General features: G+C 56.1%; 63 protein-coding genes (2 of these 63 running past the window's edge). 41 read left to right on the top strand and 22 right to left on the bottom strand.

What is annotated here, in order from left to right; all coding sequences use genetic code 11:
- Positions 1-40 carry the 3' end of a transglycosylase domain-containing protein gene (locus ACRZ91_RS17970; protein WP_480907499.1) on the top strand. It extends 2147 nt beyond the left edge of the window, so 40 of the gene's 2187 nt are visible here — the last part of the coding sequence; its start codon lies beyond the left edge, outside the window; the stop codon is at positions 38-40.
- A gap of 56 nt (positions 41-96) precedes the next feature.
- On the opposite strand, the gene leuB is transcribed toward ACRZ91_RS17970, so the two are convergent.
- Positions 97-1200: a 3-isopropylmalate dehydrogenase gene (gene leuB, locus ACRZ91_RS17965; RefSeq protein ID WP_010438745.1), complete on the bottom strand. Its 1104-nt coding sequence runs from the start codon at positions 1198-1200 to the stop codon at positions 97-99.
- 91 nt (positions 1201-1291) lie between these two features.
- On the opposite strand from leuB, the gene ACRZ91_RS17960 reads away from it, so the two are divergent.
- Complete coding sequence (locus tag ACRZ91_RS17960) at positions 1292-1819, top strand: redoxin domain-containing protein (RefSeq protein ID WP_480907497.1); 528 nt, start codon at positions 1292-1294, stop codon at positions 1817-1819.
- Between the two features lie 6 nt (positions 1820-1825).
- Here the strand turns inward: ACRZ91_RS17960 and ACRZ91_RS17955 are convergent, their stop codons facing one another.
- Positions 1826-2719: a LysR family transcriptional regulator gene (locus tag ACRZ91_RS17955; RefSeq protein WP_480907495.1), complete on the bottom strand. Its 894-nt coding sequence runs from the start codon at positions 2717-2719 to the stop codon at positions 1826-1828.
- Between the two features lie 83 nt (positions 2720-2802).
- On the opposite strand from ACRZ91_RS17955, the gene ACRZ91_RS17950 reads away from it, so the two are divergent.
- Positions 2803-3708 (top strand): Rossmann-fold NAD(P)-binding domain-containing protein, encoded by a 906-nt coding sequence (locus ACRZ91_RS17950; protein ID WP_480907493.1) that lies wholly within the window; start codon positions 2803-2805, stop codon positions 3706-3708.
- A gap of 10 nt (positions 3709-3718) precedes the next feature.
- Here the strand turns inward: ACRZ91_RS17950 and ACRZ91_RS17945 are convergent, their stop codons facing one another.
- From ACRZ91_RS17945 to ACRZ91_RS17920, 6 genes are all read right to left on the bottom strand, one after another.
- Complete coding sequence (locus ACRZ91_RS17945) at positions 3719-4741, bottom strand: endonuclease/exonuclease/phosphatase family protein (RefSeq protein ID WP_480907491.1); 1023 nt, start codon at positions 4739-4741, stop codon at positions 3719-3721.
- Positions 4738-5568 carry a hypothetical protein gene (locus ACRZ91_RS17940; protein WP_480907489.1) on the bottom strand — a complete coding sequence of 277 codons (831 nt, stop codon included), beginning with the start codon at positions 5566-5568 and terminating at the stop codon, positions 4738-4740. The genes ACRZ91_RS17945 and ACRZ91_RS17940 overlap by 4 nt, the downstream gene beginning before the upstream one ends.
- Before the next feature lie 330 nt (positions 5569-5898).
- The gene (gene leuD, locus ACRZ91_RS17935; RefSeq protein ID WP_480907487.1) at positions 5899-6504 is read right to left on the bottom strand and encodes a 3-isopropylmalate dehydratase small subunit; all 606 of its coding nucleotides are present in this window, start codon (positions 6502-6504) and stop codon (positions 5899-5901) included.
- A gap of 42 nt (positions 6505-6546) precedes the next feature.
- Entirely contained in the window at positions 6547-7101 is a 555-nt protein-coding gene (locus tag ACRZ91_RS17930) for an HdeD family acid-resistance protein (protein WP_010438761.1), read from the bottom strand.
- A 38-nt stretch (positions 7102-7139) separates the two neighbouring features.
- Entirely contained in the window at positions 7140-8543 is a 1404-nt protein-coding gene (gene leuC, locus ACRZ91_RS17925) for a 3-isopropylmalate dehydratase large subunit (protein ID WP_010438762.1), read from the bottom strand.
- Between the two features lie 43 nt (positions 8544-8586).
- On the bottom strand, positions 8587-8682 hold the full coding sequence (locus tag ACRZ91_RS17920) for an isopropylmalate isomerase (protein ID WP_224857982.1): 96 nt from the start codon (positions 8680-8682) through the stop codon (positions 8587-8589).
- Between the two features lie 85 nt (positions 8683-8767).
- On the opposite strand from ACRZ91_RS17920, the gene ACRZ91_RS17915 reads away from it, so the two are divergent.
- From ACRZ91_RS17915 to ACRZ91_RS17900, 4 genes are all read left to right on the top strand, one after another.
- Entirely contained in the window at positions 8768-10138 is a 1371-nt protein-coding gene (locus ACRZ91_RS17915) for a mechanosensitive ion channel family protein (RefSeq protein ID WP_480907525.1), read from the top strand.
- A gap of 165 nt (positions 10139-10303) precedes the next feature.
- The gene (rsfS, locus tag ACRZ91_RS17910; protein WP_039541351.1) at positions 10304-10663 is read left to right on the top strand and encodes a ribosome silencing factor; all 360 of its coding nucleotides are present in this window, start codon (positions 10304-10306) and stop codon (positions 10661-10663) included.
- A gap of 44 nt (positions 10664-10707) precedes the next feature.
- Entirely contained in the window at positions 10708-11178 is a 471-nt protein-coding gene (gene rlmH / locus ACRZ91_RS17905; protein WP_480907485.1) for a 23S rRNA (pseudouridine(1915)-N(3))-methyltransferase RlmH, read from the top strand.
- 1 nt (position 11179) lies between these two features.
- Positions 11180-11665 (top strand): flavodoxin family protein, encoded by a 486-nt coding sequence (locus ACRZ91_RS17900; protein ID WP_480907483.1) that lies wholly within the window; start codon positions 11180-11182, stop codon positions 11663-11665.
- Between the two features lie 3 nt (positions 11666-11668).
- Here the strand turns inward: ACRZ91_RS17900 and ACRZ91_RS17895 are convergent, their stop codons facing one another.
- Together ACRZ91_RS17895 and ACRZ91_RS17890 are read right to left on the bottom strand one after the other, a co-directional pair.
- Positions 11669-12016 (bottom strand): hypothetical protein, encoded by a 348-nt coding sequence (locus ACRZ91_RS17895; protein ID WP_480907481.1) that lies wholly within the window; start codon positions 12014-12016, stop codon positions 11669-11671.
- 35 nt (positions 12017-12051) lie between these two features.
- Entirely contained in the window at positions 12052-12762 is a 711-nt protein-coding gene (locus ACRZ91_RS17890) for a DUF599 domain-containing protein (protein ID WP_480907479.1), read from the bottom strand.
- Positions 12763-12842: 80 nt separating this feature from the next.
- Here ACRZ91_RS17890 and ACRZ91_RS17885 point away from each other — a divergent pair, with 80 nt between their 5' ends.
- From ACRZ91_RS17885 to ACRZ91_RS17815, 15 genes are all read left to right on the top strand, one after another.
- Complete coding sequence (locus ACRZ91_RS17885) at positions 12843-14282, top strand: FAD-linked oxidase C-terminal domain-containing protein (protein ID WP_480907477.1); 1440 nt, start codon at positions 12843-12845, stop codon at positions 14280-14282.
- 45 nt (positions 14283-14327) lie between these two features.
- Positions 14328-15422 (top strand): FAD-binding protein, encoded by a 1095-nt coding sequence (locus ACRZ91_RS17880; RefSeq protein WP_480907475.1) that lies wholly within the window; start codon positions 14328-14330, stop codon positions 15420-15422.
- A gap of 3 nt (positions 15423-15425) precedes the next feature.
- Positions 15426-16739 (top strand): glycolate oxidase subunit GlcF, encoded by a 1314-nt coding sequence (gene glcF / locus ACRZ91_RS17875; protein ID WP_480907474.1) that lies wholly within the window; start codon positions 15426-15428, stop codon positions 16737-16739.
- 117 nt (positions 16740-16856) lie between these two features.
- Positions 16857-17642, top strand: a complete 786-nt coding sequence (locus ACRZ91_RS17870; RefSeq protein WP_319545704.1) for a trypsin-like serine peptidase — start codon at positions 16857-16859, stop codon at positions 17640-17642.
- Positions 17639-18457: a trypsin-like serine peptidase gene (locus tag ACRZ91_RS17865; protein ID WP_480907472.1), complete on the top strand. Its 819-nt coding sequence runs from the start codon at positions 17639-17641 to the stop codon at positions 18455-18457. Before ACRZ91_RS17870 ends, ACRZ91_RS17865 begins: the two co-directional genes overlap by 4 nt.
- A gap of 121 nt (positions 18458-18578) precedes the next feature.
- The gene (locus tag ACRZ91_RS17860) at positions 18579-19046 is read left to right on the top strand and encodes an Hsp20 family protein (RefSeq protein ID WP_170775845.1); all 468 of its coding nucleotides are present in this window, start codon (positions 18579-18581) and stop codon (positions 19044-19046) included.
- A 381-nt stretch (positions 19047-19427) separates the two neighbouring features.
- On the top strand, positions 19428-21149 hold the full coding sequence (locus ACRZ91_RS17855) for a hypothetical protein (RefSeq protein WP_480907471.1): 1722 nt from the start codon (positions 19428-19430) through the stop codon (positions 21147-21149).
- Between the two features lie 174 nt (positions 21150-21323).
- Positions 21324-22403, top strand: a complete 1080-nt coding sequence (locus ACRZ91_RS17850) for a hypothetical protein (protein WP_480907470.1) — start codon at positions 21324-21326, stop codon at positions 22401-22403.
- Positions 22403-22747 (top strand): hypothetical protein, encoded by a 345-nt coding sequence (locus ACRZ91_RS17845; protein ID WP_480907468.1) that lies wholly within the window; start codon positions 22403-22405, stop codon positions 22745-22747. The genes ACRZ91_RS17850 and ACRZ91_RS17845 overlap by 1 nt, the downstream gene beginning before the upstream one ends.
- Positions 22740-23858, top strand: a complete 1119-nt coding sequence (locus ACRZ91_RS17840) for a hypothetical protein (protein ID WP_480907466.1) — start codon at positions 22740-22742, stop codon at positions 23856-23858. Before ACRZ91_RS17845 ends, ACRZ91_RS17840 begins: the two co-directional genes overlap by 8 nt.
- Positions 23859-23933: 75 nt before the next feature.
- Positions 23934-25865 (top strand): AAA family ATPase, encoded by a 1932-nt coding sequence (locus ACRZ91_RS17835; RefSeq protein WP_480907464.1) that lies wholly within the window; start codon positions 23934-23936, stop codon positions 25863-25865.
- Between the two features lie 162 nt (positions 25866-26027).
- Positions 26028-26657: a hypothetical protein gene (locus ACRZ91_RS17830; protein ID WP_480907462.1), complete on the top strand. Its 630-nt coding sequence runs from the start codon at positions 26028-26030 to the stop codon at positions 26655-26657.
- Positions 26657-27994, top strand: a complete 1338-nt coding sequence (locus ACRZ91_RS17825; RefSeq protein ID WP_480907461.1) for a DUF6638 family protein — start codon at positions 26657-26659, stop codon at positions 27992-27994. The genes ACRZ91_RS17830 and ACRZ91_RS17825 overlap by 1 nt, the downstream gene beginning before the upstream one ends.
- A 1-nt stretch (position 27995) precedes the next feature.
- Complete coding sequence (locus tag ACRZ91_RS17820) at positions 27996-28262, top strand: hypothetical protein (protein ID WP_480907460.1); 267 nt, start codon at positions 27996-27998, stop codon at positions 28260-28262.
- A 10-nt stretch (positions 28263-28272) separates the two neighbouring features.
- Positions 28273-28917, top strand: coding sequence for a DUF1523 family protein (locus tag ACRZ91_RS17815; protein WP_319545696.1), 645 nt, complete (start codon positions 28273-28275; stop codon positions 28915-28917).
- A 45-nt stretch (positions 28918-28962) separates the two neighbouring features.
- Here the strand turns inward: ACRZ91_RS17815 and ACRZ91_RS17810 are convergent, their stop codons facing one another.
- The 5 genes from ACRZ91_RS17810 to ACRZ91_RS17790 all read right to left on the bottom strand — a co-directional run bounded on the left by ACRZ91_RS17810 (position 28963) and on the right by ACRZ91_RS17790 (position 33254).
- Positions 28963-30369, bottom strand: a complete 1407-nt coding sequence (locus tag ACRZ91_RS17810; protein WP_480907523.1) for an FHIPEP family type III secretion protein — start codon at positions 30367-30369, stop codon at positions 28963-28965.
- Positions 30370-30438: 69 nt separating this feature from the next.
- A complete protein-coding gene (locus ACRZ91_RS17805) occupies positions 30439-31116 on the bottom strand; it encodes a transglycosylase SLT domain-containing protein (protein ID WP_480907458.1) in 678 nt (225 codons plus the stop codon).
- A 72-nt stretch (positions 31117-31188) separates the two neighbouring features.
- Positions 31189-31617, bottom strand: a complete 429-nt coding sequence (locus ACRZ91_RS17800) for an Lrp/AsnC family transcriptional regulator (protein ID WP_170473559.1) — start codon at positions 31615-31617, stop codon at positions 31189-31191.
- 56 nt (positions 31618-31673) lie between these two features.
- Positions 31674-32993, bottom strand: a complete 1320-nt coding sequence (locus ACRZ91_RS17795; RefSeq protein WP_480907456.1) for an MFS transporter — start codon at positions 32991-32993, stop codon at positions 31674-31676.
- A 3-nt stretch (positions 32994-32996) separates the two neighbouring features.
- Positions 32997-33254, bottom strand: a complete 258-nt coding sequence (locus tag ACRZ91_RS17790) for a metal-sensing transcriptional repressor (protein ID WP_170546747.1) — start codon at positions 33252-33254, stop codon at positions 32997-32999.
- Positions 33255-33387: 133 nt separating this feature from the next.
- Here ACRZ91_RS17790 and ACRZ91_RS17785 point away from each other — a divergent pair, with 133 nt between their 5' ends.
- The 7 genes from ACRZ91_RS17785 (at position 33388) to ACRZ91_RS17755 (ending at position 38166) form a co-directional block, all read left to right on the top strand.
- Complete coding sequence (locus ACRZ91_RS17785; RefSeq protein WP_170546744.1) at positions 33388-34002, top strand: ribonuclease D; 615 nt, start codon at positions 33388-33390, stop codon at positions 34000-34002.
- Complete coding sequence (locus ACRZ91_RS17780) at positions 33999-34961, top strand: KpsF/GutQ family sugar-phosphate isomerase (RefSeq protein ID WP_010442511.1); 963 nt, start codon at positions 33999-34001, stop codon at positions 34959-34961. Before ACRZ91_RS17785 ends, ACRZ91_RS17780 begins: the two co-directional genes overlap by 4 nt.
- 4 nt (positions 34962-34965) lie before the next feature.
- Positions 34966-35574, top strand: a complete 609-nt coding sequence (locus ACRZ91_RS17775) for an LPS export ABC transporter periplasmic protein LptC (protein WP_480715911.1) — start codon at positions 34966-34968, stop codon at positions 35572-35574.
- A gap of 3 nt (positions 35575-35577) precedes the next feature.
- Positions 35578-36069 carry an LptA/OstA family protein gene (locus tag ACRZ91_RS17770; RefSeq protein WP_480907453.1) on the top strand — a complete coding sequence of 164 codons (492 nt, stop codon included), beginning with the start codon at positions 35578-35580 and terminating at the stop codon, positions 36067-36069.
- Positions 36069-36827, top strand: coding sequence for an LPS export ABC transporter ATP-binding protein (gene lptB, locus ACRZ91_RS17765; protein WP_170473598.1), 759 nt, complete (start codon positions 36069-36071; stop codon positions 36825-36827). The genes ACRZ91_RS17770 and lptB overlap by 1 nt, the downstream gene beginning before the upstream one ends.
- Before the next feature lie 252 nt (positions 36828-37079).
- Positions 37080-37643 (top strand): ribosome hibernation-promoting factor, HPF/YfiA family, encoded by a 564-nt coding sequence (gene hpf, locus ACRZ91_RS17760; RefSeq protein ID WP_010442515.1) that lies wholly within the window; start codon positions 37080-37082, stop codon positions 37641-37643.
- A 58-nt stretch (positions 37644-37701) separates the two neighbouring features.
- The gene (locus ACRZ91_RS17755) at positions 37702-38166 is read left to right on the top strand and encodes a PTS sugar transporter subunit IIA (RefSeq protein ID WP_480907451.1); all 465 of its coding nucleotides are present in this window, start codon (positions 37702-37704) and stop codon (positions 38164-38166) included.
- Between the two features lie 587 nt (positions 38167-38753).
- On the opposite strand, the gene dalA is transcribed toward ACRZ91_RS17755, so the two are convergent.
- Positions 38754-39269, bottom strand: a complete 516-nt coding sequence (gene dalA, locus ACRZ91_RS17750; protein WP_170473605.1) for a divisome-associated lipoprotein DalA — start codon at positions 39267-39269, stop codon at positions 38754-38756.
- Positions 39270-39438: 169 nt separating this feature from the next.
- Between dalA and ACRZ91_RS17745 the strand changes: the two genes are divergently transcribed.
- On the top strand, positions 39439-40038 hold the full coding sequence (locus tag ACRZ91_RS17745) for a L,D-transpeptidase (protein WP_010442519.1): 600 nt from the start codon (positions 39439-39441) through the stop codon (positions 40036-40038).
- Positions 40039-40177: 139 nt separating this feature from the next.
- Positions 40178-40360: a hypothetical protein gene (locus ACRZ91_RS17740; RefSeq protein ID WP_010442520.1), complete on the top strand. Its 183-nt coding sequence runs from the start codon at positions 40178-40180 to the stop codon at positions 40358-40360.
- A 76-nt stretch (positions 40361-40436) separates the two neighbouring features.
- Here the strand turns inward: ACRZ91_RS17740 and hemH are convergent, their stop codons facing one another.
- Positions 40437-41486, bottom strand: coding sequence for a ferrochelatase (gene hemH, locus ACRZ91_RS17735; protein ID WP_480907449.1), 1050 nt, complete (start codon positions 41484-41486; stop codon positions 40437-40439).
- Between the two features lie 55 nt (positions 41487-41541).
- Positions 41542-42372: a methyltransferase domain-containing protein gene (locus ACRZ91_RS17730; protein ID WP_480907447.1), complete on the bottom strand. Its 831-nt coding sequence runs from the start codon at positions 42370-42372 to the stop codon at positions 41542-41544.
- Here ACRZ91_RS17730 and ACRZ91_RS17725 point away from each other — a divergent pair.
- The 4 genes from ACRZ91_RS17725 to ACRZ91_RS17710 are packed head-to-tail and all read left to right on the top strand — an operon-like array spanning position 42353 to position 44698.
- Positions 42353-43117, top strand: a complete 765-nt coding sequence (locus ACRZ91_RS17725; RefSeq protein WP_480907445.1) for a double zinc ribbon domain-containing protein — start codon at positions 42353-42355, stop codon at positions 43115-43117. The genes ACRZ91_RS17730 and ACRZ91_RS17725 overlap by 20 nt on opposite strands.
- A 37-nt stretch (positions 43118-43154) precedes the next feature.
- Positions 43155-43412, top strand: a complete 258-nt coding sequence (gene grxC, locus ACRZ91_RS17720; protein ID WP_010442524.1) for a glutaredoxin 3 — start codon at positions 43155-43157, stop codon at positions 43410-43412.
- Positions 43412-44242 carry a carbon-nitrogen hydrolase family protein gene (locus tag ACRZ91_RS17715; RefSeq protein ID WP_480907442.1) on the top strand — a complete coding sequence of 277 codons (831 nt, stop codon included), beginning with the start codon at positions 43412-43414 and terminating at the stop codon, positions 44240-44242. Before grxC ends, ACRZ91_RS17715 begins: the two co-directional genes overlap by 1 nt.
- 15 nt (positions 44243-44257) lie before the next feature.
- Positions 44258-44698, top strand: a complete 441-nt coding sequence (locus ACRZ91_RS17710; protein WP_010442526.1) for a MarR family winged helix-turn-helix transcriptional regulator — start codon at positions 44258-44260, stop codon at positions 44696-44698.
- 261 nt (positions 44699-44959) lie between these two features.
- Here ACRZ91_RS17710 and ubiG read toward each other — a convergent pair whose 3' ends face one another.
- Positions 44960-45706: a bifunctional 2-polyprenyl-6-hydroxyphenol methylase/3-demethylubiquinol 3-O-methyltransferase UbiG gene (gene ubiG / locus ACRZ91_RS17705; RefSeq protein WP_480907441.1), complete on the bottom strand. Its 747-nt coding sequence runs from the start codon at positions 45704-45706 to the stop codon at positions 44960-44962.
- A gap of 48 nt (positions 45707-45754) precedes the next feature.
- Between ubiG and pip the strand changes: the two genes are divergently transcribed.
- The 6 genes from pip (at position 45755) to infB (ending at position 53043) form a co-directional block, all read left to right on the top strand.
- Entirely contained in the window at positions 45755-46732 is a 978-nt protein-coding gene (gene pip / locus ACRZ91_RS17700; RefSeq protein WP_480907439.1) for a prolyl aminopeptidase, read from the top strand.
- On the top strand, positions 46729-47547 hold the full coding sequence (locus ACRZ91_RS17695) for an ABC transporter substrate-binding protein (protein WP_480907437.1): 819 nt from the start codon (positions 46729-46731) through the stop codon (positions 47545-47547). Before pip ends, ACRZ91_RS17695 begins: the two co-directional genes overlap by 4 nt.
- Positions 47548-47707: 160 nt before the next feature.
- Positions 47708-48298, top strand: coding sequence for a ribosome maturation factor RimP (gene rimP / locus ACRZ91_RS17690; RefSeq protein WP_480907435.1), 591 nt, complete (start codon positions 47708-47710; stop codon positions 48296-48298).
- Positions 48298-49911: a transcription termination factor NusA gene (nusA, locus tag ACRZ91_RS17685; RefSeq protein WP_010442532.1), complete on the top strand. Its 1614-nt coding sequence runs from the start codon at positions 48298-48300 to the stop codon at positions 49909-49911. Before rimP ends, nusA begins: the two co-directional genes overlap by 1 nt.
- Positions 49912-49933: 22 nt before the next feature.
- Positions 49934-50557 (top strand): RNA-binding protein, encoded by a 624-nt coding sequence (locus ACRZ91_RS17680; RefSeq protein WP_170473632.1) that lies wholly within the window; start codon positions 49934-49936, stop codon positions 50555-50557.
- An 8-nt stretch (positions 50558-50565) separates the two neighbouring features.
- On the top strand, positions 50566-53043 hold the full coding sequence (gene infB / locus ACRZ91_RS17675) for a translation initiation factor IF-2 (RefSeq protein WP_010442534.1): 2478 nt from the start codon (positions 50566-50568) through the stop codon (positions 53041-53043).
- A 62-nt stretch (positions 53044-53105) separates the two neighbouring features.
- On the opposite strand, the gene ACRZ91_RS17670 is transcribed toward infB, so the two are convergent.
- From ACRZ91_RS17670 to tdh, 3 genes are all read right to left on the bottom strand, one after another.
- Complete coding sequence (locus ACRZ91_RS17670) at positions 53106-53936, bottom strand: alpha/beta hydrolase (RefSeq protein WP_170546721.1); 831 nt, start codon at positions 53934-53936, stop codon at positions 53106-53108.
- A 3-nt stretch (positions 53937-53939) separates the two neighbouring features.
- Positions 53940-54821 carry a tryptophan 2,3-dioxygenase gene (locus tag ACRZ91_RS17665; protein ID WP_170775891.1) on the bottom strand — a complete coding sequence of 294 codons (882 nt, stop codon included), beginning with the start codon at positions 54819-54821 and terminating at the stop codon, positions 53940-53942.
- Between the two features lie 63 nt (positions 54822-54884).
- On the bottom strand, positions 54885-55644 hold the 3' portion of the coding sequence (tdh, locus tag ACRZ91_RS17660; RefSeq protein WP_480907521.1) for an L-threonine 3-dehydrogenase. It continues 269 nt past the right edge of the window; 760 of the gene's 1029 nt are visible here — the last part of the coding sequence; the start codon falls outside the window, past its right edge; it ends in the stop codon at positions 54885-54887.

Here is a 55644-nt window from a genome sequence, read left to right as displayed (position 1 = left end):
GGCGATCAACAATCTGCTGAACAACATTTTCGGAAATTGACATACAAAAAAGGCGGTGCGCTGGGCACCGCCTTTGATGTCTGAATGATCGTAAGATCAGACGCTTTCGTCGAGTGCCGCCAAAATTGCATCACCCATTTCGCTGGTCGATACCGGCTGAACACCTTCTTCTGCCAACAGATCTGCCGTGCGAACTCCATCGGCCAGAACCTTTTCAATCGCGGCTTCCAGGCGACCTGCTTCGTCGCCCTGATCGAAGCTGTAGCGCAGCGCCATGGCGAAGCTGAGGATACACGCGATCGGATTGGCTTTGCCCTGACCCGTGATATCGGGGGCGGATCCATGTACCGGTTCGTACATCGCCTTGGGGCGACCATTGGCCATCGGTGCGCCAAGTGAGGCGGACGGCAGCATGCCCAAAGACCCGGTCAGCATCGCGGCGCAATCGGACAGCACATCGCCGAACAGGTTGTCGGTGACGATCACGTCAAACTGCTTGGGCGCACGCACCAGCTGCATCGCACCGTTGTCGGCATACATATGCGACAGCTCGACCTCGGGGTATTCTTGGCCCACGCGGGTTACGACTTCGCGCCAAAGGATGCCCGACTCCATTACATTGGCTTTTTCCATCGAGCACAGTTTCTTGTTCCGGCGCATCGCCAGCTCAAAAGCCGAGCGAGCAGCGCGCTCGATCTCGGATTCGGTGTAACGCTGGGTGTTGATGCCAACGCGCTCATTGCCTTCCTCGAAAATGCCGCGCGGCTCGCCGAAATAGACGCCTGAGGTCAGCTCGCGCACGATCATGATGTCGAGGCCAGCGACCACATCCTTTTTCAGCGACGAGAAATCCGCCAGCGCGTCGAAGCACTGAGCGGGACGCAGGTTGGAGTACAGGTCCATTTCCTTGCGCAAACGCAGCAGGCCGCGTTCGGGCTTCAGGCTGAAGTCCAGATCGTCATACTTAGGGCCACCAACAGCACCCAGCAGAACGGCATCGACCTCTTGCGCCTTGGCCATGGTCTCATCCGACAGGGGCTTCCCGTGTGCGTCATAGGCAGCGCCGCCAACCAGATCCTCGCTCACGTCAAATTGAAGGCCGCGATTGGCGCCGAACCAATCGATGATTTTGCGCACTTCGGCCATAACTTCCGGACCAATTCCGTCTCCGGGCAGGATGAGGAGCGAGGGGTTGGACATCGACAGTCTCCTTGCGTTTTGTCGCACAGGCCCTAGCGTTTGCGGCGCATCGGGTCAATGAGACGAACCCGTCAAATCACGAGGAAACCACATGCTGACACCCGGAAATCCGGCCCCATCGCTAAAAATCGAAACCGTAGGCCATGGCACCTTTGATCTTGAGCGTGAAGCAGGCGAAAACGGAACGCTGGTGATTCAGTATCGCGGCTTGCACTGTCCGATCTGCATTCGCCAGATGGGTGAGGTCGAAGCTGCGCTGGGTGATTTCGCCGAACTGGGGGTCGAAGTGATCATGATCACCACGGATTCCGGCGAACGAGCGGCGGAAACGGTGGAGAAAGCCGGGGTCTCGAAGCTGCGTGTTGGGTACGGCCTGTCCATGGCCGATGCGCGGGATGTCTGGGGCCTGAATATCTCCGTGGCTCGTGAAGGTAGTGCCGAGCCAGCGTTATTCGCCGAACCGGGGCATTTCTATATCAAGCCCGATCAGACCCTCTATTACGTCTGGCAGCAGACAACGCCTTTTGCGCGACCGCCAATATCCGACATCGTCGGCGGTTTGAAATTCACCTTGGCCAATAACTATCCCGCGCGCGGCACCTATACCGGCGCGCTGTAGGCGGCTTTACAGCCGGGCCTTCAACCCTTTGGCAAGCAAATCCCAGACTCTGCGAATGCGCGGGGTTTGTCGCATGGCCTGAGGGGCGGCCAGCCAGACCGGCAGCACCGGTATTTCGACATCAATGTCCAACACCTCGACCTCTGGATCAGCCAGCACGATGCTGAGCTGGCTGAACCCGATCCCACATCCTGCGCGGATCAGTTCCCAATAAGCCGTCTGGTTATCGCAGCGCGTCGCAAAGCTGTCCCGGCTGGCGGGCCAGCCCTTGTTCCGCATGGCGGTGATGATGTCTTCGTTGGTGTCAAACCCCACAAGGTCGTGCTGCATCAACTCTGTCGGTGTTGCTGGCCGTCCTGCGCGGTCCAGATAGGACCGTGAGGCGCAGAAACATAACGGCACCTCGCCGATATGTTTTGCCACGATGTCGACTTGTTCGGGGCGGTACATGCGCACGGCGATGTCGGCTTCGCGAAACAATAGATTCTCGCTGGCATCCGAGGCGACCAGATCAAGCTGAATAGCCGGTTCAGCCTGACGAATCGCGGCGATTATCGGTGGCAGTAAATGGTGCGAGACAAAGACCGAGGCGGTAATCCTGACCGAGCCCTCCAGCTGCTGGGCCTGCCCGGCCGCCGTCAAACCAAGCGCATTGACCGCGCTGTACATCTGCTGTGCCATCGGCAGCACCTGCTGCCCCACCTCGCTGAGCGTCAACCCACGCGCGTGGCGGTCAAACAGCGACACGCCCAGTTCTTCTTCAAGCGCATGCACCTGACGCCCCAGCGTTGGCTGGCTGCGCCCAAGTTGCTTCGCGGCCGCGGATAATGAACCCGTTTCCGCAACAGCGAGAAAACTTTGGATCAAGGACCAGTCAGAAAGTTGAAGAGAATTTGCCATTCAAAAACGAATACATAATCTGCGGTTTTTGGCAATTTCCAAATACTGATGAATGAATAGATTGGTGTTGAATGGAGGGACCGATGTCACAAACAGCACTTATTCTCGGGGCCAGTGGCCGCTTTGGTCGCAATGCTGCACAGGCTTTTTCCAACGCGGGTTGGGACGTGCGCCGGTTTGATCGACGCAGCGACAATCTACACTCGGCGGTACGCGGGGCAGACGTTATCGTGAACGCATGGAACCCGCTGTATCCCGATTGGGCGAAGCAAGTCTCTGAATTGCATCGACAGGTCATAGATGTGGCATCTGAACATGATTTGACAGTGATTGTGCCCGGCAACGTTTATGTCTTCGGCGCGGATACGCCTGGACCTTGGTCCAGTGAAACACCCCATCTTGCACGCAATCCGCTGGGGCGCATCCGCATCGAAATGGAAGAGGCATATCGCGCTTCATCCGTGCGGACAATTATGTTGCGCGCAGGTGACTTCATCGACACCACGGCCTCGGGCAACTGGTTCGATCAGATCATGATCAAACACTTGCAGCGCGGTCGCTTTGTGTACCCGGGCAATCCCGACATCCCGCATTCTTGGGCCTACTTGCCCGATCTGACCCGATCTGCCGTGGCCCTGGCAGACATACGCGGCGAGCTGCCGCGATTCTGCGATGTTCCCTTTGCAGGTTACACTCTGACCGGCAATGAAATGGCACATCTGTTGTCACAGATGACTGGGCAAGACATTGCGCTTAAGCAGATGGCATGGTGGCCGTTGAAGCTGGCCCGCCCCTTCTGGCGTCTAGCCCCACATCTGCTTGAAATGCGCTACCTATGGGATACACCGCATCGTCTGGATGGAAGTTTCTTTAATGAATTGCTGCCGGGATTTTCGCTGACTGAACCGAACGAGGCGATTAGAAATGCGATCCCAAAACCTAAAGTCTTTGATGCGGCGCAACGAACCGGTGCAGCTTTGCGATCATGACCGCAGGCGCCTATTGGTTGATGAGATCGACCCAGACAAGCCGGTGACGGCTTGCTGCTTCTGCCGAAGTTCGGGCTTCGGTCTCAGGCCAGTAGATACCTGCATCGTGCACGTGCCAATCGGATGAGGGCAATACGTAATCCACTCTCATTTCGCCTACCCCTTTCCACAGAACTGTTGCGGCCGATCCGGCAGGGTCCAATGGCACAGGGTCTTGGATCAGAGGGTCGGCAAGAAGATCGTTGATTGCAGCCTTGTGCCCTTCGCCGTTGTGTGGGTCCAGATTGGCATCGCCTGCGATGACGAACCGATCTGAAGGAGTAGGCCCCAATTTACCGTCCAGCAGTAGCGACCAGAATCGAACTTCATCCCGGTTGCGTAACCCGTTGCGATCTTCGGGACCATCAAAGACAGGGGGGCTGGCGTGAAACGTCATCAAATTGATACGACCAACAGGGGTGTCGATCGGGACGACCCAATGTGATGTGGATGACAGCCTTTGAATCGCTTGTGCCTGAGGTGAGGGAAATGGATTTCCGTTTATTTTTGGTAGCCGGGCACTGGGAAGTTCGTTCCATAGCAACTCGGTATAGGACTGGACCTCTCTGGCTGCGATGGGATAGCGGGATAAGACTGCCAGGCCGCTTTGGCCCGTAAAGCGCCCCCATCCCTGTGCGTCGCCCGGACCACCAGTTTCGCCGTCCCCATCTAAATCTTCAACGGTTTCGAGCCCCGAATTGGGTTGCTCGAAATAGCTGTAGGGATAATTCAAGCCATGGCCTTCCAGTGCATCAACCAGAGCGTCGAGCGCAAGCCCGTCCAGATCCCAATCGAGCCCTTGCAGTGCAACGATGTCTGGGCGGGTTGTTACCAACACCTCAATAACCGCCGTAACCTGTGGATCTTCCCGCCGGATGTCGCGCAGTAACAGGCCAGGTCCCTTGCGACTAAGTTCAGTATTGTAACTTGCGATGCGCAACGTCTCTGCATGTGCCGCAAACGGCAGCAGCAACAGAACCAGTAGGCGGATCATGCGATTTGAGTAGACTCGGAAGTTGAGTATGCGCGGCGTTTTTCAACGATCAGGCCGGCAATGCGCAGGGTCGCCATGCCTCGCATGATCATGCTGGCCGGTAGGAAGGCCCATGCGCAAAGGGTCCAGATCAACGTCTGCGGATTGCCGAGCGCTATCGGAGTGATGAATGCAGCCATCAGCTTGATCAGGGCAGGGATCAGGAAGGGCAGCAACGCCCCAATTGCGATGTTCAGCCGCCCATCGCGCTGCAATCGGGCAACAACATCTCCACCCTTGGTCGGGTCAAACAAAGGCAGATTGGTCCAAACGTTGAACGCGCCATTTCCTGTTGGCCATCCTCTGAGTTTTACGGCGTAGGCAAAGCTCGCGATGGTGACCAAAGCCGCGACATAGGCGATGCTGGCTAATATACTGACAAGCTCAATAAGTGGTGCGCTGGCGTTTCCGGGAAGCACAAGAACCACGAGCCGAACAGGCGAATAGGGAAAGTCCACCACATTCGCGACCATCAAGCCAATTGAATAGAATACGCCCGTAAGATCCGTGGGGGCATACGCATTCTTACAAATCAGCGTTAAAAAGGTGACCATCGACATCAGGCCAACAAAACGCAACCTGTTTACCGGCGGGGCGTCACGGAATTCGATAAAGCTGGGGAAGGCTGAATTATATTCAGAGAATGTTAGAATAAACGCAAGGATCGCCAGAAAGACGATAATCTCAGTCCCGTTAGACGTCGATGTGGGCAGGTATAACGCGGGGGTTAGCACCATCAGCGCCACCAATAATCCACGTATCGCCGCGCCCGTCGTGCGTGCAATCACAATCCGAACCCTTTCCAAACCGGAGCTGTCGATTCTAAGTCGACTTGTCGTCCAACTTGCGCGCGCCACTCGTTCTCTGGCGGCTACCTGTTAGGTGCCACCTTGGCTGATAAGCGGTAATTCGCTCAAGTCAGAGTGCAGAAAACACTGAGTTTCGGGCAAAATGATGGCGCAACTGGTGCGGGATTGCATCAATTTCGACGCAAATCCGACGTGTATATCAAAATGATACCTAGATGTAGTAGATTGGGGAGATTTAACCCCAAGAATGCGAACGGGGCCGCGCTTGCGACCCCGTTAAGTTGAGTATCAACAGATTCGTCCCCAGAATCATACCCAGGGACGGGCTTGGCTTGCGTGATCCTCGAACTTGTCGATGTGATGGTCTTTTTCCATCGTCAGACCAATATCGTCCAGACCGTTCAGCAGGCAGTGTTTGCGGTGTGGGTCGATGTCGAATTCGATGACCACGCCATCCGATGTGGTGATCTGCTGATCTTCCAGATGCACGGTCATACGAGCATTCTCGCCCTTAAGCGCGTCATCCATCAGAATCGCGTGATGTTCCTCTTCCACCACGATGGGCAGGATGCCGTTCTTGAAGCAGTTGTTGAAGAAGATGTCGGCGAAACTGGTCGAGATCACGACCTTGATGCCGAAATCCTTGATCGCCCAAGGCGCATGTTCACGGGATGAGCCGCAGCCGAAATTGTCGCCCGCCACCAGAATCTCGGTTTGGCGATAGGCGGGTTTGTTCAGCACGAACTCTTCGTTCTCGCCGCCGTGGTCGTGATAACGCATCTCGTCAAACAGCACGACGCCAAGGCCGGACCGCTTGATGGTCTTCAGGTGCACTTTGGGAATGATCATATCGGTGTCGATATTGATCAACGGCATTGGGGCGGCCACCCCGTGGACTTTTTCGAACTTTTCCATTTCTACACTCCTGCGGGAGAGGGCCGCGCCCATGTCCCGCGTTTAAGCTTCTTTCGCTTCCGTTGTTTCGTCCTTGGGTGCGTTCTTGACGAAGAACGCCATGAAGACCAATCCGAACCCGTTGAACAGCATCTCAATGCCCAGGAAGATCCCCAGTATGCTCAGCAACGCCTGCGGCTCTTGCCCCACATAGCTCCAGATGATGCCTGCGAGGATGATCGACAAGATGCCCGAGATCATCGTGGGCCAGAAAAACTGTGTTCCCTTCATTTGGAACGACAGGATGATCCGCGCGATACCGCCTGCCATGAACAGGATCAGCACCACAGTCGCGAGCGTCAGCGTGCCCTGCAGCGGGTGATCCAGAAAGGACCAGCCCAGGAACAGCATGACCGCACCCATGATGAGTGACAGGATTTTGTTGCCAGCGCCTTCAACCGTGAAGCCGCCAACGATCTGCAATCCGCCCGCGATCAGCAGCAACACACCGGTTACTACTGTTACGGCAACGGACGCCACGACCGGCGCGCCCAATACGAACACACCGAATGCTATGGACAAAAGTCCCAGCAGTAGCCATTTGACCCAATCACTCATGTTAGTCTCTCCATCAAATATCTAGATATGAGAGAGTCTTACATCATTTCACGGACGTCTGTCAGCCGTCCAGTGATTGCCGCTGCGGCAGCCATTGCCGGGCTCAGCAGATGGGTGCGTCCACCACGGCCCTGACGGCCTTCAAAGTTGCGGTTCGAGGTCGCTGCACAACGCTCACCCGGCTGCAGCTGGTCGGGGTTCATCGCCAGACACATTGAGCATCCCGCCAGACGCCATTCGAACCCGGCATCTTTGAAGATTTCGGCCAAACCTTCTTCTTCGGCCTGTGCACGCACCAAACCCGAACCTGGTACGACCATGGCGCGCATGCCGTCCTTGATCTTCTTGCCTTTCAGGATTTCCGCCGCAGCGCGCAGGTCTTCGATCCGACCGTTGGTGCAAGAGCCGATGAAAACAGTGTCGATTTCAACGTCGCTCAGCTTTTGTCCGGCTTCCAGACCCATGTACTCGATCGAACGGCGGGCCGCGTCTACTTTACCACCTTCAAAATCTTCGGGATGCGGTACGGATGCAGTGATCGGCAGCACATCCTCGGGGCTGGTGCCCCAAGTGACGACTGGTGCGATATCTTCACCACGCAGCGTGATGACTTTGTCGAAACGCGCGCCCTCGTCTGTATAAAGCGTTTTCCACCAGTCCATTGCGGCTTCCCACTGTGCACCTTTGGGGGCATGCGGGCGGCCTTTGACATATTCAAAGGTGGTTTCATCCGGTGCGATCAGGCCAGCGCGCGCGCCGCCTTCGATTGCCATGTTGCAGACGGTCATACGCCCTTCCATCGACAGATCGCGGATCGCCTCGCCACAGTATTCGATGACGTAGCCAGTGCCGCCAGCGGTACCAGTCTCACCAATCACGGCCAGGGTGATGTCTTTGGCGGTCACGCCTGGCTGCAGTTTGCCAGTGATTTCCACCTTCATATTCTTGGACTTCTTCTGGATCAGGGTCTGCGTGGCCAGAACGTGTTCAACCTCAGACGTGCCGATGCCGTGGGCCAGAGCGCCGAATGCACCATGAGTCGCAGTGTGGCTGTCGCCGCAGACAACGGTCATGCCGGGCAAGGTCCAGCCTTGCTCGGGGCCAACGATGTGGACGATGCCCTGACGAACGTCATGCACAGGATAGTAATGAATGCCGAAATCTTTGGCGTTCTTGTCCAGAGCTTCGACCTGAATACGCGATTCCGGGTTTTCGATCCCGTTCACGCGGTCCGGAGTGGTCGGAACGTTGTGGTCCGGCACGGCGATGGTTTTTTCTGGCGCGCGCACCTTGCGGCCTGCCATGCGCAGGCCCTCGAACGCCTGTGGGCTGGTGACTTCGTGCACCAGATGGCGGTCGATATACAGCAGGCAGGTGCCATCATCGGCTTCATGCGCGACATGGGCATCCCAGATTTTGTCATAGAGTGTTTTGGGGGACATCGGTCCTCTCCCGTATGTAATGAGAAATAGCTGGCGAGGTGGCTTAGGCGACGGGTAGGCGTGCCAGAACCGTGCGGGCGGCACCAAAGAACCGTTCACGCAGGCGCGCGCGGTCTTCCAGATTCTGTTCTTGGGCCACATTGAGTCTCATGCGCTCCAGATATAACGGGGTTTGCCGTCAATCAAGGTTCAATCCGGGTACGGGCTTGCATCCCCTCACATGGATGGCCAAGCTGGCAGGCATGAACCAGGATCTGTTACCAGAAACGCTGTCCGAGCTTTACGGCAATATGACGGCGGCCTTTTCAGCACAAATTGAAAATTTGATCGAGCTGATGGTCACGCCCGGTTGGCGGCAGTATCAATTGGTTATCATCCTGTTCCTATGGGCGTTGGCGTTTCTTCTGAAACTTCTGACGCAAAAAAGATGGGATGTATGGGCGCGCGCGCGTACCGGCTGGCCGAAATGGCGGCTGCGCATTCTGATCCAACTGATGCGGCGTTTGACGCTGGTCTATTTCGTGCTGCTGACTTGGTGGCTCTACTGGGTCATGCAGCAAACAACGTGGCCTTCGCGTAGCTATATCATAGGTGTATTTGCGACCCTGGCAGCGGCTTGGTTGGCCATTGCGTTGGTATCGCGCTTGGTGCGCAACCGGACACTGCGGCAGATTTTCAAATGGTCCATGTGGGTCTATGCAACGCTAATCGCGCTGAATCTGACGGATGATGTCGCCGGTTTTCTGGACGGTGTGGCGCTCTCGATAGGTGATCTCCATATCTCGGCGCTGGGGATCATCAAAGCCGTCCTGCTGATCGGCATTCTACTAACGCTCGCAAGGATCGGAACCCGCGCGGCTGAACGCGGGCTTAAGAGCAATGATGACATCACGCCATCGATGCAGGTGTTACTCGCCAAGGGAATTCAGGTGCTACTCTATGGTGCGGTGTTCATGGCTGCGATCCGCACGCTTGGCTTTGATCTGACCGGGATTGCGCTGTTGTCGGGCGCGATTGGTGTAGGGATCGGGTTCGGGCTGCAAAAAGTGGTCTCGAACCTGATTTCGGGCATCATCATTCTAATGGACCGATCGATCAAGCCGGGCGATGTGATCTCGCTGGGCGATACGTTCGGTTGGATCAATGCGCTGGGCGCGCGCTATGTCTCGGTTGTCACGCGCGATGGGCGGGAATACCTGATCCCAAACGAGGATTTGATTACCAATCAGGTGGTGAACTGGTCGCATTCGGACAAGTTTGTTCGGCTGGATCTGGAATTCGGAACCAGCTATGGCGACGACCCTCACAAGGTGAGGGCAACAGCCATACGGGCCGTCAAATCGGTTGGCCGAGTGCTGAGTGGAGGATCCCATGAACCCGTCTGCCACATCACCGGATTTGGCGACAGCAGCGTGGATTACGTGCTGCGGTTCTGGATTAGTGATCCGACCAAAGGGCTGACGAACATCCGGGGCAATGTTTATCTGGCGTTGTGGGATGCGTTCCAGGCTGAAGACATCTCGCTACCCTTCCCACAACGTGAAGTTCGTCTGCTGCCGGACGACGCAGAGGCGCAACAACTCGCCAAAGAGTGAGCCGATGTCACTGCGTGAAGCAGCCCGTTCATTGAAATGTTGCAATCCTCTTGTTACCTTATTAGTACCCCAGCGCCGGGGATTTGGCGGCGCGTTGCAAAGGAGGACTATGTCCTGTCTCTACATACACAGGCGGGTTTGCCCGCCGATGATGGGGCCAAAGTAATGGCCCACTCTCAGTCAATCAGCGATAAGCTGCTTGAACGTATCCTTTCCTCACTTTCCGATGACAAGGCCGAAGACGTCGTGCAGATCAACCTGCAAGGTAAGTCTTCTGTCGCGGATCACATGGTGATTGCCTCGGGTCGGTCGACCCGTCAGGTCTCGGCCATGGCGGAAAAGCTGACGGATCGCATCAAGCAGGAATTCGGTTTCACCTCGAAGGTCGAAGGCAAGGATGCCGGCGACTGGGTGCTGATCGATACGGGCGACGTGGTCGTTCATATCTTCCGCCCCGAAGTGCGTGAATTCTACCAGCTGGAAAAGATGTGGCTGCCTCAGGGCGGCAGCGCCTCGGCGAATTGAGGCGCCATCCCGGTCCGTATTGAGGGGCCGGAGGCGAGAGAGACATGCGTATCAGCATCGTTGCGGTCGGGCGATTGCGCGCCGGACCGGAGAAATCCCTGCTTGATGATTACCTGACTCGTTTCGACCGAACCGGCCGTGCGCTGGGTTTTGGTCCCGCGCGGGTGATCGAGGTCGAAGACAAGAAAAACGCGGGCATGGGGGCCGAGGCCGCGCTGTTGCGGAAAGCTCTGCCCAAGGGCGCGGTGATCTGTACGCTGGATGAGCGCGGACGGGTGATGTCCTCACCTGATTTTGCAAAAAAGCTGGGTGGATGGCGCGATGCGGGCCGACAGGATCTGGCGCTGATCATCGGCGGAGCGGACGGAATAGAGCCTAATCTGCGGGCCGAGGCCGATTTTTCCCTGTCCTTTGGGTCAATGGTCTGGCCTCATATGCTGGTCCGTGTGATGTTGGCCGAGCAACTGTACCGGGCCGCTACCATCCTGTCGGGCGGTCCTTATCACCGGGTCTGACATGGCGCAGCTTTTGATCGTCTACCATTCGCGCACCGGCGGTGCCCGGCAGATGGCCGAAGCCGCTGCCGATGCAGCGCGAGACGAAGCGAACACCATCCTGATATCCGCCGATCAGGCCGGGCCAGACGACCTGCTGGCCTCTGATGGATACATCTTCTGCGCGCCCGAGAACCTGGCTGCGATTTCGGGTCTGATGAAAGAGTTTTTCGACCGCTGTTATTATCCGGTGCTGGGGAGGATCGAAGGTCGACCCTATGCGCAGATGGTCTGCGCCGGATCAGATGGTGAAAATGCCGCGCGACAGATGGCACGGATCGCAACGGGGTGGCGGTTGAAAGAGGTGCAACCGCCTCTGATCATCTGCACTCATGCGCAAACGCCCGAGGCAATCCTGGCTGAGAAGATCATTCCTCAAGACCAACTGAATAACTGTCGCGAAATCGGTGCGGCCCTGGCGGCAGGTCTCAGCCTCGGGGTGTTCTGAAGGTCAGTTCAGATCGACCACTGTCGTGTCTTCGCTCCAACCACCGATATTGTCGCGCGCCTGAATTTGCACCTGCGTGGTCCCGTCCGGGATCATCACCCCGCCCAAAGACCGGGTAAAGGGTTGCTCGTCAACATGAGGGTGGTGCAGCACGCGCATCCCCAGTTCGTTTCCCTGCATATCCAGAACTCGCCAGCCGTCGGCATAATCATCCCATCCGCTATCGGGATGACGGATCGTGACATCGAATCGCCAGGTATCACCGTTCGAACGGGCCGAGACCTGTTCGATCGTCGGAGAGTCAGCGAAGGCGGGGCTGGCCAGTAAGGCGCTGAGAATCAGATATCGCATAGGGTCAAACTATGCGCTCGGGCGCGGCATTGCGATCACGACTCTGTGTTTGGTGGCGCTGTCATCATGACGGTTCGCGAATGCGAGGCGAACTCGCGACGATATAGGACTCCAAATGTAACGGTTGAGCTCAGTATTAATGCCATTGGTCCCAAAATCCAGGCAATGGATGCCAAAGCAAAGTAGGTTGCCCGCAACGCGCGATTGAAACTGCGCGCCGCCGTGATGCAGATATCGCCTGCCTGAGCGGCACGGGCATAGGCCTGCGGATGATCGGGGTCGTTTGGAACCGCGGCCATAAGGATGGCGCAATATCCAAACAAACGATGCGACCAGACAAATTTCAGAAATGCGCTCGACAGAAAAAGAAGAATAATCAGTATTTTGACTTCCCAAACCATTGCGGGCGCACGGCCAATGGCAAGGTCTTCGGCAACTTCAGCCAAGCGCTCGGTATTGCCAAGCAGCGCCAAGCCACCGCCAATTGCAATCATGATTGTTGATGCGAAGAACGTACTGCCCTGACGCATGGCCGAGATCACCTGCGCATCGAACACACGTGGCTGGCGCGTCACCATCTCTCGCATCCAGACCTTGCGGAAATCATCCATCATCAACGATACCGACGGTTTCTGAGAGGATGGATTCTCGATCCTCCACCCAATTCCCAGCCAAGCTGCAAACAGAAGCAGTACGGCAACGTAGTCTAACGGAGAGAACAGCAATGCGCGGTCGATCCAGGTCATGCCGCGACACTATTGCTGGATTCAGAAACTTGCCAGCCGGTAAAATTGGTAATATAATTTTACCAAATGGAGGGTCAGCGATGGAAATGCCCAAGCCAAATCCGGATGTCATGGCGCGTAAGCAAGCTTTGGTTGCGCGTTTGCAGCAGGTCCTGCCGGGGGATGCCGTCATCCACGATGTGGCCGAAACACGTGCATATGAGTGTGATGCGTTGACCGCTTACAAATGTCCGCCCTTGTTGGCGGTACTGCCGTCGACAACACAGCAGGTTTCCGATGTTTTGCGCATTTGCCACGAACTGAGTGTGCCCGTGGTGCCGCGCGGTGCGGGGACCTCGTTGGCCGGCGGTGCTTTGCCGACAGCGGATTGCGTGATTTTAGGCGTTGCTCGGATGAATGAAGTGTTGGAGGTCGACTACGACAATCGGTTTATCAAGGTGCAGACCGGCCGAACCAATTTGAGTGTGACCGGAGCCGTTGAAGAAGAGGATTTCTTCTACGCCCCTGATCCTTCGTCCCAACTTGCCTGCGCCATCGCCGGGAATATCGCGATGAATTCGGGCGGAGCACATTGTCTGAAATATGGCGTGACGACCAACAACCTGATGGGCGTCACCATGGTGATGATGGATGGCAGTGTGGTCGAAATTGGAGGCGCGTATCTGGATGCTGGTGGGTTGGACCTGCTGGGTGTGATTTGCGGATCCGAAGGGCAGCTGGGCGTGGTGACTGAAGCAACGCTGCGGATCTTGCGCAAACCCGAAGGGGCGCGACCTGTTTTGATGGGGTTCGATGACAACGAAGTTGCGGGCCATTGTGTCTCTGACATTATCAAATCGGGCATTCTACCCGTCGCAATCGAGTTTATGGACCGCCTCTGTATCAGAGCCTGCGAGAATTTCGCCCATGCTGGCTATCCCGATTGTGAGGCGTTGCTGATCGTCGAGGTTGAAGGGTCAGAGGCTGAGATCGACAGCCAGCTTTCGAAGATCATCGAGATTGCCAAACACCACAATCCCGTTGAGCTGCGCGAAAGCCAATCCGCTGATGAAAGCGCGCGTATCTGGCTGGGGCGGAAATCGGCCTTTGGTGCGATGGGGCAGATCAACGATTATATGTGTCTTGATGGGACGATCCCGGTCTCATCGCTGCCCTTTGTGCTGCGCCGCATCGGAGAGTTGAGCAAGGACTACGGCCTACCTGTTGGCAACGTGTTTCATGCCGGTGACGGGAACATGCACCCCTTGATCCTCTTTGACGCCAACAAACCGGGTGATCTTGAGAAATGCGAGGCGTTCGGGGCGGACATCCTGAAGCTTTGCGTCGATGCCGGCGGCTGCCTGACGGGGGAGCATGGGGTTGGCATCGAAAAGCGAGATCTGATGACTCATCAATATGCGGCTCAGGATCTTGAGGCACAGATGGCTGTGAAAGATGTGTTTGATCCCAACTGGCTGCTGAACCCAGCCAAAGTGTTCCCATTGGCGTCGTCAGCGGGGCGCAGGATGGCGGCGGTATAGGGGCTTTGCCCACACCCTCAAGTAATTTGTGAAAAGATGAACGCAATGAGACCTGAAACCGAGGCTGAACTTGCAGAAACCGTTGCTGGGCTTAACGGACCCGTATGTATTGCGGGCGGTGGCACACGTGGCGTTGTCGGTGCGGAACCGGAGCTGAGCACCGCTGGACTGAGCGGGATTACCCTCTATGAACCCGGAGCGCTGACTCTGGTCGCGCGTGCGGGAACTCCTGTTGCTGAGATTGAGGCGGCTCTGGATGGCGAGGGTCAGCAATTGGCATTCGAGCCAATGGATCACCGCGGTTTGTTGGGCACGACTGGTGAACCGACGATTGGAGGCGTTGTTGCAGCCAACATCTCGGGGTCTCGCAGAATTCAGGCCGGGGCCTGCCGGGATTTCCTGCTGGGCGTCCGTTATGTCGATGGCCTTGGGCAAGTCATCAAAAATGGTGGACGGGTGATGAAAAATGTCACTGGCTACGATTTGGTGAAACTGATGGCCGGGTCATGGGGCACATTGGGGGTTTTGTCAGAAGTCTCGCTGAAGGTTTTGCCCAAGCCAGAGACTCAGGCCACATTGGCTGTCAGCGCCGATGATGTAGGAACCGCAGTTGATCTTATGTCGACTGCCCTGAGATCCCCATACGAAGTGAGCGGCGCGGCGTATGATCCGCAGGATAGACAGGCGTTTTTGAGGATCGAGGGATTTGCCGACTCGGTCGCTTATCGGGCTAGACGATTGAGCGAAATCCTTGGCAACGAATGCACCGAGTTGGAGGAGTCGCGCAAGCGGTGGGCTGATCTGCGCGATGTGCGTGCGTTCCATGATCTGGAAGGTGATGTCTGGCGCTTGTCGTTAAAACCCGGTGATGCCCCAGTCATTGCGGATCGAATCGAAGCAGGGAAGACCCTGCTTGATTGGGGTGGTGGTTTGATATGGGCGCTGGTGCCAAAGGGCACGGATTTGCGTGCGCGCTTGGGGGCCTTCGAGGGCCATGCGAGCCTTGTACGTGCAGATGCCCATACGATGGACGAATTTGGTCGGTTTCAACCAGAGAACCATCAGGTAAAGGCTCTAACAAGGGCAATACGGCTGAAATTCGATCCGCATAGCGTGTTCAATCCGGGTCTTATGGGGTAGACGATGCAGACGACATTTACCGAAAAGCAGCTGCAGGACCCCGCGATTGAGCGGTCCAATGAAATTCTGCGGAACTGCGTTCATTGTGGTTTCTGTACTGCAACGTGCCCCACTTATCAGGTTCTTGGTGATGAATTGGACAGTCCTCGCGGACGCATATATCTGATCAAGGATATGTTGGAGAATGAGCGTGTCCCGGACGAAAAGACCGTCAAGCACATCGACCGCTGCTTATCCTGCCTCGCCTGTATGACCACATGTCCCTCGGGTGTGCACTATATGCATCTGGTCGACCACGCGCGGGAATACATCGAAGACAATTACAAACGTCCATTCTCGGATCAGGCACTGCGTTGGATACTGGCCAAAATCTTACCTTATCCTATGCGCTTTCGATGGGCGCTGATTGGTGCAAAGCTGGGCCGCCCGTTCCGGTTTTTGATGCCGGATGCGCGCCTGAAAGCGATGCTGGATATGGCGCCCAAGCATATTCCACCGGTTAGTCGAAATGATGACCCCCAAAGTTTTGCACCAAAAGGTTCAAGAACCAAACGTGTGGCGTTGATGACAGGGTGCGCGCAAAAAGCGCTGAATACAGACATCAACGACGCCACGATTCGTCTACTGACACGCTTGGGATGTGAAGTAGTGATTGCCGAAGGGGCAGGGTGTTGTGGAGCGTTAACTCATCATATGGGTAAAACGGGCGAAAGCCACGCTTCTGCCGCCACCAACATCCGGGCCTGGACGCGCGAAATGGATGGCGATGGCTTAGATGCGATTGTCATTAATACATCGGGGTGTGGGACTACGGTGAAGGACTATGGCCACATGTTCCGCAACGACCCACTTGCTGCAGATGCCGCGCGGGTGTCGGCGTTGGCGCTGGATATCAGCGAACTGTTGGTTCAGTTGGATTTGCCATTCAGAGACAAAAAAGAACTGGTCGTTGCCTACCATGCAGCATGCTCTCTGCAGCATGGCCAAAAAGTTACTACTCACCCCAAAAGTCTGTTGAAATCTGCTGGATTCACTGTGTTAGAGCCTATTAATAGTCATTTATGCTGCGGCAGCGCCGGAACCTATAACCTTATGCAGCCTGAAATTTCCAGTCAGCTAAAACAGCGCAAGGTGCGCTCGCTTGAGGCCAGAAATCCCGATGTGATCGCAGCAGGAAACATAGGGTGCATGATGCAGATCGGGTCCGGAACCGACACGCCCGTTATCCATACCGTCGAACTGCTGGATTGGGCCACAGGTGGGCCCAAACCGCGCGCGCTGCACGGTGATACCAGCGGCATACCGCAATTACGTTAGCCAATTGCTGCAAGCGGGCATCAGATCAGAGCGAATCCAGGACGGACCGCATTTGCCCTATTTTCGCCGTACCCACAGCATACGACTGTTGATCGGACCACTTGACCGGAGACCTGTGTGCGCAACTGGATCACGGCTATTACGCTTAGCTTGCTGCCTTTGGCCGGGCAGGCGCAGGATTCAGGGCTTAAAAGCCTTGATACCACTGACGCTGGGCGTGAGTGGATGGCGGTTGGTCGGCTGGATATTGATGGAACCGGGTTCTGCACCGGATCGCTCATATCTCCAACGCTGGTTCTGACCGCAGCGCATTGCCTTTTCGATAAAGCGACGAAACAGCGGATTGATCCGGCGCGAATCGAGTTTCTGGCCGGTTGGCGTCTTGGGCATGCGTCGGCATATCGACCGGCACGGCGCACGGTGGTGCATCCGGAATATAAATATGTCGGTGATTTGTCGGCGACTCGCGTACGTCACGATATTGCATTGATCGAGCTCTGGCAGCCGATCCGAAACACATCGGTCATACCTTTTGAAACCGGACACCGCCTAACTCGCGGTGAAGAGGTCGGTGTTGTCTCTTACGCCCATGACCGGGCCGAAGCACCGTCTCTGCAAGAGGTCTGTTCAGTCATCGGCCGTCAGGCGGGCATCCTGATCATGTCTTGTGACGTGGATTTCGGAGCGTCCGGTGCGCCGATTTTTTCGTTTGAGGGTGAACGCCCTCGCATCGTTTCAGTCGTAGCCGCCAAAGCTGAAATGCAGGGTCAACGCGTTGCGCTGGGCACCGACTTGAACGAATCTCTGGAATTGTTGCAGGCCGAGCTTTCCCAAGGGCGAGGTATGAACGCGTCTCTGGACAACAACACCAAACACCTTGGAGCAAAATTCGTTAAGCCATGACCCGGTTATTATTCAAAACTATTTTATGTTTTTCTGTTATTGCAACCACATCGCAGGCCCAGACCGGAAACAAGCGCCGTCTGACGGACCGGGATGATCTGTACGGATGGGAAGCGGTTGGCCGACTGGATTTTGGCGATAAGGGTTTTTGCACGGGCACCTTGATTGCTCAGGATATCGTTTTGACGGCCGCCCACTGCGCGCTGGACAAGGTGACTGGTAAACCATACGCCCCCGGCGAAGTGACATTTCGCGCCGGGCTAAGCGATGGCGAAGCGCTGGCCGAGCGGAAGGTCATCCAGATCGCCGCGCACTCGGATTTTGTCGCGAACGCCCCTGTCTCGGCCCCTCGGGTTCGGGTTGATGTGGCTCTAATGCGGCTGGAAGAGCCGATTCCCTACACTATTGCTGATCCGTTTGCCCTGCACAGTGGCCGCGTAACCGACAATGAAATCAGCGTCGCATCTTATGGGCGCGGCAGGGAAGACGCGATCCTGCGGCAACGATCCTGTCACATTCTTCAGCGTGGACAGGGCCTGATCGTCTTTAACTGCGACGTCACATTTGGATCGTCTGGCTCGGCCATTCTGGCAAAGAAGGGGCCGCGCTGGCAGATATTGTCGGTTGCCTCGGCAATTTCAACGAATGGAGGTCAGAAAGTCGGTTACGGAATGGAGTTGTCGGGAATCGTTTCAGAATTGAAGGCGATCCTGCGCCGTGATGCACCCCGGCCAACGGCCACGATCCGCAGATTGCAGCCCGGATCAGACAAATCCAGCTCGGGTGCCAAATTCATCAGCGCCGGCGGGTCTTGAACCCGAACCAACCGCTTCCCATCTGAATTTTACCGGATCGCCACGATTGGGGTCCGGGAAACTCACCGCCCGTCCATACCGGAGGGCAAATTCGTAAATCGCTCAATGATGAGGATACGACATGCGTACATTTGACTTTGCACCGCTTCACCGCGCCACTATCGGTTTCGATCAGATCGCAGACATGATGGACCGGGTTCTGACGAACGATGTGGCTCAGCCCAGCTATCCCCCTTACAACATTGAAAAGACCGATGCCGACACCTATCGCATCTCGGTCGCTGTTGCCGGGTTCTCTGAGGCTGATCTGTCAGTTGAAGTAAAAGAAAATTCGTTGGTTGTCTCTGGCAAAAAATCCGCCGAAGACAAGGATCGCAGCTACCTGCACCGTGGCATCGCGACCCGCGCATTCGAGCGCCGCTTCGCCCTGGCCGACCACGTTCGCGTCACCGGTGCGAGCCATGAGAACGGCATGCTGAACATCGACCTGAAGCGCGAAGTGCCCGAAGCACTTAAGCCGCGCCGGATCGAGATCTCTTCAGCTAGTGCGATCGAAAAGGATGTGGTTGACGCAAAAGCCGTGAACTGACGCCTTTGATCACGTCGCGATAATCTTCTCCTCTCTGGGTTATCGCAATACACGCCCCGCGTTCCTCCAGACGCGGGGCGTTGTCGTTCCAGAGTAACGACCGAATGGACCGACCTCTGGCAAATTAGCCTATCGTGAGTCGAATGCCGAGGTGTGCCGTTTTTGCCAATTTTATCTGGCCACAGAGAACAATGAGTTCCGGTCGCCGACCGAAACAGATATCTATCGTAAATACATCATCCCTGATTTCCTCGGGCTAAATTTTTTGGGCAAGAAGCGTTGAACAGTTACTCTAAGCACCATTTGTCCAATTTTTCCGTCACAAATTATGTAATCTGCGCGGCGTGCATTCTAGTCGCAGTGTTCTTTGTCAGATATGGCATGATTGACGCTAGCCTGTATCAAACGCGTGACGATGGTGTCATTACAATGAGTGCAGGGCGAAACCTTGTTGACTTTGGCTTTGTCGGCGTAAGTCCCTCTGGCCCTATTGTCGAAGCATCTTCCAGCCCTGTGCAAATGATTCTATATGCCGCTACCTATGCTATGACAGGCATTAATTACGCATCATTTGCCTTTTTACAAACGCTTGTTGCGACATTGCTATTGGGCGCGGCGGTAGCTTTGGCACTTGGCGTTTCAAGGGCCGAAGGTCTGTTTTCTATTCTGCTATTGTCGCTCGCATTGAGTTTTGTGTATCCATTTTTCCTCTGGCATGGGTCCGGGATGGAAAACGCTTTAACTCATTTCCTAATCGTACTGAGCATCGCAGGGCTTGTTCGGATGATAAGGTGCAAGCGCGTGTCGTTCCTCTGGGCCATTCCCTTGGTCCTAACGTGCTTTGTAAGGCTGGAGCTTCTGCTTACAATAGTGGCTTTATTAGGTTTGTTTTCAGTCTATTGGCAGCGCAAGTGTCATTCATTTAGGGCGCTAAAGTTTTCGTTTTTGGTTGCGGCGCTATGTGTCGTCATTCATGGAATTCGATTTGCCTATTTCGGAGAGTTCTTCCCAAATACCGCTGCGGCGCAGGGGATTTCTCCATTTGACCGAGTGCAGGCGCTGTTATCAGGATCCGTTCAACCAATGGTCGAAGGAATGCAGGTATCGGCTTATAACTTTGTGCAAGGTGGCTGGTGGCTAGCCGTTGTTTGCCTACCGCTTGTCTTCAGATTGGGGATGGACGCTGCTGATAAATTTCTGATTTCTGCGATATTAGTTGTCTTGTGCGTGGCGCTTATTTCTCCTGTATTCTTGGGCCGTCCTCGGATCGATTGGATGCGCACTTACAGCTATGTCACGGTCGTTTCTCTCCTGCTCCCGACATGGTGTGTTTATCACGCTGTTGCGTCGCGAAGAATTGTTGAACTTCGTACAATTGCTGTAGTTGGCGTTGTTGCTTCGGTCTGGATGTATCGAACGGAGCCTTACTATCTTGGCTGGGCAGTCGATGGTTTTGATCAAGTGCGTCGAGAATTCAATGCGATTGCTCAGAACAACGAAATCCGACGACCGTTGGTATCTAACCCGGATCTTGGTGTGATGTCATGGCACAAGCAGTTCAATATTCTTGATCTTGGAATGCTTGGTAGTCCGGTTATGGCGAACTTGCACAAGAATCCGGGTATTGCCGATTATGTACTAGACTTCACCAAGCCGGATATCGTCGAAAGCCATGGCTTTTGGACGGGACTATACTGTAGGGATCTATTTCAGGATGCCCGCTTCAATGATCAATATCGATCAGTATCAACTAAGCTCTCAGTCCAAGAAATGTGCGGTGCACGACGGAATGAAAAAGCCATTTGGATAAGAAAATCAATAGAACTCGGTTCTTCCAGCGCAGAAAGGCAGTTCCTGGATCGGCTACAAGATGAGTTTTTGATCGATACGATCAAACAAGAATTAGATCTTTGTGATCCTGAAAAGACTGACTGCCGTTATGTAATGCGAACTGTTTTTCGCTTCGTCCCGGAACTGATGGAGCAAAGGCAACTGAATGAAGTTCTTTCCCTTTTTGATGATGATATCGAGCGCGCGTATTTATCGAGTGTCTACGATAATGACGCGACTGACAAAATTACAAATCATTTCTTCATAGATTAAAGAGCAGTTTGGATGCTTCGGGAAATCCATCTTGGCGTTTCGGTCTATGGTATCCCTTCTTTCATTTCATGTCTGAATTTGCCAATCTTCGTGGGGATTTAACACTTAGAGGGATGTAAATCTGTGTAACATCCCTTATCTTATTGGATAGATAAGAAAAAAGGAATAGGACAGATGTCGAACCAGCAGTTTGAAGCGTTGATTCAGGAAACTCAGGCCAAAGTGCGCGAAAGTCAGTCGCAGATCGAAGGGTTGACTTCGCGGATCGAAGCGGCACGGGCCAAGATTGGCACCGCCGAGGCGGATATCGACATCGAAAACGCCACACTCGAGGATGTGCACGCCCATACTGAGGTGATGAACGCAAACATCGCCGAGCTGATCATGGGTTTGGATGATGTCACCAACGCGTTCTCCAAGGATTTCGATGAGATGCGCTCGAAAACCGGATGGGAGTCGTTTGTTGGCATCTTCGCCAAGGCCAAATCCGAGTCGATGCGGCAGGAGCGGATGCGCACCGCCAATATCGACGACAAGCTGCAGGACCTGATCGCCAAATCCGACGTGATCGTAAAGCTGCTGGAAGGGCAGTTGGCCGTACTGGAAGAACAGCGCGTCAAGGTTGAGGACAACCTGACCGTCACTCTGGACGACCGTGAGGCGACCGTGGCCGAACTGGAAGCTTTGCGCGCCGAGATCCAAGGTATGGACCCGACGATCATCACGCAGGAGAACAAGATCAGCGTCGAACAGGACGCCGCCGCGCGCACCCAGCTGGAAACCGAACTTGCCGAGCTAAACAAGCAATACAATGCCAAGGTTCAGGAAGAGCAGGTCAAGCTGGCCAAGTCCCAGACGCTGGAGCGGTATATCGAGAAGGGCAAGACCTGGGTCGATTCACTGCAGAACCAGGCGGCGACGCAGATGGTGCTGATCAACAAGCTGCAGACAGACACCCAACAGCGCGTCGTGCTGTATGACGCGCTGACCAAATCGCTGAAAACCGCGCAACAGCAGGACGTGGCCCATCGCATCAACGAGATCGGCGTGCAGACGGACCAGGAGGCGCAAACCGCCATGGCCGCCATCGGCACCGCGACCAACCAGAAAATGGCCGACATGCTTGAGGCCCATGAAGACCACATGGTCTTCGCCCGCGACGTGCTGGAGAAAAAGGCCAAGGCAGACGAACGTTTTGCCCGCCGGTTCGCCTCGATTGTCGAGAAGCATGATAAGAATTTGTATGGTGGGTGATGCTGTTCGATTTCAAGAACTCAAATCAGCCTACTAGAATTAATAGCCTCAAAGACCTTGAACCCAAGGCAAAGCCAAGATGGTTCAAAATCTGTTTTTGGGCAGTGTTTTCATGTTTCCCATTTTTAATCGTGGTGTGGATAGGTAACGTCGTCAATGTGAAGCTGCTACAACTGGTTGGCGCATTGGGGTTTTTCGTTGCCTTCGCAACACCATTTGTGGTGCGTTTTGTACCGCTTTTTCTTCGCGTTCTCAGTTATTGGTGGCCTTGGCTTGGTCTGAAAACCGCTCAGCTTGATACGTGGTTGCAGAACGATTTGGATTTGAGAAGATTAAATGACTGACCCCACCCAAGACCATGTCGGCCTGACCGACACCTTCGCCTCGCGCCGCTATTTCCGCAAATTCGAGGTGATCACCGTACACCTCCTGCGCGTGGCCGCGACGATGGAGGCGGAGGGCGCGATCAGCAAGCAAGAGGTGCGGATTGTGTCGCGCTACCTCTCGGGGCTGCTCTACACCTTCCGCGCGCTCAGCATGAAATACCTGCTGGTCGGGCGCGATTCGGGGCGGTTCTTTGGCAGCCTCGCCATGGACAAGCGCGACAGCGGCTTTCCGGTCGCGGCCGAGTTGCTGACCATGGCCAATGACGCGCAACAGGCGCAGGTGCATCTGGCGAATATGCCCTCGGAAGATGACCTGAAAACCGATATGATCCGCACCATCATTGGCGATCAGGAAATCCCGACCAAGCTGCAATTCGCGCTGTCGCAAAGGCTCTATTACGAGGAACTGCTGAAAGGTCAGCTGTTCTGGGCCCGCAACGATCCCGAATGCCATTGGATCGGGAATGAGGGCGAGCGGCGAAAATTCATGATCCACTGGGCGGTCTATGACAGCCAGATCAACCTACCGGTCATTTATCTGATGCAACTGGAGGACAGTGGCAAGACGGCGCTACCCAAGGATCAACGCCGATGGCCCGAAGTGCAGGCGCATCTGATGGCGCAGTCGCTTGGCGGGTTGAAACTGGTGACCATCGCCAAGGGCTTCGATCAGGATTTCGACGACCTGCACCCCAAACACCTGCGCCGCATCCATGTGGGGCCGATGTATTCCTCGGCCTATACCGAGCAATCCGGCCCGCTGCGGCAGGTGCTGGAAGATGCGCAATCTCCGCAAGGTCAGGATTGGGCGCTGGCCTGGACCACCGAAGAGCTGGAAAGCGAAGAGGTGATCGAAGAGCGTGCCGGGTGGTTCTCGACCGTCGAGCGCGAGGTCTTTGCGTTGGACCCGTTTGGCGGTCAGGGGGCCGAGACCGGCGCCACCCGCACCCAGCGATCCATCATCCTACCCCAGCGTCCGTTTCAGGTTCTGGCCGAGCGCAACCCACCGGGCTTTGCCGATGTGCGCAAGTTCGTGGTCAGCAAGGCCGGACAGGTTTTGAGGTATTGAGACAAGTGGCGGGCTGAAGCCCTCCCTACAGAATTTGAGTAGGCCGGGCTTCAGCCTGGCATTGCGAGGAAGAAGATGAGTTTGACGTCAGATCAGATGGAATTGCGAGAAGACGATATTCGCAAGCATTACGCAGCAGCGACCGCATTGTTGAACGGGTTCGAGCATGCGCCGCGTATCGCCAAACCTGTTGAGGCCGCCGTAGAACGGTCTCCGGGTGTTTCGACGGGGCGTCGGTTCCGGTTTACGACACCGGGGCTGGTGACGCGCCGCGTTGCGCGCGCCGACGGGGTGCATCTGGTCGAACGGATTGAGGCCTCGGATGAGGGCGACACGCTGGTCTCGCCGCCTCAGGCCACAACGCAGCAGGCAATCCGCCGTGCAATAGCCATCGCTCTGGCTGTAGCCGAGGCGTATGCGGAGCAGACTCCGCTGGCCGACCTGAAGCGCGCCAACCTTGCCGGAGATCTGCCTGCCGCCCGCAAAACTGAATTCTCGGAATTACTGACCGCCGAGGCGCTGATCACGTCCCATGTTCTGGGCAATGCGCTGGCCTACCTGATGTCCTCACATCTGGGCGAAACCACGATTGATCTGGGTGAGATCGAAGAGGTCCTGACCGACAATGGCCGACTCGCGCTGCATGGCGCTTTGTGGGAGCTGGACCAAACGCTGGCCAAACACGCGCCCGACGACGCCCATCTGATCGCAGCCACCGGCGCTTATGCGGAACAGCTGATGGATAAGGTCGCCTTGCGCGCCCAATCCGCCGGCCATCTGACCCCGTTCCAGAACGCCGCTTGGCATATTGAAGCCGACGACCTGACCATCCGGGGGTTCGAACCGGCCTCGAAGGCGAAATCCACCACCCTGACCATGACGTTCAAGAAACCAAACGAGGTGGTCGGCAACCATATCGCAAAATATCAGGCGATGAAGCTGGCCAAGATGGTGATGGCCTATGACTTCGATCGCCGCCTGAACCCGTTCGTGGAACTTGGCGGGTTCATCTTTACCTTCATGGGCGACGGCAAACCGGGTACCGGCAAGACCACCCTGATCCAGATGATGGCCGGGTTGATCAACGAGTATTGTCAGAACGCGGGCTATCCGTTCCGCTATCAGAACCTGAGCACCGACAATATCGACAGCTATCAGGGCAAATCCGGCCAGAACGCCAAGGCGTTTATCAACACGATCATCGACCCCTCGGTTATCGGTTTCGGCACCATCGACGATATCGACCAACTGGCGGGCAAGCGCGGCGACCGGCAATCGTCAGCCGGTCAGCTGGAAATCACCGCCGTGCTGATGGAGAGCTTTGCGGGCGCCAATACCGTCGTGCGCGGCAACTGCACCTTTGGCATGTTCTCGAACTACCCCGAGAATGTGGACGACGCCCTGCGTCAGCGGGCGGGCGCGCGGTTCCTGGTGGACGGGCCACAGACGCGCGAAGACTACATCGACATCCTGCACCTGCTGATGGGCCGCAACCACGACATCCCGCTGGGCGAGCATGAGGCTTATGCCGCGCAGGAGATCAAGAAGGCCGTCGCCGCCAGTTTCGAAAGCCATTCCCGCCCGCATGAGGACGCTCTGCTGCAGGTCTATGACCGGGTCTCCGGCGAGATCGGCCAGATGGACACGATTGCCAAGCTGGGCACCTACCTCAAGGCGATCCAAGCCGCGGATGAGCGCTTTACCGGCCGCGCGATCAAGAACATCACGGACGCGGTCAAGGTCCGCGCGATGGATTTCGAGCTGCCTGATGAGTGGATGGAAAACCCCGACCTGTTCCTGTTCCGCGACTACGACACCAAGAAAGCGATGATCGAGGACCTGCGCCAGCCGATCACGGTCGAGATGGTGATGCAAGAGATCAACCGCTACGCCGACAGCGAGTTCCGCTATGCCGACAAGAGCGATGAGGTCGCCATCGAAAACGCAGTGCGAGAGATGGGCAGGATGGAAGAGGCCAAGCGGCGATATTTGGGAAGAGAAAATTGAAGGCCATGAAAATAAGAAGTGTACTTTCCAACCCTGTCTTTTTGGGCAATTGCCTCAACTACACTGTTGGTTTTACTATATTACAATGCCTTAACAGTAGAGCAGTGTTGGGGAGGAAAGTACTGGCCTTTTGGTGCAGACCTACTTCGGTGTTCCACGTTGATGGATGACTTCAATACACTCAAATTGAATGAAAAGGGTGACACCTTGGCCGGGTTCTCCGGTTTGTTAATACTAATTTGGGTGGTGACAGCAACTCTGATCCAGAGACAAGAATTGAAACAGGCGCTCACCGACTTCAAACGGCTTTCAGACGCTGCAGAAGCCGAAATGAATGAAAGACAAGAGCAGGCAAGTGCAAAAATCGTAACGCAAAAAGTGCGATCTTTAGAAAGAAAACTTGGAAGATATTGCGAGATCATTAAGTGGGATAGAGTCGTTGCTTCCTCCGGTTCCAGCATTTTTGACGATGGCTCGCAGAAACATGAATCCATTGTATTGTGCAAAAAAGTTTCGGCTGAAACAAATGTTGAAGGTGAACTGCTTTGGGAATACGGCAAAAGGATAAGTAATACACGGCGGCTATTGGAGCTAGCTGTTCACCAAGGATCACTTTCTACAAAGTCCCCGTATGCTGATCTGCTCCAAGTTCTCATAGATGATTGTAATGTTATCGGGACCGAGTTTGGAGAAATGCCCGAAGATCAGATCGCGCGTTTTAACGATATTGGCTTTTGGGACCTCTTTGAGGATTTAGAAAAAATCAAAAACATGGACATTTGGATTCGATAATGATCCGCCTCATCGAAAAAGGTCTGATGTTTGGCAACCTCGTCCACATCTCCAGCCCGGCTCTGGTCGAGCGGTATAACCGCGCGTTGCAGCATCTGGCGGGTAAGACCACGGAATTGACGGATTTCCATGTCGATATTTCGGGCTATTCGCCGGAGGTGGGGATTGAGCTGGAGGATGAGCTCTACCTCAACCCCAACGGGGTCAACCGGCAGTTTATCTTGCTGACGACCGAGCAGAAACGCGCGCCGTTGCTGAACGTCAAATTCTCGACCTCGCGCGATATCCTGCGCGAATTCATTGAGATGAACGAGGCGCAGCTGTTCGCCCTGACTGCCACCGATGCGGTGGCCGGAGAGCTGGTGAACTCGGTCATCAAACTCACCACTCCGCGCGATTTGCTGAACCTGAGCAAGATCGAGGTTGAGGCGGACACCGCAGGTGGCACCCTGCGCAAGGCCCAGCAATTGGCGGGCATGGTCGAACGCTTCAAAACTGAAGAGGACGCCTGGTTCGACGACGTGCTGATCGCCAAGATGATCGAAACGGCCAAAGATACCGGCGACGTCACCCGCAACCCCGTCCGCCTGCGCCACACGGCGTTCGAACAGCGTAATTTCTGGACGGCACACTTTGGCGGGCTCTACCTGTTCCCGGATATGGATCACCCGGCGGCGATTTGCATGGGCGAAAAGCCCGACGAAATGCCGATCAAATACGTCTTCGGCCCGTCGCAGCGAAACCAGATTGCAAAGTTTCTGGACTACAACGATCTGGTCGAACCTATCGTCAAGGCCCGCGGCGTGAATGCTGCCGCGATCCTGCAACAGAAAATGGACTTTCTGACCATTGCTGCGGCTGCTGACGCGGATGTTGATCTGAGCGGGTTGGACCGCAGCGACATGCGCCGCCTCGCCCGCAATCACGCGGATCGCCTACCCGAAGCGTATCACGGCCTCGCGCAACTATTGCGCTGGGCGACGGATGGCGGGCGTTGGCCGCGCATCACTTCGGACCATCCGGCCTATTTCTATACCTTGCGCGCAGCCGATACGCCGAACCGCGATCTGGTGAACATGCTGCTGGCAGAGCTTGCACCGCTGGACCCGCGCCAGCTGTTCATCTGCCACAAGGAGCTGTTCTATAAGACCTACTCGAACTGGCCCGAGGCCAAGAAAGCCTATGTTGCCGATTTCCTTGCGCGCGAGTATCAGGTGGATAAGGCTGGTGCCCGTGCGGCCTTGTTTGGCCATGAGCCGGACATGAGCGGTAACGACCGGGTCAGCGAAACGGTGATCGCACGGGTTGGCCCCTGGGGCGCAGTCGGGAGGGATTGAGATGTTCGGAGCAATGCGACTGTTCTTGATCCTGCTGGTTGTCCAGACGATCGCCTATTTCGCGCTTTCCTTTTATTCGCGCAGCGTCAGGCGGCAGAAGCTGGAAACCTGGTGGGACGCGAAAGGCAAAACTGGCAACAAAGAAGCGTTTGTCGAGCGTGGTTTGCACGTCTACGACAATTCGTTCCGGCGCAAATTGATTTTGGGTGTCTATATTGTGCCTTGGGTGGCGATTGGCGCGCTGATCTACATCGTGAATTACATGTGAGGGTTAAGGTATGGCCTATGTAAAATGGGCGTTCATTATCATCTTCTGGGGCACGATTGCCGTGATCCTGCAGTATTCCCTGCCGCAGCACGACGTTGTGCGGATCGTCAACACCTATGAGGAACGTCAGGACCTGACGGATTGGACCCGGATTTTCTGGTCTGAACCCGAGGATCAATCCACCAGCCTGTCAAACCGCGATGTGCAGTTCATTCAGGCGGTACGCGCCAACGGAAAGCCCATTGTCTATCGCAACGAAGACACTGGCTGGGGCTGGCCGCCCTATTTCAAGTTCGACACGGCGAACCTCTATACCGAGGCCAACGACGCAAAATCGACCAAGGAAAACCCCGATTGGGTGGTCGTAACGCATTACGGCTGGCGCAATGAGTTCATGTCGATCTTTCCTAACGCGATCTTCATTCGCCATGTCGATGGACCTGATGTGCGCATCATACCCTGGTTCAATATCATCTTCCTGACGATATTCGCGGCATTGGTATGGGCTATCTGGGTCCGGTGGCGCCGTTTCCGGCAAAAGAAGATCGACCCGGTTTTGGAAAACATGGAAGATGGTCTTTACGCCGCCAGTGATGCGATTGATGAAAAACGCAAAGGTTTACGCCGCTGGCTGGATAGTTGGAAATCCAAGTAAGTCGAATTCAGAGAGGTTCTTTGTTGATAGCATTTGCGATACTGCTCATCTGACGATGAACTCAGCATGAAGCGCACCGGCAGCTTTTATGGTTTTCAAAATATCGATCATGTCGCGTGGCGATACGCCCAAGGCATTCAACCCGGCAACCACTTCGGAAAGAGTGGTTGCTTCGGGAATTTCCGCCAGTCCAGTTCCTTCTTCTTCCTCGATTCCGGCAAAAGTACGCGGAACGACGACTGTTTCGCCACGCGCAAAAGGATTGGGTTGAACGGCAATAGGGGTTTCCTCGACGGTGAGGGTCAAGTTGCCCTGCGACACCGCTACGCGCGAAATCCTGACATCTCGGCCAAAGCTTGAAGCGACATAGGTCCGCATATTGGCGATCCGTGCATCTAGGCCGGTACCAGGATTCAATACCATGCTGACCAGGTCAGGTGCGAATTCAAGATGTACATCATCAAGGTCCAGGATGTCTCCGATGGCTTGCGAGACCGGAGTTTCAGCATCGACCACTTGCGGTTCGGTCTCGGTTTCTTCGCTTCGTTTCCGGATACCGGAGTATGCGGCATAGCCCAGAACCCCGGCCCCCAGAATAAAGGGCAGAAACGGCAAGCCGGGAACCAACGCAAACAGAGCCATCAGAACTGCAACAGTCCCCAACGCTGCCGGGTGGCGTCCAAGCTGCGAAAATATCGCGCTGTCAGTTGCGCCTTGCGTACCGCCGCGCGCCAGCAACAAAGCGGAGGCGATCGATATGATCACCGCTGGAATCTGCGAGACCAAACCATCGCCGACAGTCAGGATGGCATAGGTTTCAAAGGCCGATGTGACTGGCATCCCATGCACGATAACGCCCATGACCAGCCCCATCACAAGGTTGAGCAGCGTGATCAGCAGCCCGGCGATGGCGTCACCTTTGACGAATTTTGACGCCCCGTCGAGCGAGCCAAAAAAGGTGGTTTCCTGTTGTTCGCATTCACGCCGTTCTTTGGCTTGATGGTGGTCGATGGCTCCGGCAGACATGTCGCTGTCGATGGCAAGCTGTTTGCCAGGCATTCCGTCCAGTGCGAACCGAGCGCCGACTTCGGCCATGCGCGCCGCTCCTTTGGTAATGACCATGAAGTTCACGATCAGCAGCACGCCAAACACCACCAGCCCCAAAAATATGCTGCCGCTCATGACGAATTGGGCAAAGCCCTCGATCACGTCGCCAGCCGCATTGGTGCCAGTATGCCCCTGCCCGATGATCAGCTTGGTCGAGGACACATTCAGCGACAAACGCAGCATCAGTGAGGCCAGCAGGATCGTCGGGAAGGATGAAAAATCCAAAGGCCGCTCAATGAACAGTGTCAGGGTGAAGATCAGGATCGCCAGTGCAAATGAGGCGGCCAAACCCACATCCAGCACCCAGGCGGGCATTGGCAGGATCATCATGACGATGACCGCCATCAACGCTAATGCCAGCAGAATGGTCGGAGAGAACAAGGTGCGGGGATCGATACGGGGCACGGTCTGCTCCTAGTTGAACGTAATGAAGGCGGTGGCGGAGGTGGTATCTGGCACCAGAGACCCCAGCGCTTTCTGTTCGGCCGGATGTGCGCTCAAGGGTATGAGCGGAGCTGCCGCAGCTGTGAATGGATCGCGTCGACTGACTAGGGGCGATCCGTTCAATTGCGCCAATAAAGTCTGAAAGCGGTCTGAATACGCCGCTGCGTGCTGGTGGGTCCGCGAATGGTAGGCCCCGGCAGCGGCAGGCCATGATCCAAGCTCCGCATAGAGCTGGGACAGAAATCGAGCTGCGTAAGCGGCGTTTTCGTCCGGATCGAACATTGCATCGATCGAGCGAAAGGCCTTGCCGTGCCAGCGGTAATTAATCTGGAAGCATCCCACATCAAAATTGCGAGTGCCGGATTTGAAGATGTCGAACACGTAAGATTTTGCTTCGACCTCAGAGGCGAACCAATAGCCTTGCCCCTCGCGATTGACGGTCCAGGGCCAAGGTTCCAGTCTACCGTCCAGCGTACGGCCTGTTTCGATCCGAGCAATTGCCCTGAGGACGTCAAGAGGAACGCCCTCGGCCTGAGCTGCGCGGCGCGCGGCGTGATCGCACAGCGCGGCTGTCGATGTTGCATGTCCGGTGTGGGCTAGAAAGACATGCGCCAAAAGCGCAGCAATGAGAAGTTTATGAATTGGCATTCTGCCGGTCCGGGATTCTGGTCAGTCCCTCTCAAGCTAGCCAATTATCTGTTTACAGAGGGTTAGCGCATCTCAGTTTCGATCAATCTTGCGGCCGAAAACAACGCTGGTGTTAGTGCGCAAAACACCGGGGATGCGCGCGAGCTCGTCAACCAGAATATCAAGGTCCTCGATTCGTGGGGCTTCGGCTGACAGCAACAGGTCAAACTCACCATTGATCGACAAGCACAGCTTCACCTCGGGATAGGCTTCAAGCCGTTTGATGATGCGCGTGGTTTCCTTTTGCTGCACTTCTAGCAGCACAACGATCTGTACCTTCGGAGTGTCTTCGTTTTCTCGCAGTACGACGGAGTAACCAGCAATAACACCCCGCTCTTCCATGCGATTAATGCGTTCATGCACAGTTGTCCGGGCAACACCCAGCATTGCCGCGATGCGCGTAGTCGAGTCGCGCGCGTTGTGTTGGAGAGCGGCGATGATGCGTCGGTCAAGCTGGTCCATGCGGTCTCCGGGATGAGGCAGGTGTGCCCGGGTTTAAGGTAGATGCCGGGCAAAGCTCAAGGTTCATGAGGAATGCGAGGGTGCAACTCGTCAATGATGATCGGATGGGCATGCGGTTTGGGTCCAGCGAGATGCGGGTGATCCGGCGGCAGTTCCGGATGGTTGTGGACCACAGATTTTGCGTCGGTGCGAGGCCAAACCCTTATCACGAAGATAAGGCCCAAAACGGCAGCGGTGGCCATCCCGGCCATGGCGACCGTCGAACCAAACCAGGTCATCAGCGATCCGGCTAACGGATACAGCACCAACCAGCAGGCATGAGACAGGGTGAATTGGGCGGCGAAGACTGCCGGGCGATCTTCGGGATGTGCAGATCGGGTCAGCAGGCGACCCGATGGTGTCAGAGTGCTAGAATATCCAAAGCCAACCAGTATCCAGATCGCAGTCAGCACGCCTAGCGTCATCGGTATGGTTGCGGCCAGAATAGCGGCCACCGCCATTGTTCCGGTTGCCATTGTGGCACCACTCAGCATGACACGACGATCAGGGATCCGATCCAGCAGGCGTGGCAGCGCGAACGCAGCCAACATTGAACCACCACCAAAACCGGCCAGTGCAATGGCAACAGCGCTTTCAGACAGGTCGAGATCACCACGCACGATCACGACGGTATTAACGATCACCATCGAACTAAGGGCCGCTGCGCTCCAGCTCAGAGCCAACAGGCCACGTAGGCGCGGGGTCTTGAGGTATATTCTGATACCACGGGTGGTTCGGTCATAGATGCCGCGTGGTTCTTTCGGTTTTGGGGAAGGCAGTGTTGCAGACACCACAAGCAGGGCGGAAGCGACAAAGCCAATACTGGTGCCCAGGAACAGACTGTCGAAACTGACGATCAATAAGAGTGCGGCGGCCAGTATCGGGCTTAGAAGACTTTCCAGATCGTATGCCAGACGCGACAGAGACAGGGCTTTGGTATAGTCCTGTTCGTCTGCCAGAACGTCAGGAATCGTCGCCTGAAAGGCCGGAGTGAACCCGGCAGAAGCCGATTGCAGGACAAAGATCAGCACATAGACCTGCCAAATTTCAGTGACGAATGGCAAACATAGAGCGACGATTGCACGCACAATGTCCAATGCCACAAGCATTCTACGCCGGTCCAAACGTTCGGCAAAGGCTGCGGCAAGAGGAGCCACAGTGACATAGGCTACCATCTTTATGGTTAGCGCGGTGCCTAGAACCAACCCTGCTGAATCTCCGGCCAGATCAAATGCTAAAAGCCCCAGCGCCACTGTCGCCAGACCGGTGCCTGTCAGGGCCACAATCTGGGCAGCCAGCAGATGCCGATAGGTGCGATTTGTCAGGACGCTGAGCATTGGTCAGAGGTACTTGGTTATTGTTTTGAAGTCTTCGATGGCAGTCTGATCCGCTTCACCAGACAGGCAGTGATCAACATGATCATGGATCAGCACGCGCTTGGCGTTGGTGATAGCTTTCTCCACCGCAAAAAGCTGCTGAGCGATGTCAGCGCAGGGGGCTTCATCTTCGAGCATGGTGATCACCTTGGCCAAATGCCCGTGCGCGCGTTTCAGGCGCGCGGTGATCTGCGGGTGAGAATTATGGGTATGGGATGTCATGACGTATCCTTATCCCCCCCATGGGGTTATTGTCAAGTTAGTCGCGATGCTATAACTACGCGCGCACCGAGGACGTTGAGTTTGGCTGCGAAACCTCCTATCTCGGGGTCGAGACCGCACAAAGGAAGTCGGCGTGGCGAATTACCTCTATAAAAACGATCTGCCCGAAGGGTTGGATATGGGCCCGGTCGTGGCCATCGATTGCGAAACCATGGGGCTGAACCCGCATCGGGACCGGCTGTGTGTCATCCAGATGTCGGGTGGGGATGGAAATTGTCACATCGTTCAGGTCGAAAAGGGTCAATCATCAGCTCCGAACCTCTGTGCAATGCTTGAGGACCCCAATGTGTTGAAGCTGTTCCATTTTGGCCGCTTCGATATTGCAGCCATGTATCACGCGTTCGGTGTGCTTGCAGCGCCGGTCTATTGCACCAAGATCGCCAGCCGGTTGGTGCGTACCTACACCGACCGCCATGGCCTGAAGAACCTGTGTCAGGAACTGCTGGGTGTCGATATTTCGAAACAGCAGCAAATGAGCGATTGGGGTGCGGAAACCCTGACGGATGCTCAGCTGGACTATGCTGCATCGGATGTATTGTATCTGCACCGTCTGCGCGACGCGCTGGACGGTCGGCTTGCCCGTGAAGACCGTACCGAGGTGGCACAGGCCTGTTTTGATTTCCTCCCCACGCGTGCGAAGCTTGACCTCGCAGGCTGGCCCGAAACCGATATTTTTGCGCACTCATGACAGATACCGAGTCCTTTTTGAAAACTGCACGCCAGGTCATCACCGATGAGGCCCGTGCCTTGGACGTCCTTGCCGAAGGCTTGGACGAGCATTTTGCCGAAGCTGTGCAGCTGATCCTGCAGGCCACAGGCCGCATCATCATTAGCGGTATCGGTAAGTCCGGGCATATCGGCCACAAGATCGCGGCGACCTTGGCTAGTACCGGTACGCCAGCCTATTTTGTCCACCCGGCCGAGGCCAGCCATGGTGATTTGGGCATGGTCTCGAAAGGGGATGTGGTTCTGGCTATCTCGAACTCAGGTGAAGCGCCGGAACTTGCCAATCTGCTGGCCTTTACGCGGCGCTTCGGAATTCCGCTGATTGGTCTGTCCAGCAAACCCGAAAGCACGCTGATGAAGCAGGCTGACGTGCACCTGCTTATTCCATCGATGGGAGAGGCCTGCGGCTTTGGTATGGTTCCCTCGATCTCGACCACTCTGACGTTGGCGATGGGTGACGCTTTGGCAATCGCGTTGATGAAATACCGAGATTTCAGGCCCGAGGATTTTCGTGCCTACCACCCAGGAGGCAAACTGGGGGCGCAATTATCTACCGTGCGCGATTTGATGCACAAAGATATGCCTCTGGTAACTGCCGGTACTCCGATGAGCGAGGCACTGCTGGTTATGAGCCAGAAGAGCTTTGGGGTCGTTGGCGTTACTGATGAGGCCGGCTGTTTGCTGGGCATTATCACGGATGGTGACCTGCGTCGGAACATGGACGGGCTACTGAACAAAAACACCACAGAGGTAATGACCGAAAATCCTCTGACCATCGCGCCAAACGCAATGGCAGAAGAGGCGGTTTCGATCATGAATGATCGCAAGATCACTTCTCTTTTTGTGGTGGATCCCGAGACCAATGGTCCGACATCGGGGCTGTTGCATATCCACGACTGTCTGCGTGTAGGGCTGGGTTAAGGAAATGGCCGAGGTGGATCGCCATTCCCGTTGGGTGCAGTTTCTGAAAGTTCTGCTACCACTGGCGGCGATTCTTATATTGTCCTCTGTGTTTTTGCTGTCCCGCAGCATCGACACCAATGTATCGGTGCCCTTCAATGATCAGGATATTGGAGAGCGACTGACAGATCAGGTTGTTACCCGCCCCGACTACAAAGGCGTAACCCGCAAGGGCGAAGGGATTCGGGTCGAGGCTCGTCGTGCCAGCCAAAGCGGTGAACTAGAAACCCCAACGGCGTCTGAGGTTCAGGGGCGATTTGAGTTGAGCAGCGGTGGCGAGATTACACTAGAATCGAATACGGGCATGATCCGGCCAGACAAGGGCACCGCGACATTTGTGGGCGATGTAGTTATCACGACGGCGGATGGTATTCAGGTAACGACTGACCTTTTGAATACATCTTTGGATGAAATCCGCGGCGACAGCCCAGGTCAGATTGACGGAACGGGTCCGATTGGCGACTTTACCGCAGGGCGAATGATTTTTGGGACTGTAAAAAAGGACGGTCCGGTCCATATTCTTTTTACAGGCGGCGTGAAGCTGATATACGAGCCGCAAAAAGCAGAAAGATAACTTGTGTTCGATTTACGTGTCGCCGTTTTGTGTTGTGCCATCGCAGTTGGGGCCGCGCCTGCATTTGCGCAGGAGGCTCAGGTTGCATTTGGATCGGTGAACGCGGACCCGACCCTGCCGGTTGAAGTCACGTCCGAGACTCTGAACGTAAATCAGGAAGACGGCTCTGCCGAGTTTATCGGCAACGTGATCGTCATACAGGGTGAAATGCGCCTGACCGCAGATCGCGTTCTTGTCATCTATAACGAAGAACGTTCGGCCATTGATCGGATGGAGGCGATGGAAAATGTCGTTCTGGTCAGTCCACCTGACGCTGCCGAAGGTGATTGGGCGGAATACACCATCGATTCCGGTGTGATTGAAATGAAGGGCAATGTGCTGCTGACTCAGGGGCCCAGCATTATCAGCGGTGATCAGATGATCGCAAATCTGACGTCCGGAACCGCAACGATGTCAGGGCGCGTCAAGACGATCCTGCAGCAAGGTGGCAACTGATGAACCGTCCCGAATTGTCCATCGCTGAAGGCTCTTCCGGTCTGAAAATCGAGAAGCTGCGGAAGTCTTATCGCAAGAAGACCGTCATCCGTGACGTGTCTATGGAGCTGAACCGATCTGAGGTCGTGGCGCTGCTGGGGCCGAATGGATCGGGCAAGACCACCACGTTCTATTCCGTCGCAGGGCTGGTTTTTCCCGAGGCAGGTACCGTGACCATTGACGGGCAGAACGTCACGACTCTGCCAATGTATCGCCGTGCGCGGTTGGGTATTGGTTATCTGCCACAGGAAATGTCAATTTTCCGCGGTATGAGTGTCGAGGACAATATCGCCTCGGTTCTGGATATCACGGTCAAACACGCTCATCGCCGGAAAGAGCGGCTTGAAGAGCTGTTATCGGATTTCTCGATCGAACATCTGCGCCGCGCGCCAGCGCTCGCTCTCTCTGGTGGAGAGCGGCGCCGGGTTGAGATCGCGCGCTGTTTGGCCGCCGATCCGAATTATTTGCTGTTGGACGAGCCCTTTGCAGGGGTCGATCCGATCAGTGTCGGTGATATCCGGCATTTGGTGGCTGATCTGAAGAAACGGGGTATCGGGGTTTTGATCACGGATCACAACGTCCGGGAAACGCTGGAAATTGTGGATCGCGCCTACATTCTGCATGACGGTCAAGTTCTGATGTCCGGCACCCCAGACGAGGTGGTGGAGAACGAAAATGTGCGTCGGGTCTATCTGGGCGAAAACTTCCGTATTTCATAAGATTACGCGGAAATGCGCCGGGCGCATGGCGGAAATCTCGCATAAACACATCTGTTTTGATTGACTCTCCCGTCGTCCCTTGCATCAATTGGGACATGGCATTGCTTCGGTTCCAGTCAGGATCTCGATGTCCCTTCTTGGAAGGGCAGGATCAGCGGCAACCGCAGAAAATGCCGATACCCCCCACCCGATAAAAACAAGTCAGTCGCGTCACGCGGCGTCAGAATGGGTGTGAATTGTGAAGGAGATCACATGCGTTACCAAATCAGCGGAAAACAGATCGACATCGGTGCGGCGCTGCAGACCCACGTGCAGACCGAACTGGGCGAGGTCGTGGGCAAGTACGCCCAGCGACCGACTGACGCCAACGTCGTCTTTTCCCGTTCGGCGCATGAATATGTATGCGAAACCACTGTGCATCTGTCGACTGGCCTGACCGCTCAGGCCAAGGCTCATGCGACCGAGATTTATGCGGCGTTTGAAGGCTGCTGTGACAAGATGGAGACACAACTACGGCGTTACAAACGGCGCCTCAAAGACCACCATAAGGATCGATCCGAGCCGGTTGAACTCTTTGGCGCGTCCTCTTATATCCTCGCCTCTGACGAATCGAACACGGCGGATGAACCCGAATCGCTGCAGCCAATGATTGTGGCTGAGATGGAGACCAAGATCCCATCGCTCAGTGTGGGTGAAGCTGTTATGCAAATGGAACTTGCCGGTGCCCCGGTACTGGTGTTCCGGAATGAGAACAAGGACGGATTGAATGTCGTATATCGTCGTGAGGACGGCAATATTGGCTGGATTGATCCGTAACAGGCAAGAATAGTCGGAACGCCCCCTCGCAGAGGGGGCACGGCTTAGGAGCAGATTGATGGAGCTTTCGAGTATTCTAAAGCCCGATGCGGTGCGTGTATTGTCCGCTGCGTCCAGTAAGAAGCGATTGTTTCAGGAAATTGGCGACGTAGGCGCTGCGACGCTTGGGCTGGATGCGCAGGCCATCGTTGAAAGCTTGCTCGAGCGGGAGAGCCTTGGCCCGACTGGCGTTGGCCATGGTGTTGCGCTTCCACACGCTCGGTTGTCGGAACTGGAATCGGTCTCGGGTGTGTTTGTCATGCTCGAGAAACCCATCGACTTTGGCTCGGTCGACCGTCAGCCCGTTGATCTGGCGTTTTCGCTGTTTGCCCCTGAAGAAGCCGGGGTTGAGCATCTGAAGGCGCTGGCGTTGGTCTCGCGCACATTGCGTGAGCAATCGGTCTGCGCGAAGTTGCGGGCAAATCCTGACCCAGTGAAGCTTTATGCTATTCTGACCGAAGCTCAGTCGATGCAAGCGGCGTAAGGTACTAAGAAACGAAGAATCCGTTGAACGACGGCAAGGTAGTCATCGTTGGCGCCGCCTTTTGCGGGCAATACAGGGCTGATCAGTCCAACTAAAGATGATCCCAAAGAAAACAGAATATGGCGGCTAGGCAGAGGCCGGCGATCACATAGATTTTGTGCCCTTCATCCACCCATTCCTGCATTGTTAATGTAAAGCACTTTAGGCGACATGCGTCGTGCGAACCTGTAAACTCGCCGCCGAGCATCAGGAATGTCGCGATTCCGCCGAACAAAATCAGCGATATCCATTTTCTGTTTTGTCTGGGTATCTTAATTCGCATTGGGATTGCTTAGATGAACACGATGGATATCACCGTGAACAATGTCACGCTTTAGCAGATGCCGCGTAAGCAGCGTTAAAACCCAATGCAAGTTGCTATCCAACGCCACCACACATTTTAGTTCGCTGCAGTAGGCCGTTTGAGCTCACTTTTTACCAAATTGGCCTCTCTGAAATGACAGCACCCTCGCAAGTGTCTGCGAGGGTGCTCGTTTCGCATGGGTGATAGACAGTCAAAGGTTCGTTCGATCCTGTGACCGGATTACTCAGCCGCCGGTGCCCATCTCCAATGTCCACCAGATTTTACCGCCTTTTTCCTGGTGCCAGGCAAAGCCCATCTGTGTGGCTTTGGGGTCCATTATTACCGCACGCGGTCCGGGTTCCTGCATCCAAGCAGCCAGCGTTTCCGTCTCGGTCTCATAGGTCTCCGAGATCGCTTCGCCCAGGAAGGTGCCATAATATCCGACCCGCGAAGCCCGATCCAGGGGGGAAGACCCATCCGAACCAAAATGCCAGGGCCGATTTTGGCGGGCCATGTCCTTAGAGTGAGTCTCGGCGGCAGCGTTCAGCTGTGCGTTCAACTGAACTTGCTGCAGACCTGAGGCTTGCCGTAGTGCGTTTACTGAATCCAGCATCCGGAACTGCAACTTTTCTGGGTTGCCGCGGATTTTATAGACGCTCGGCAATGGCCTGCCATCAGCACCAAGAGTTGTCGTACCCGAATCGGTACATGCGGCAAGTGCGACTAAACAAATCGCTAGAAGAGAAAGAATACGTGTCATGATCGGCCTGAATTTAGTGTCAACCACGGAAATAGCCTGCCTGAGCGCCCAGAGCAAACGCACAAAGGCCCAACCTTGCGTGATTCTGCCGGTTTGATTTGCGACTGAAGCATTCTGGCCATAAAATATCACAGAAATTGCATTTGCTCATAACAAAGGACCGCTCAACATGGTCAAGAAAACTCTTTTGTCTCCGACGCGTCGCGGCTTTCTGGCGGCTGCCACTGCCAGTTTGGCTTCGCCTGCGCTAGCCCAATACATTCCGGGTGATCCGTTGCGCCCTGCGCCCGAACCTGAGCCTCAGGTACGACGCAATGTATCCGGATTCAGGGCGCTGGATTGGCAGCCTTACTTTTCCAATACCAGAAACGGCGCCATTCTGGTCGATACGGTATCCCGAGCGCTGCATTATTGGTCAGATGATCAATCCGTATACAAACTGTACCCCTCGTCAGTGCCATTGACCGAAGAATTGACCCGTCGTGGGCGCACCAGTGTCATCCGCAAAGTCGAGGGTCCAAGTTGGTCACCGACGCCATCGATGAAAAAACGCAACCCCGAATGGCCTGATTATATCCCGCCGGGACCTGATAACCCATTGGGAACGCACGCTTTATATCTGAGTTGGAAATATTATCGCATTCACGGCACCCATGATACACGCAAAATCGGCCGTCGGTCTTCGAACGGATGCATTGGTTTGTTCAACGAAGATATCGCTGAGTTGTTCTCAATGGCCAAGGTCGGTACGCAAGTGTTGCTAATTTGACGACATTTTCGCGCACGAACCTGCCATTTACGTAAGTTGCAATTGCAATCCATGGGGATAGCTGATTAGAAAAACTCACGAGGTAAGTCTTAGATGTGCGGTTTCGCTATTGGGAATCGCGCAAATTCTGGAGGTTAATATGAAGAAACTCGTTCTCGCTGCTGCTCTGACTGCTGCTGCTTCGACCGCATATGCTGGCAACCTGGAAGAGCCGGTTGTTGAAGCACCTGTTGTTGTCGAAGAAACCCAAGGTTCGTCGCAGGGCATCATCCTGCCGCTGATCCTGCTGGTTGTAGTTGCCGCAGCTGTTGCAGCAAGCTAAGTCGACGAGACTTTATCAATTTAAAAAGGCGGTGGTGCAAACCACCGCCTTTTTTTGTGTTTGGTTAAGTGGGCCGTCATTCCAACCAGCCGCACAAATTGTCTTGGATCACCTTGCTCAGTGCCGCGATATGCGAATCGTCATCGTTGAGGCACGGGATATAGGTGAACGATTCGCCGCCCGCGTGTTCGAAGCTTTCCTTGATCTCTTCGTTGATCTCTTCCAGCGTTTCGATGCAGTCGGCAGAGAACGCAGGCGCGATAACGGCGATATTTTTCTTACCTGCCCGCGCAAGATCGGCCACATGATCGACGGTGTAGGGTTTCAGCCACTCTTCCGGCCCAAATCGCGATTGGAAGGTTGAGACAAGCTGGTCATCTGACCAACCCAAACGCTCTTTCAGAAGTCTTGAGGTTTTGACGCACTGGCAATGGTAGGGATCACCTTGCTGCAGATAGCGTTCCGGCATGCCATGATACGAGCAGACGAGGACATCCGGTTTGGTCTCCATCACTGCATAGGTACGCTCGACCGAACTTGCCAGTGCGTCGATATAAGAGGGTTCATCGAAATAGGCCGGCACAGTTCGGCTGGCCGGCTGCCAGGTTTCTTTCATCAATGCACGGAAGAATTGATCGTTCGCTGTGGCGGTCGTAGCCCCGGCATATTGCGGGTAGAGCGGGAAGAAAAGGATGCGATCACAGCCTTCTTCCACCATCTGGCGCACCTTTAAAGGGGTCGAAGGATTCCCGTAGCGCATGCAGAATTCGACCATGACCTGATCGCCATACTGTTCGTGCATCGCCTCGCGTATCTTGGCGGTCTGGTCCTTGGTGATCGTCATCAAAGGGCTTTCACCCTTGTCGTGATTCCAGATCGACTTGTACGCTTCGCCCGAACTGAAAGGGCGTTTGGTCAGGATGATGCTTTGCAGAATGGGCTGCCATTTCCAGGCCGGGTAGTCGATCACGCGCTTGTCTGACAAAAATTCATTCAGATAACGCCGCATGGGCCAATAGCTATAATCGTCAGGTGTGCCCAAGTTGGCCAGCAGGACACCGACACGTCCCGTTTTAACCTTGGGATGCTCTGCGGGCGCGTGGGTAGGACGAGTGGCATCAAACATGTGAAGCTTCCTGAATTTATGTGTCTGGCCTGAGATAACGGGAAAAGGCCGGTCGTCAATCGGGCAGTTTGCCCTCATCCGTGCCCAACGCATCAGCAAGGCGCATTTGGGCCGATCCCGGACGTAAAGGTTTGGGCTGACTGTCATCAGGGGACCAGCCTGTCAGGCAGACCAGTTCGTAAGTTCCCCTCAAACGGCCTTGGGAGGTTGCGAAATGAGCGGCATAGATTTCCTGCGCTTTCTCGAAAACAGCCTGCCGGGTCGGTTGCTTCAGACGATCTTGCAGCGCATTGGTTTCTCCCATAGCGCGCAAATCATGCATCAGATGGTTAAGGTCGCGATATTCGGCAGATAACGTTGCCTTGTCTGCAACGGGCAAAGCCAAACCAGCCCGTTGCAGCAACGCGCCCAGATCACGTAATTCTGCCATCGGTGCAATACGCGGGCTTAGACCGCCCGTAACCTCTATCTCCGCCTGACCCAGTGCCGCACGCAATTCCTGAAGGGTGTTACCTCCCAAGCAAACGACCAAGAGCAAACCATCGGGCTTCAACGCACGATGGCATTGGATTAATTGGCCAACCGGGTCGTTTGCCCAATGCAGCGCCATCGCGTGTATCACCAGGTCATGCCTGCCTGGTGTCAGGTCCAGAACCTCATCATCCGGGATGATCCGGGCCTCGGGCCATAACCCTTCCCAGATGTGTGGAAACGGGGTCACGACGACAGGCGCCTTAAAGGTTTTATTAACCATCGATAGACGATCCTGCACCTCGTCAACTGCGGCGCGGTGCAGAAACAGCGCCTCATCCTGCGCGCGGCTGCGGTGGAGCGCGAGCGCAGCGCGGTCAAACAGAGAGGGTGCAGTGTCGGACGGCAGTTTCATAAGCCGCAAGTATCGCATTCGTCAGGGGATTCAAACCGTTGTCGAGATGATCTATCCCCCGCGTTGCCTTTCATGCGGTGTGCTGACCGAATCCGACTTTGGCCTCTGCGGTCCATGCTGGCGAGACACACCATTTATTGGCGGCGCAGTTTGCGAAAGTTGCGGCGTGCCGGTCCCCGGCGCACGGGATGGGCATAGAATCGAATGCGACGACTGCCTCACAAGGCCGCGCGCTTGGCAGGACGGTCGGGCAGCTCTGATGTATCAAGGGGGTGCCAAATCGCTGATACTGGCGTTGAAACATGGGGATCGTACGGAACTGGCGCGCCCGGCTGCGCGCTGGATGGCACAAGCCGGGTCCGAAGTGTTTCGCCCCAACATGTTGATCGCGCCAGTCCCGCTGCGTTGGTCCCGAATGATCCGCAGGCGATATAACCAATCCGCACTGCTTGCGCATCATCTGGGTCAGGAAACGGGTCTGGCCGTATGCCCTGATCTTTTGGTTCGAACCAGACGCACGCCTGTCCTGGATGGCAAAACAGCGGTTGAACGTGCCGCAGCACTCGCCGACGCCATAGCTGTACATCCGAAACGAGAACGTATGACACAGGGCCGCGATATTCTTCTGGTCGATGACGTTATGACCTCGGGTGCGACACTGGAGGCCTGCGCGCGTGTCTGTCGTGCTTCAGGAGCAAATCATATTTTCGTGTTGGTACTGGCGCGCGTTGCCAAGGATGCCTAATTCGCCCATGAATGTGCGGAACCCAAAGGGACGAAATATGAAGCCGGTAGAAATCTACACCTCGCCGCTGTGCGGCTTTTGCCACGCTGCCAAACGGCTGTTGAAGCAGAAAGGCGTTAAGTTCTCAGAAGTCGACGTGCTGATGCATCCCAAACGCAAACCCGAGATGATCCAGCGGGCGGGTGGGAAACGCACTGTCCCGCAGATTTTCATCGGCCAAACTCATGTTGGCGGTTGCGATGACCTCTATGAGCTTGAACGTCAGGGCAAGCTGGATCGCCTGCTCGCGGCCTGATGCAGACCGCTCTGCTGCAAATCACTTCGTCGGACGACCCGGTCCAGAATCTGGACATGGTGCGCGCCATGATGGCCGAGGCGGCAGAGCAAGGCGCGGGCTTTATCTTGACGCCCGAGGTGACGAACTGCGTGTCGACCAGCACTACGCGGCAGCGCGAAGTTCTGCAGCATGAAGAGGATGACATCACCCTGGCTGGCCTGCGCAAGCAGGCCGCTGATTTGGGTGTTTGGCTGCTGATCGGCTCTTTGGGGATAAAGACCCACGATGCCGATGGCCGCTTTGCCAACCGTAGCTTCATGATTAACCCGCAGGGGCAGATCGTGGCGCGATACGACAAGATCCACATGTTTGACGTGCAGGTCAGTGAGACCGAGACGTTCCGCGAATCGAAGAACTATCGTCCCGGCGAGAATGCCGTGATCGCAGATACAGATTTCGGGAAAGTTGGTCTGACGATCTGCTATGATATCCGCTTTCCGCACCTGTATGCAGCGCTGGCGCAGGCCGGAGCACGGATTCTGACGGTTCCGGCAGCGTTTTCGCCGGTCACAGGTGCTGCACATTGGGAATCCCTGCTGCGCGCACGGGCGATTGAAACAGGTTGCTGGGTGCTTGCCCCGGCGCAAGCCGGCGAGCATCCAAAGACGCGCGGCAAGACCCGATATACCCATGGCCACAGCATGGTCGTGGCCCCTTGGGGAGAGGTCGTCATCGACGCAGGCACCGATCCGGGCATTCACTTTTTCGAATTGCATGATAGTTCTGTGTCCGAGGCGCGCCAGCGGGTGCCCTCATTGACCCATGTACGGCCTTTCAGAGGTCCCTGATCCAGAACCGGGCTTATGACGGACGAGAAAAATGCCCTGGCGGTCACGCTGTTTAGCGAAATACTGACCGCAGACCAGCTATTGCGCAACCGGCTGAGCCGGGTGCTGCCTAAGGGCATGGAAATCTCACATTTCTCAGTTCTGAACCATCTGGTCTTTGTCGGAGATGAACGCAGCCCGGCGCAGCTGGCCAACACGTTCCACGTCACGCGCGGAGCGATGACCAACACCTTGGCCAAGCTGGAATGGGCTGGATACATTCACATACGCCCCGACTGGGACGACGCCCGCCGCAAAATGGTCGCCATCAGCCCCGCCGGCCGCCGCGCGCGCGATCAGGCGATTTCCTCGATTGCCCCGCTGATCAACCGCGTCGTCGGAGAGCTGGGGCTGGAGCGCGTCCGCAGCACGCTGCCGGTGCTGCGAGATTTGCGGTTGCAGTTGGAGGGGGAGTGAAGAGCGCAACTATTTGGTTTTCGAGACAACCGACTCTCAAAGATCTACAGCGCCCATATCTTCAAAGGTGTTCATACGATCAATGAGCCTTGTACCCAACTCTGTGGGGCTGCGTGTGAATATTGAAGGGCACGTTTGAAAGCCGCTCTCGCCTGTAAATCGCGCCCCGATTGATAAAGAGCGATGCCGCGCTCAAGTTCCATCTAAATAGCTTTTGAAGAGTTAATTTTTGTCAGCATTTGGATGGTGTTTACACCCATCCTATCCCGCCTTCACACTCGCCGTCACATAATTCACGCTCAAATCCCGGTCCGAGATCGACCAGCTCCACAGGATCGGGTTGAAGACAAAGCCCTTGCGGTCCACCGGCTCCAGTCCGGCCTGACGCAGCAGGTCGAACAGCTCATCCGGCGTGATGAACTTGTTCCACTCATGCGTGCCGCGCGGTAGCCAGCGCATGACGACCTCGGCCCCGAAAATCGCCATAGCATAGGATTTCGGGTTGCGGTTGATGGTCGAGCAGATCAGCAGCCCGCCCGGTTTCAACAACTGCTGCGAGGCGGTCAGGAAACCCAGCGGATCGGCCACATGTTCGACCACTTCCATGTTCAGCACCACGTCAAACTGCTCACCTGCGGCTACCATATCCTCGGCGGTGGTGTGGCGATAATCGATTTGCAACCCCGATTGCTCGGCATGGATGCGGGCGACGGGCAGGTTGCCCTCGGCGGCATCGGCTCCGACCACTTCAGCCCCAAGGCGCGCCATCGGTTCGCTCAGCAAGCCGCCGCCGCATCCGATATCCAGCAGGCGCAGGCCCTCGAACGGACGCGGGTCCTTAAGATCCCGGTCAAATTCCCCAGCAATCTGTTGGGTGATATAGTCCAGACGGCACGGATTCAGCATGTGCAAAGGTTTGAATTTCCCATGTGGGTCCCACCATTCGGCGGCCATCGCCTCGAATTTTGCGATCTCGGACGGGTCGACCGTGTTCGGATGCGCTTGCATTCCTGTCTCCGTGTGCTCTTTTACGCTTAAGGACTATATAGGGCCATAATGGACAAGTACCCGGACCAAAAGCGCGCAGTTCAATATCTTTACCCGCCGATCGATCCGTTCGATCAGCGCGTCGTTGATATGGGCGATGGGCACCGCATTTATGTGGAACAATGCGGTAATCCCAATGGGATACCGGTCGTGGTGCTGCATGGTGGGCCGGGTGGCGGTTGCAGCCCCGCAATGCGGCGCTATTTCGACCCGGATGTCTACCGGGTGATTCTCTTTGATCAGCGCGGTTGTGGTCGTTCAAGGCCCACGGCCTCGGTCGAAGACAATACGACCTGGCATCTGGTCGCGGATATCGAACGGTTGCGAACGCTGATTGGTATCGAGGACTGGATTGTCTTTGGCGGCAGCTGGGGTGCAACACTGGCTTTGATTTACGCGCAGACACACCCGGATCGGGTCAACCGTTTGGTGTTGCGCGGCGTGTTTCTGGCGACACAGGCCGAGCTCGATTGGTTTTATGGTGGCGGTGCGGGCAAGTTTTGGCCGGAACAGTGGGCCAAGTTTGCATCCCTGTTGCCCGAGGCCGAACAGTCTGACGCGATCAATGCCTATCACAAGCGCCTCTTTTCGGGCGATCGTGCGACCGAGATCCTCTTTGCGCGCGCTTGGTCTCATTGGGAGAACGCTCTGGCCTCAATCCACACCAACGGATCGGTTGGGGAAAGCCCCGGGGAATACGCCCGTACCTTTGCACGGCTGGAAAATCATTATTTCAGGAACGGCGCGTTTCTCGAGTATGATGGCCAGATTCTGGACCAGATGGACCGTATCGCACATATTCCCGGCCATATCGTGCAGGGAAGGTATGATATGATCTGTCCACCGCAAGCGGCCTGGAACCTGGCGCAGCGATGGCCTGGCGTTGACTTGAAAATGGTGCGCCAGGCAGGGCACGCCTTGTCAGAACCGGGTATAAGCGTTGAGCTGGTCCGGATTATGGACCGCGTGGCGGAGGGTACGGCATGACCAGGATCGACCGTCGTGCATTGTTTGCCTCGGGTGCTGCCGCCGCCTTGCTGGCGGCGACGGGCGGGTCGCTGGCGGATACACCAAAGACAGGTGGCAAGCTGCGGCTAGCGGTTCCGCGCGATGAGAGTTTGGAAATATTAGCGCGCGGCGCCGTGTTCGACACCCTGACCGAAGTCGCATCAGATGGGACCTTGCGCGGCGAACTGGCAAAAGCTTGGCAGGCTGAAGAACACGCGCGTGTATGGAGCTTTGATCTACGCGACGACGCGATGTTCCATGATGGATCCGCCATGCATGCAGACGATGTAGCGGCGGTATTTTCAGACATCGGACGCGCGGAGGCCCTGGCCCCTGATCGCGTTAGGTTGGAACTGGCCGCGCCCAATCCTGGTTTGCCCTTCTTGCTTGCCGACAGTCGGTTTGTCGTGGCACGTGACGGGCAGGGAGTTACCCCATTGAACAAGGCAACGGGCACGGGGTGCTATAGTGTAGAACGGGCCGAGGATTCTCGCCATTTCCTTGGGCGCAAGGTGGCGGGCCACTACAAAAATGGCCACGCGGGTTGGGCTGATGCGTTGGAAATCATTGTGATCCCTGATGCGCGTGTGCGGGCCGAGGCTTTGCGGGATGGCTATGTGGACATTGCTGCCCTGCCCGAAGGTGATGAGCTTAAGGATCAACGCGGTCTCAGATACCATCCAAGTAAGACCGACATGGCGCTGGCGGTGGCCGCGCATGTTGGCATGCCGCGTCAGATTGGCAGGGGGTCGCTGGACGATGGGCGCATCGCCGAGCGGTGGTGGCTGGCCTAAATCCGATCACGATTTTCGCCGGGGGTTGCAGACTCGGAAAAGCCTGCGTATATGCAGTTGCAACAGCGGCGCGTTGGACTTCTGGTCTGGGGCTCCACCGGAAATCTCGACGGGCCGCGCGCCCGTTTTTTTGTGCCCGATGACAGGGTAGAGAACCTGAATGACAAACGACTTGATAGCGAAAGCAGCCATTGACCGGCGACTGGCCGAGATTATCACACCCGTGATCGAGGATCTGGGATATGAGCTGGTGCGCATCCGCCTGATGAGCGGCAAGACCACCACGATGCAGATCATGGCCGACAAGCCCGATGGCGGCATCGAAGTAGATGACTGCGCCGAGATTTCGAACGCAGTGAGTGCCACGCTGGACGTCGCGGACCCGATTCTTGATGCCTATACGCTTGAAGTGTCCAGCCCCGGCATCGACCGCCCTCTGACCCGTCTTAAGGATTTCGAGACCTTCGAAGGATACGAGGCCAAGATTGAGACCGCTGAACTGATCGACGGCCGCCGCCGCTTTAAGGGTGAACTGGCCGGGATCGAAGGGGATGAGGTACTGATCAATATCCCCGAAGGGGACGAGACGATCACCATCGGTCTGCAATTCGACTGGCTGAGCGACGCCAAGCTGGTCCTGACTGATGAACTGATCAAGGAAATGCTGCGCCAGCGCAAAGACGCCGGTGCCCTGAACGAAAACGCTTTCGACGAGATAGAGACCGAAGGGTCCGAAGAGGAGACGAACTGATGGCAATCACCTCAGCCAACCAGCTGGAGCTGCTGCAGACCGCCGAGGCCGTGGCCCGCGAAAAGATGATCGACCCCGGTCTGGTTGTCGAAGCGATGGAGGAATCGCTCGCCCGTGCCGCCAAGAGCCGCTACGGCGCGGAAATGGATATCCGCGTGTCGATCGACCGCAAAACCGGCAAGGCGACCTTTACCCGCGTCCGTACCGTGGTTGAAGATGAAGAACTTGAGAACTATCAGGCTGAGTTCACCGTTGAGCAGGCCAAACAATATATGGAAAACCCTGAGGTCGGTGATGTCTTCGTTGAAGAGGTTCCGCCGGTTGAGATGGGCCGTATCGCGGCACAATCCGCCAAGCAGGTGATCTTGCAGAAGGTCCGCGAAGCAGAGCGCGACCGTCAGTACGAAGAATTCAAGGATCGCGCGGGCACCATCATCAACGGTGCGGTCAAGCGCGAGGAATTCGGCAACGTCATCGTCGATCTGGGCGGTGCCGAAGCCGTTCTGCGCCGCAATGACAAGATCGGCCGCGAAAGCTATCGCCCGAATGACCGTGTGCGCGCCTATATCAAGGAAGTCCGCCGCGAGGTGCGTGGTCACCAGATCTTCCTGTCGCGCACCGCGCCGGAATTCATGGCTGAGCTGTTCAAGATGGAAGTGCCCGAAATCTATGATGGCATCATTGAGGTCAAGGCCGTGGCCCGTGACCCCGGCTCGCGCGCCAAGATCGCTGTGATCTCGTATGACGGCTCGATTGATCCCGTGGGTGCCTGCGTTGGTATGCGCGGCAGCCGCGTGCAGGCCGTTGTGAACGAGCTGCAGGGTGAAAAGATCGACATCATCCCGTGGAACGAAGATCAGCCGACCTTCTTGGTGAACGCACTGCAGCCTGCAGAGGTTTCCAAGGTGGTTCTGGACGAAGAAGCCGGTAAGATCGAAGTGGTTGTACCCGAAGAGCAGCTTTCGCTGGCCATCGGTCGCCGCGGTCAGAATGTGCGTCTGGCCAGCCAGCTGACCAACCTGGACATCGACATCATGACCGAAGCCGAAGAATCGGCCCGCCGTCAGAAAGAGTTCGAAGCCCGTACACAGCTGTTCATGGAAACGCTGGATTTGGACGAGTTCTTCGCGCAACTTCTGGTTTCGGAAGGATTTACCAACCTCGAAGAAGTGGCCTATGTCGAAATTGAGGAACTGCTGGTCATCGACGGTGTTGACGAAGGCACCGCGCAAGAACTGCAGACCCGTGCGCGCGAATTCCTGGAAGCACAAGCCAAGGCGGCGTTGGATGCGGCCCGTGCGCTGGGCGCCGAGGACAGCCTCATTGAATTCGAAGGCCTGACACCCCAGATGGTAGAGGCGCTGGCCAAGGACGATGTGAAGACGCTGGAAGACTTCGCAACCTGTGCCGACTGGGAACTGGCCGGTGGCTGGACCACAGTTGATGGAGAGCGCATCAAGGATGATGGTGTTCTGGAACCTTTCGGCGTGACGCTGGAAGAGGCTCAGGACTTGGTCATGACGGCGCGCATCATGTTGGGCTGGGTTGATCCGGCTGAATTGGAGCAGGCCGAAGAAGACGGCGAAGCAACCGATGAGGAGGTCGAGGCCTGATCTCAGGCCTCGGGTGGCTGACATGGGTCGCGGTGGCGTCCAAAAGGATCGGTCGGAAGGCCCTGAACGCAAGTGCATCGCCACTGGCGAGATTCAGCCTAAATATGGCTTGATCCGCTTTGTGGCAGGGCCGGACGGTCAGGTCTTTCCCGATGTTGCGGCTAAATTGCCGGGGCGCGGGGTCTATGTGGCGGCGGATCGCGCCGCGCTGGACAAAGCAGTGAGTAAGAAACTGTTCTCGCGTGGGTTCAAGGCGCAGGTGAGTGCGGCCAAGGATCTAACAGATGAGGTCGAAAAACAGGTGGCGCGCCGGGTGATCGAGCTGATCAGTTTGGCGCGCAAGTCCGGAGATGCGGTCGCCGGGTATGAAAAGGTCAAGTCGTGGCTGGACCGGGAAGAGGCCCAGGTGTTGATTCAAGCCTCGGACGGATCAGGGCGCGGTAAGTCGAAACTCAGCACGCCGCACTTTGGAAAATACATCGGCTGGCTGACGGCGGATGAGCTTGGGGCGGCATTTGGGCGCCAAACCGTGATTCATGCGGCCATGGCCTCTGGCGGACTCGCCAAACGTGTTGTAGAGGAAGCGCAGCGCCTGCGTGGCTTGCGCGAAAAGGATGACGGCGGCAAGGGCCGCTCGGAAGGGTAAGAAGCTTAATGAGCGATAGTGACGGCAAAAAGACATTGGGTCTTCGTGGCGGGGCACGCCCCGGAAATGTGAAACAGAGTTTCAGCCACGGACGTACCAAGAATGTCGTGGTGGAGACCAAACGCAAACGCGTGGTCGTACCCAAGCCGGGCGCGACCAAACCAAGTGGTGGTGCGGCACCTTCGGGTGATCCTTCGCGTCGTCCGGCGGGTATTTCCGATGCGGAAATGGCGCGCCGAATGAAGGCGTTGCAAGCTGCCAAAGCGCGCGAGGCTGAAGAGGCCGCTGCGCGCGAGGCACAAGAGAAGGCGCGTGAAGAAGAACGTGCGCGCCGCCGGGCCGAACAGGAAGCCAAGGAACGCGAACAGCGTGAGGCTGAAGAGCGTGCTCGTGCCAAGGCCGAGGAAGAAGAACGCAAGCGCAAAGAGGCGGAAGAAGCCGCCAAGCGCGCTGCCGCGGCACCCGCGCCCGAAGAACAACCGCGTACGGCACGCGGTCCGGCCAACAAACCGGCGCCAGCGGCTACACCCCGCAAGCAAGACCGCGAGCGCGAGCAGCGTGGCCGCGGCAAAGGCCGTGACGACAACCGCCGTTCGGGCAAGCTGACACTGGGTCAGGCCACCGGTGGTGAAGGTAATCGTCAGCGTTCAATGGCTGCGATGAAGCGCAAGCAGGAGCGTGCGCGCCAGAAAGCCATGGGCGGCCCGGTCGAGCGGGAAAAGGTGATCCGCGACGTTCAGTTGCCCGAGGCGATCATGGTCTCGGAACTGGCCAACCGTATGGCCGAGCGCGTGGCTGACGTTGTCAAATCGCTGATGCAGATGGGCATGATGGTCACGCAGAACCAGACCATCGACGCTGATACCGCTGAGCTGATCATCGAAGAGTTTGGGCACAAGGTGACCCGCGTCTCTGATTCGGATGTTGAAGACGTCATCAAAGAAGTCGAAGACAGCGATGACGATCTGCAGCCGCGTCCGCCGGTCATCACCATCATGGGCCACGTTGACCATGGTAAGACATCATTGCTGGACGCGATTCGTGACGCGCGCGTTGTGGCGGGCGAAGCCGGTGGCATTACCCAGCATATCGGCGCCTATCAGGTGAAAACCGATGGTGGCACCACGCTGACCTTCCTTGATACGCCGGGCCACGCAGCCTTTACTTCAATGCGGTCGCGCGGTGCTCAGGTCACTGATATCGTGGTTCTGGTTGTGGCTGCCGATGATGCGGTGATGCCGCAGACGATCGAGGCGATCAACCACGCCAAGGCGGCCGAAGTGCCGATGATCGTGGCGATCAACAAGGTCGATAAGCCGGATGCGAACCCGGACAAGGTGCGGACCGATCTGCTGCAGCACGAAGTCATCGTCGAAAAGATGTCAGGTGAGGTTCAGGACGTCGAAGTGTCCGCCATCACCGGTCAAGGTCTCGATGAACTGCTGGAAGCCATCGCGCTGCAGGCCGAGATTCTGGAACTGAAAGCCAACCCCGACCGCGCCGCCCAAGGTGCCGTGATCGAGGCGCAGCTTGATGTGGGCCGTGGTCCCGTTGCCACCGTTCTGGTTCAGAACGGCACTCTGCGTCAGGGTGATATCTTCGTCGTGGGTGAGCAGTATGGTAAGGTCCGTGCGTTGATCAACGACAAAGGCGACCGCGTCAAAGAAGCCGGCCCCTCGGTTCCCGTTGAGGTTCTTGGTCTGAACGGTACGCCTGAAGCGGGCGACGTTCTGAACGTGACCGAGACCGAAGCGCAGGCCCGTGAGATTGCTGCCTATCGTGAGCAAGCAGCCAAGGACAAGCGCGCCGCAGCTGGTGCCGCGACCACCCTTGAGCAGCTGATGCAGAAGGCCAAAGAAGACGAGAACGTCACCGAGCTGCCGATCTTGATGAAAGCTGACGTGCAGGGTTCTGCCGAAGCCATCGTTCAGGCGATGGAGAAGATCGGCAATGAGGAAGTGCGCGTACGCGTTCTGCACTCGGGTGTTGGCGCGATTACCGAAACGGATGTCGGTCTGGCCGAAGCCTCGGGCGCTCCGATCTTTGGCTTCAACGTTCGTGCCAATGCGTCAGCGCGAAACACCGCGAACCAGAAAGGCGTCGAGATCCGGTATTATTCGGTGATCTATGACCTCGTGGATGACGTGAAGGCAGCCGCATCCGGCCTGCTGAGCGCCGAGATCCGCGAGAAGTTCATCGGTTACGCCGAGATCCGCGAAGTCTTCAAGGTTACCGGCGTTGGCAAAGTTGCCGGCTGTCTGGTCACCGAAGGCGTGGCGCGTCGTTCCGCAGGTGTTCGTCTGCTGCGCGACAACGTGGTGATTCACGAAGGCACGCTGAAGACGCTGAAGCGTTTCAAGGACGAAGTGACCGAAGTTCAGTCGGGTCAGGAATGCGGTATGGCGTTCGAAAACTACGACGACATCCGCGCAGGCGACGTGATCGAGATCTTCGAACGCGAAGAAGTGACCCGGACGCTCGACTGATCTGGCTTCCAGCGAGAGATTTAAGACAGCGGCTCAATTGGGCCGCTGTTTTCTTTTTGGGGTTATTCGCTGCGCGACGACAAAAACGAGCCCGAGGGCATGATGATGTCGAAGTGATGTTTACCCTGTTGAAGGTCGAAACTGACCGAATGTCCTGCTTTTCGTAGCAAGTCCGCATAGTCACGGCTTTGTCGAACAAATTCTGGTGTATCTCTTTCAGCAACCGTTACCCTGTAGCGCGGCCCCGGCGCGGGCAGATTGAGGCAAGGGGAAAGATCGTGAATCTCGACCTTAGTCAGTTGCAAGGGATCATTTACCGAAGTCAGGCTAATCGGCTCCAAATCGTAAACGCCACTGATCAGAATTACGTTACGCACTCTTAGACCCGCCTGCGCCAACGCGCTGGATGAGGTCGCCATGACCATCGCTACCAGATGCGCACCTGCGCTATGACCTGACAGGGTGATGTTTGATGGATCGAAGCCCAATAACTCGGCCTGTGATGCAAGCCACAGCAAGGCATCGCGACATTCTTCGACCATCTGCCCCAACCTGGCTTCTGGGGCGAGTGTGTAATTCAGGGTCGCAAAGGCCTGCCCGTTTTCGTGTAGCACCGGTGCCATTGGGGCGGATTCGCGCTGGCTGAGCGCCTGCCAATACCCTCCGTGAATGAACACATGCAAAGGTGCGTTTGCGTCTGAGGAGGGGAAGAAATCCAGAACCTGCGCCGGACTGTCGCCATAAGCAAGGTTTTCGCGCACATCCATCCGTGCCCGGGCCTGCGCGCTGAGCGCAACATAACTGTCCAGATATGGCGTCAGATCGCCACCAATCATCGAGCTGGGGGAGTATTCCTGTTCAAGTTGATCTTGGGTGAACCCGCGATAAAGCATGCCTCAGTCTCCCGCATACATCAGCTCGGTGCGCATATCGTAGAGGTCGTGGAAGAAGCGCAATTCCAGTGCCTTGCGCAGAAAGGCCACGCCGCTCGAGCCACCTGTTCCAGGTTGCATCCCGATGACACGTTCGACTGCCGTGGCGTGGTCGAATCGCCAGCGCTGGAACAGCGATTCGACGTCCATCAGCTTCTCAGCCAGAGCATAGAGGTCCCAATACTTGCCGGTATCCTGAAAAATCTCGCACCAGATTTTCACGACGCGCGGGTCGCCGGAATAGGATTGTGAATAGTCACGTTCGATCAGGTCTTGCGGTACATCGAACCCCTGCCGTGCCAGCATGTGCAGCACTTCGTCATAAAGGGACGGTTTGGTTAGCGCTGCGCTCAGCATCTCCATGACCTCCGGATCGTGTTCATGAACCTTGAGGGTCGAAGCATCCTTGTTGCCTAATATGAACTCGATCTGGCGGTAACCGTAACTCTGAAAGCCTGATGAACTGCCTAACGCATCGCGAAACGTCATGTAGTCGGCGGGCGTCATGGTCAGCAGCGTTTCCCAAGCGGTGATCAACTGCCGCTGGATCGCCTTGATCCGGTCGAGATTCTTCATCGCCGGGCCGAAATCATCTTGCTGCAGGAAGCGCCGCACTTCGACCAACTGGTGATGCATCAGCTTCAGCCACAGCTCGCTGACCTGATGGATGATGATGAATAACATCTCATCGGGCTGAGCAGGATCCTGAAAGGTCTTTTGCAGATTCAACAGGGTTTTGAGTTGCAGAAAATCGCCATAGCTTTTGCGATGCGTCTCAGCGAAATCGGTGACCAGAGAATCCTCGATTCCGCGTTCCAGCAGTCGGTCATCTTTCGTGCTGCCCATCTTGCTCCTCCGGTTGGTTGCGCGATCCCTGTGTATGGGCCAGTTTTGCAACTATCCAGAGGGTCAGGTCCAGTCCAGAACAACTTTGCCGGACAGGCCCGACTTCATTGCTGCGAAACCTTCGGCAAAATCGTCAACACCAAACTGATGGGTGATCACGCGGCTTACGTCCAAACCGTTCTGCAGCATAGCAATCATCTTGTACCATGTCTCAAACATCTCACGGCCGTAGACGCCCTTGATGGTGATGGCTTTAAAGACAATGCGGCTCCAGTCGACCGGAGATTGGCCCGGCGGGATGCCCAGCAGGGCGATCTTTCCGCCCATGACCAGCGCTTCGACCATCTGATCCAAAGCTGCCTGCGAGCCCGACATCTCCAATCCCACGTCAAAGCCTTCTTTCATCCCCAGTTCGGTGATGACATCGGACAACTCTTCTATGGTTACATCGACCGTACGTATCGACGACACCACATGTTCCGCCAGTTTCAGCCGATCTGCATTGATATCGGTGATTACGACGTTTCGCGCACCTGCATGGCGTGCGACAGCTGCTGCCATTATGCCGATAGGGCCTGCGCCTGTTATCAGAACATCCTCACCCAGCAGATCGAAGCTCAGCGCGGTATGAACCGCATTGCCCAGCGGGTCGAGGATGGCGCCAATCTCATCCGGCACATCATCTGGCAAAGGAATCACGTTGAAGGCGGGCAGTTTCAAAAATTGCGCAAAGGCACCTTGTTCGTTTACGCCGATGCCTCGCGTTCCGGGGTCCAGATGGAACTTGCCAGCGCGACTCTGGCGACTTTCGGTTCCGATCAGG

Source organism: Ruegeria sp. O11 (assembly GCF_056535285.1).
Note: the sequence above shows the minus strand (reverse complement) of the source record. Positions and strands in the feature narration are given on the sequence as shown.

Coding starts and splice junctions, on each gene's coding strand:
- leuB (WP_010438745.1), bottom strand. CDS start 1,200: ATGTCCAACCCCTCGCTCCTCATCCTGCCCGGAGACGGAATTGGTCCG.
- ACRZ91_RS17960 (WP_480907497.1), top strand. CDS start 1,292: ATGCTGACACCCGGAAATCCGGCCCCATCGCTAAAAATCGAAACCGTA.
- ACRZ91_RS17955 (WP_480907495.1), bottom strand. CDS start 2,719: ATGGCAAATTCTCTTCAACTTTCTGACTGGTCCTTGATCCAAAGTTTT.
- ACRZ91_RS17950 (WP_480907493.1), top strand. CDS start 2,803: ATGTCACAAACAGCACTTATTCTCGGGGCCAGTGGCCGCTTTGGTCGC.
- ACRZ91_RS17945 (WP_480907491.1), bottom strand. CDS start 4,741: ATGATCCGCCTACTGGTTCTGTTGCTGCTGCCGTTTGCGGCACATGCA.
- leuD (WP_480907487.1), bottom strand. CDS start 6,504: ATGGAAAAGTTCGAAAAAGTCCACGGGGTGGCCGCCCCAATGCCGTTG.
- ACRZ91_RS17930 (WP_010438761.1), bottom strand. CDS start 7,101: ATGAGTGATTGGGTCAAATGGCTACTGCTGGGACTTTTGTCCATAGCA.
- leuC (WP_010438762.1), bottom strand. CDS start 8,543: ATGTCCCCCAAAACACTCTATGACAAAATCTGGGATGCCCATGTCGCG.
- ACRZ91_RS17915 (WP_480907525.1), top strand. CDS start 8,768: ATGGCCAAGCTGGCAGGCATGAACCAGGATCTGTTACCAGAAACGCTG.
- rsfS (WP_039541351.1), top strand. CDS start 10,304: ATGGCCCACTCTCAGTCAATCAGCGATAAGCTGCTTGAACGTATCCTT.
- rlmH (WP_480907485.1), top strand. CDS start 10,708: ATGCGTATCAGCATCGTTGCGGTCGGGCGATTGCGCGCCGGACCGGAG.
- ACRZ91_RS17900 (WP_480907483.1), top strand. CDS start 11,180: ATGGCGCAGCTTTTGATCGTCTACCATTCGCGCACCGGCGGTGCCCGG.
- ACRZ91_RS17895 (WP_480907481.1), bottom strand. CDS start 12,016: ATGCGATATCTGATTCTCAGCGCCTTACTGGCCAGCCCCGCCTTCGCT.
- ACRZ91_RS17890 (WP_480907479.1), bottom strand. CDS start 12,762: ATGACCTGGATCGACCGCGCATTGCTGTTCTCTCCGTTAGACTACGTT.
- ACRZ91_RS17885 (WP_480907477.1), top strand. CDS start 12,843: ATGGAAATGCCCAAGCCAAATCCGGATGTCATGGCGCGTAAGCAAGCT.
- ACRZ91_RS17880 (WP_480907475.1), top strand. CDS start 14,328: ATGAGACCTGAAACCGAGGCTGAACTTGCAGAAACCGTTGCTGGGCTT.
- glcF (WP_480907474.1), top strand. CDS start 15,426: ATGCAGACGACATTTACCGAAAAGCAGCTGCAGGACCCCGCGATTGAG.
- ACRZ91_RS17865 (WP_480907472.1), top strand. CDS start 17,639: ATGACCCGGTTATTATTCAAAACTATTTTATGTTTTTCTGTTATTGCA.
- ACRZ91_RS17860 (WP_170775845.1), top strand. CDS start 18,579: ATGCGTACATTTGACTTTGCACCGCTTCACCGCGCCACTATCGGTTTC.
- ACRZ91_RS17855 (WP_480907471.1), top strand. CDS start 19,428: ATGATTGACGCTAGCCTGTATCAAACGCGTGACGATGGTGTCATTACA.
- ACRZ91_RS17850 (WP_480907470.1), top strand. CDS start 21,324: ATGTCGAACCAGCAGTTTGAAGCGTTGATTCAGGAAACTCAGGCCAAA.
- ACRZ91_RS17845 (WP_480907468.1), top strand. CDS start 22,403: ATGCTGTTCGATTTCAAGAACTCAAATCAGCCTACTAGAATTAATAGC.
- ACRZ91_RS17840 (WP_480907466.1), top strand. CDS start 22,740: ATGACTGACCCCACCCAAGACCATGTCGGCCTGACCGACACCTTCGCC.
- ACRZ91_RS17835 (WP_480907464.1), top strand. CDS start 23,934: ATGAGTTTGACGTCAGATCAGATGGAATTGCGAGAAGACGATATTCGC.
- ACRZ91_RS17830 (WP_480907462.1), top strand. CDS start 26,028: ATGGATGACTTCAATACACTCAAATTGAATGAAAAGGGTGACACCTTG.
- ACRZ91_RS17825 (WP_480907461.1), top strand. CDS start 26,657: ATGATCCGCCTCATCGAAAAAGGTCTGATGTTTGGCAACCTCGTCCAC.
- ACRZ91_RS17820 (WP_480907460.1), top strand. CDS start 27,996: ATGTTCGGAGCAATGCGACTGTTCTTGATCCTGCTGGTTGTCCAGACG.
- ACRZ91_RS17815 (WP_319545696.1), top strand. CDS start 28,273: ATGGCCTATGTAAAATGGGCGTTCATTATCATCTTCTGGGGCACGATT.
- ACRZ91_RS17810 (WP_480907523.1), bottom strand. CDS start 30,369: ATGGCGGTCATCGTCATGATGATCCTGCCAATGCCCGCCTGGGTGCTG.
- ACRZ91_RS17805 (WP_480907458.1), bottom strand. CDS start 31,116: ATGCCAATTCATAAACTTCTCATTGCTGCGCTTTTGGCGCATGTCTTT.
- ACRZ91_RS17800 (WP_170473559.1), bottom strand. CDS start 31,617: ATGGACCAGCTTGACCGACGCATCATCGCCGCTCTCCAACACAACGCG.
- ACRZ91_RS17795 (WP_480907456.1), bottom strand. CDS start 32,993: ATGCTCAGCGTCCTGACAAATCGCACCTATCGGCATCTGCTGGCTGCC.
- ACRZ91_RS17790 (WP_170546747.1), bottom strand. CDS start 33,254: ATGACATCCCATACCCATAATTCTCACCCGCAGATCACCGCGCGCCTG.
- ACRZ91_RS17780 (WP_010442511.1), top strand. CDS start 33,999: ATGACAGATACCGAGTCCTTTTTGAAAACTGCACGCCAGGTCATCACC.
- ACRZ91_RS17775 (WP_480715911.1), top strand. CDS start 34,966: ATGGCCGAGGTGGATCGCCATTCCCGTTGGGTGCAGTTTCTGAAAGTT.
- lptB (WP_170473598.1), top strand. CDS start 36,069: ATGAACCGTCCCGAATTGTCCATCGCTGAAGGCTCTTCCGGTCTGAAA.
- hpf (WP_010442515.1), top strand. CDS start 37,080: ATGCGTTACCAAATCAGCGGAAAACAGATCGACATCGGTGCGGCGCTG.
- ACRZ91_RS17755 (WP_480907451.1), top strand. CDS start 37,702: ATGGAGCTTTCGAGTATTCTAAAGCCCGATGCGGTGCGTGTATTGTCC.
- dalA (WP_170473605.1), bottom strand. CDS start 39,269: ATGACACGTATTCTTTCTCTTCTAGCGATTTGTTTAGTCGCACTTGCC.
- ACRZ91_RS17745 (WP_010442519.1), top strand. CDS start 39,439: ATGGTCAAGAAAACTCTTTTGTCTCCGACGCGTCGCGGCTTTCTGGCG.
- ACRZ91_RS17740 (WP_010442520.1), top strand. CDS start 40,178: ATGAAGAAACTCGTTCTCGCTGCTGCTCTGACTGCTGCTGCTTCGACC.
- hemH (WP_480907449.1), bottom strand. CDS start 41,486: ATGTTTGATGCCACTCGTCCTACCCACGCGCCCGCAGAGCATCCCAAG.
- ACRZ91_RS17730 (WP_480907447.1), bottom strand. CDS start 42,372: ATGAAACTGCCGTCCGACACTGCACCCTCTCTGTTTGACCGCGCTGCG.
- grxC (WP_010442524.1), top strand. CDS start 43,155: ATGAAGCCGGTAGAAATCTACACCTCGCCGCTGTGCGGCTTTTGCCAC.
- ACRZ91_RS17715 (WP_480907442.1), top strand. CDS start 43,412: ATGCAGACCGCTCTGCTGCAAATCACTTCGTCGGACGACCCGGTCCAG.
- ACRZ91_RS17710 (WP_010442526.1), top strand. CDS start 44,258: ATGACGGACGAGAAAAATGCCCTGGCGGTCACGCTGTTTAGCGAAATA.
- ubiG (WP_480907441.1), bottom strand. CDS start 45,706: ATGCAAGCGCATCCGAACACGGTCGACCCGTCCGAGATCGCAAAATTC.
- pip (WP_480907439.1), top strand. CDS start 45,755: ATGGACAAGTACCCGGACCAAAAGCGCGCAGTTCAATATCTTTACCCG.
- ACRZ91_RS17695 (WP_480907437.1), top strand. CDS start 46,729: ATGACCAGGATCGACCGTCGTGCATTGTTTGCCTCGGGTGCTGCCGCC.
- rimP (WP_480907435.1), top strand. CDS start 47,708: ATGACAAACGACTTGATAGCGAAAGCAGCCATTGACCGGCGACTGGCC.
- nusA (WP_010442532.1), top strand. CDS start 48,298: ATGGCAATCACCTCAGCCAACCAGCTGGAGCTGCTGCAGACCGCCGAG.
- ACRZ91_RS17680 (WP_170473632.1), top strand. CDS start 49,934: ATGGGTCGCGGTGGCGTCCAAAAGGATCGGTCGGAAGGCCCTGAACGC.
- infB (WP_010442534.1), top strand. CDS start 50,566: ATGAGCGATAGTGACGGCAAAAAGACATTGGGTCTTCGTGGCGGGGCA.
- ACRZ91_RS17670 (WP_170546721.1), bottom strand. CDS start 53,936: ATGCTTTATCGCGGGTTCACCCAAGATCAACTTGAACAGGAATACTCC.
- ACRZ91_RS17665 (WP_170775891.1), bottom strand. CDS start 54,821: ATGGGCAGCACGAAAGATGACCGACTGCTGGAACGCGGAATCGAGGAT.